The following is a 57,671-nucleotide window of genomic DNA, read 5'->3' on the forward strand; positions in this document are numbered from 1 at the left end:
AAATACCCTATAGAATAGACTTTTTTTAAGTGTCTATTCTATAGGGTACATTTTAATGAGAAGGGATATTCCTTTTCATACTTCTATACTTTTTTATGAAACGTATTTTTACTGAGCTGCTGCCATTGGCATGCGTACGACTTCAACATCATAGTAAGTGATTTTATTGTCGAGAATATACTCTGGTAGCCCGCTTTGATGTGAGTGAGCATCTTTAAATGCTGAGCTCTTCGTCCAACCTTGAAAATCTTCTTTTGAATTCCAGCGAGTGCTAATTGTTACTTCATCGTAATCAACTGTATTTTGTGTTAAAAGAACTTCTAATCCTAAAAAACCAGGCATTGTTTCAACTTTTCCAACTTTATTAAAACGCTCGATTAATTTATGACCATTACCCTTTGTAATTTTAGCTATATTTGCAACAATAATCATGTTTATTCCTCCTATAAAGTTATCTTTAATTTCATGAATTCATATACATTAATGATAATGAAAATCATTATCATTATCAATAGTAATAATGAAATATATAAGTTTTTTTCGGTTATGTGAGAGAATGAGCTAGTTGTACGAGCAAAGCAATAATATGGTATAGTGAAACGAGGCTTTTTTCAGCCTCGTTTTTTACATTGCTTCCTACTAATTAGAAAGCATTCAAATGGAAAGGAAGACATTACATGCGATCTGAAGTAACTATAAAAATAAAACCGAAGTTTATAAAAGAAATTAAAAGTGGATATCCACTTATTTTAAAAGATGCTATTCAAAATTTAAATGATGTACGTGAAGAAGGAACAATCATCAACGTAGTAGATGAGAAGAACCAATTCATCGGAAAAGGCTATTATGGAAAACAAAATAAAGGGTATGGTTGGATTTTAACGAGAAAAGAGAAGGAGCAAGTGAATCAATCTTTCTTTGAAAGTAAAATCAAATCTGCTTTACATAAACGAAAACATTTTTATAAATCAAATGATACAACAGCATTTCGTGCCCTGAATGGTGAGGGTGATGGCCTTGGTGGGTTAATTATCGATTATTATGACGGTTATTACGTAATAAGTTGGTATAGTGAAGGTATTTATACTTTCCGCGATGAAATCGTAGCAGCATTTCAAAAGGTAGCAAACTTTAAAGGCATCTATGAGAAAAAGCGTTTTGATACGAAAGGAAAGTACATTGAAGGTGATGATTTCGTAGCAGGAGAGCGCGGTGAGTTCCCACTTATCGTAAAAGAGAACGGTGTAAACTTTGCTGTATATTTAAATGACGGGGCGATGGTTGGTGTGTTTTTAGATCAGCGTAACGTTCGAAAACAAATTCGTGATAAATATGCAAAAGGAAGAACAGTTTTAAATATGTTCTCTTATACAGGAGCGTTCTCTGTATTTGCAGCACTTGGTGGCGCAAGTAAAACAACAAGTGTTGACCTTGCAAATCGTAGTTTAAGTAAAACGATTGAGCAGTTCAGTGTAAATGAAATTGATTATGAAGCACAAGATATTATTGTAGAAGATGTATTTCTATATTTCAAATATGCAGTTAAGAAAAAGATGAAGTTTGATATGGTGGTACTTGATCCTCCAAGTTTTGCACGCTCAAAAAAATATACGTTCAGTGCGGCGAAAGATTATAAAAACTTATTAAAAGAAACAATTGCCATTACAGAAAATAACGGTATTATCGTTGCTTCTACAAATTGTAGCGCATTCGATATGAAAAAGTTTAATGGCTTTATCGATACAGCATTTAAAGAAATGAACGGTAAATATAAAATATTAGAAGAGCATTCTTTACCGGAAGATTTCCGTACAATTGATCAGTTTAAAGAAGGGGACTATTTAAAAGTAGTTTTCATCGAGAAAATTAAAGCCTAATAAAGAAAAAAGGAGCTCAAGTTTAAATGAGCTCCTTTTCTTATTGAATGATATTTTGGACTCTGCCAACTTGCCCGTCCTGCAATCGTACTTTAATGCCGTGCGGATGAGAGGGTGAATTAGTTAAAATATCTTTTACAATTCCTCTTGTTAGCTTGCCTGTACGTTGATCTTGTTTTAATACAATATCAACTTCAAGACCTGATGAAATGTTAGATCGTTTTTGCCCGTTCATTTATACACCTGTACGTCTACGTTGGTTGTTTGTTTTCTTCGTTTGTTGGTTTTGTAATTTTTTCGTTGCTTGACTTTGATTTCCATTATTTGAGCCGTTTCCATTTCCTTGCTTTTTCTTTGCAAGTTGTTCGCGCATTAAATCAGCTAAGCTTACTTTTTTATTTTCTGACATGATAAGTCTCCTTTATATAAAGTTAATTATGAACAATAGTAGTGAATTTCATCATATCATTGTTAGGGAAGGAAGGGAAGTTGGTTTAAAAATTCATATAATTCTTTCCAGCATTCATTCGTTACGATACAATTAAAATGTTAATGTTTGTAAAAAAAGGGGATAGAAATATGTCATATCATATTTTATTAGTTGAAGATGATATCTCAATTCAAGAGATGGTTGAAACATATTTAGTAAAAGAAAGTTTTCAAGTTACAATCGCATCTGATGGAGAAGAAGGAGTTAACGCATTTTTAAAAGGTTCATTTGATTTGATTATCCTCGATATTATGATGCCAAAGTTAGATGGCTTAGAGGTTGTGCGAATCATTCGAGAAAAAAGTGCTGTTCCGATTTTAATGATGTCAGCAAAAGATACGGATGTTGATAAAGCGATTGGCTTAGGGCTTGGAGCAGATGATTACATTTGTAAACCGTTTTCTATGATTGAATTAGCAGCACGTGTCAAAGCTGTTATTCGAAGGTCAACAAAGTACTCAGCGGTGGAATCGAAAGATGAGGCCGTTCAGATTGGTGATTTAACAATTGATCCAATTAATTTTACTGTGGAGAAAAAGGGAAGACAGCTTAAACTTACTTTAAAAGAATTTGAGATTTTAAAACTATTCATGAAGAATCAAAATCGTGTTTTTACGAAAGCACAAATATATACGCTCGTTTGGAATGAAGAATATTATGGTGACGATAATGTTATTAACGTTCATATGAGAAGGTTACGCGAGAAGATTGAAATTGACCCATCTAACCCAGAATACATAAAAACGCTATGGGGGATTGGGTATAAATTGGAAGTGATGTAGTATGGTTATATTTTTAACAGTGGTAATCTTTATATTGCTTATCGTCATTTACGTGCAATATAAAATTCGAAAAAATAATAGTAGCAATTTACGATACACGTATGAAAAATTAGAGGGAATTGTAAAAGAACAAACTGGTGAGAAGCTATTAATTATGACGGATGATAAAGAATTACAAAAACTATTAGTCGTAATTAATCATCTATTAGATGCAAAACAGAAAACGAATGCAGATCATGCAAAAGTGGAAATTTCAACGAGAAAAATGCTTTCAAATATTTCACATGATTTAAAAACACCACTAACAGTTATTCTTGGATATACAGAAATGTTAAATAAGGATAAAACGATAAGTAAAGAAGAACAGCAAATATTACTTGAAAAGGTGCATGTGAAAACACTAGAAGTGATGGAACTGATTCATAAGTTTTTTGATTTAGCAAAATTAGAATCTGGTGATAAGGCAATCGAGATAACAAAAGTAAATATGAATGAAGTTTGTCGCGAGAAGATTTTATCTTTTTATGATTTAGTGACGACGAAAGGTTTTCATGTTCATATCGATATACCAGAAAGAAATATATATGCACTTGGAAATACAGAAGTATTAGGCAGAGTGTTAAATAATTTAATATCAAATGCGATTACATATGGAGACGATGGAAAGACACTCGGTATGACTTTAAGAGATGATGAAACGAGTGTGTATATAGACGTATGGGATAAAGGAAAAGGAATTGATGAATCTCATATTGATAAAGTGTTTGAGCGTATGTACACACTTGAAGATTCAAGAAATAGATTGTACCAAGGTAGCGGTCTAGGGTTAACGATTACGAAAAGGCTTGTGGAGGCGATGGATGGAGAAATTCATCTTTCTAGTAAGCAGTATGAAAAAACAATTTTTACAGTTGTATTAACAAAGATGCAGTTTTAGCTTGTAGAGAAGTAGATTCTACAAGCTTTTTTGAACGTAAGGAATTTGTAAGGAACGGGTAAGAAAAAAGAGATTTCCATTGTCTATTATAGAAATATAGAGCAGTGCGAAAGGGGAAAGTGACATGACATATATATTAAAAACGAACCAGTTAACGAAAGTGTTTAAAGGGAAAGAAGTTATTTCTAGTGTTAATATGCATGTGAAAAAAGGAGAGATTTATGGCTTTTTAGGACCGAACGGCGCGGGTAAAACAACGATTATGAAAATGATTACAAATTTAATAAAACCGACGAGCGGTGATATTGAAATTTTCGGTGAGAAGTTAACAGACACATCTTATGAAGTATTAAAAAGAATGGGGACAATTATTGAATATCCAATCTTTTATGATAAATTAACGGCGAAGGAAAATCTGGATTTACATTGTGAATATATGTGGTATTACGATAAGAACGCAATTGATCATGCTTTAAATTTAGTGAAACTGAGTGGCATAGACAATAAAAAAGTAAAAGATTTTTCATTAGGGATGAAACAAAGACTCGGTATTGCAAGGGCGATCATGACAAAACCAGAGCTACTTATTTTAGATGAACCGATTAACGGCTTAGATCCAATAGGTATTAAAGAATTAAGAGATTTATTCAAAATGCTTTGCAAAGAATATGGCATTACGTTATTAGTTTCTAGTCATATTTTAGGCGAGATGGAACAAATGGCAGATACAATCGGTGTTATTCAAAATGGAAAACTAATAAAAGAAGTTTCAATGAAGAGTATTAATGGAAAGCAAACTGAGTACATTGAAATTACTGTTCCTGATGTGAAGCGTGCAGCTTATATTTTAGAAGATAAACTCGGTATAAAAAATTACAAAATAATGAGTGGAAACACGATTCGTGTTTATGAAGTGGCGGCGACGCAGCAGGCAATTTCAAAAGCACTTATTATGAACGATGTAGAAATTGAAAGTATTAATAAGAAACATAGTTCGTTAGAAGAATATTTCTTAAACGTAATGGATGGAGAAGGCATTCACGCTTAATGTAACTTCAGCGAGGGGGATATGATCATGAATGCATTAATACTAAATCTTATAGCAGGATTTATCGTAATACTCATAAGTGGAATCTTATATTATAAAAAGCCAGAACGAAAGTGGATTTTAACTTTACTAGTGATAGGGATATTAAGCGTAGTTACTGCTGGAATTAGAATGTTAGTAGCGTAGAGACAGTTATATAAGGAATGGAGGCGTGGTTTGTATGCTTAGATTAATGAAGCTCGAATGGAAGAAACATCAATTATCTAGTTACTTTAAAGGTGTAGCAATTTGTATTATAGCAATTTTTGCTGCGGTGAGCCTTATGGCATCGGGAATGAAAGGCGAAGGAGACGTGGCAATCACTGACTTCACAAAATATATGATTTTAGCAAATCTTGTTATTAGGATAACATTCATTATTTTTAGTTCGGTCATTTTATCACGTTTAGTAATTGATGAGTACAAGAATAAAACAATGCAATTATTGTTTATGTACCCACTGCAAAGAAAAGTGGTAATGGGAGCGAAATTAGCAATTGTTTTTAGTTTTTGCTTTGTGAGCACGATTATCGCTACTTTCATTATTAGTTTGCTTATATTCTGTATGAATCCAATGATGGGCCTACTTGAAACACCTGTTACGATGGGCGAAATAATAGCTACTGTTCCGGCTACTTTTATAAATGCATTTATGATATCTGGAATAAGTTTAATTCCTTTATTTTTTGGGATGAGAAAGAAATCGGCACCGACAACGATTACTTCTGCAGTAATAATCGCGATGATAATTAACGGTAACTTTGGTACTGGAAACGGTCAAGTAAGTATATTTGACTTTATAGCTATACCAATTGCCCTCTGTTTATTAGGAATTTTTATTAGTTATCTTTCGTATCGTAAAATCGACAAGATTGATGTGGCGTGAAGCAAGATTAAAACAACAACGAACTGGGGTATGAATGGTGAAAAAAATAATAGTAATTGCAATTTTGTTTATTACAATTGCTAGTGTGGTTTTTGGTTTTAAGACATTTCAGGGAAAAGATTTTAAGAAAGAAAATTCTTTTGAGATAAATAATATAAAAGAAATAGAAGTGGACAGTGAAAACTGGGATATTGAATTTAAAAGTACAGACTCTAATAAAATAGTAATTTCTGCTCAAGGTGAACGAGTAGATAAAGAGATAGATCCCGTCAAAAAGGAAGGAGGACTATCATGCTACGTCTTATGAAGCTAGAAATGAAAAAATTTAAGCTTGGATGGTATGTGAAGGGAGCAATTATTGCAAATATCGCCATACTGGCACTACTAATCTTTGTTAGTATCGTTTCTCAAATAGAAGGAGATCCAGAAATAAGGGATCCGCAGGCGATTTTGTTAATGGCTAGTGCATTAGTAAGAGCAACATTTATTATTTTTGGTGGTGTATTAATCGCAAAGTTAATAATTGATGAATATAAAAATAAAACAATACTACTCATGTTTTCTTATCCGATTAACCGAAAGAAAATGATGATTAGTAAGTTGGCTATTACAGCAATAGTAACATTTATAACAGTTATTTTATCTAATGTTTTAGTAGTAGGACTTTTCTTTGGAATAGATAGTTACTTTTCAATTCTTCCTAATTCATTCACAGTAGATCAATTGATTCAAGAAGGGGTAAACCTTGTCCCTTTAGCAATTGCAACGGCGGGAATAAGTTTAATCCCTCTATATTTTGGAATGCGTAAACATTCGGTGCCAACTACAATCGTTTCATCTATTATCGTTGTACTAATCGCAATTAATAACCAGCCAGTATTTTCTATAGCGACTTTTCTCCCTCTACAATTCACATTTGCAGCAATTGGTATTGCGATTGCTTATTATGGAATTAAAAATATTGAGAGGGAAGATGTAACAACATGACAAAAATAAGTAAAAAAGAGTTGGCGTTACACCAACTCTTTTTTGTATATGTATGCTTAGTTACTACTCTGTAAATTTGTAGTGTTTACTTAAATACTCTTGAACTCCTGGAGAAATGTTAAAGTTATTAGGACTTTTATATTCGATAGTAAACTCTCCGTCTGTATTTGTTTCAAAGGAGATTGCATAGCTATTCATTTTAGCATCGTAAGAAGTATTTTTGACTTCCGCATCAAGATTAAAGTATTTTGTAATATAATTTTTTGATTCGGCAATTGCTGTTTGTTTTCCCCAAGGGGTACCATAACATGTGAAATAAATAGATACCCCAATAACTCCAATGATAGAAGTTAGTAGAAGAGTTCCCATTGTTATTTTTTTATTTTTAATATTCAATTTAGTTCCTCCTTTCCAATAATATGAATTTATCCCGCATTAACGGGCAGTAAGACTCCCACCTCAAAATTCGGCGACTGCGAGGGAGTTAGGTGGGAGATCAACTGCCCGTAAAAGCCCGATTGGTGAAGGCTAATAATCAGTGGGGGATGGACAAAACCCCAACTGATTAAAGTTTCACTTTATTTTAACGTATCTTTTCCATAAAACAACCATTTAGCAAAAAATAGTTTCACATGAAACAAGTTACAGAAAAAGACAAGGTGATTATTTTTATCAAGACCTAATTTTAAAAAAGATAGAAAAATTAAAGGGTTCTACATATTAGTCATATCTAATATATAGAACCCTTTCTTCTTTTACTAAAGCACCCGTTTGTTTAAGTTGTATAGTGATAATAAAGTTATTGAATTTTGATTAAAAAAGATAAGAGCCTTATTACATTCTATATGCAGCAAGGCTCTTTAAAGTTGTTTCAAATTATATCCATCTGCTTATGTAATGCTTAAAAATGAATAATAAAGTTGTTTACTTCTTATTGAACTAACGCCCCCGTTAGTTTAAGTGTAACTCTTCACAATTATTTGATATTATATAGATAAATAGAAAGATAAATCGGAATTTAGTTTATAGTTATAAAAATAAGTTATTTATACCCTTATAATTCTTCAGAAAGGAGAGTGTATGAAAAAGACTATTGTTTTTGTATTAACGATATTTATATTATTCTCAGGATTCGCAACACAAAGTTATGCGTTGTCAGATTCGAAATCTGTGGCAATACAAGCATTGCTAGATGATGCCTGTCGTACGTCAGGTGTGCCTGGAATGTCACTCTCAATACTTGCTGATGGTGAAGTGTTCTACTTTTCTTCTGGGTATGCAGATCTTGAAAAGGGACTGTCTGCAAGTGAAAATACACTCTATGAGTTGGCCTCGGTGAGTAAAGCTTTTACTGGTATGGGGATTTTGCTATTGGAAGAGCAAGGGCTGCTATCAATGACTGACCCTATCCAAAAATATTTACCTTGGTTTACGTTAAAGTATCAAGGTAAACCTGTTGATATGCAAAACCTTACACTAAATAACTTTCTTCACCATACCAGCGGCCTAACAAATATTAGACATCTTCAAAATATTCCACAAGGTAATACGCCTGATATGTTGCAAAAGACTGTGGAAACGCTGGTAGATGCCGAATTGGCGTTCTCTCCCGGTGAACAATATAACTATGGAACCGTTAATTATGACGTATTGGGTTTGGTTATTGAGATTGTATCACGACAAAGCTATGAAGACTTTATGAAGGAACAGGTACTTCTACCCTTAGGTCTTCACCAGACGTATGTTTATAAAGAAGATGCTCAAGCCACTGGACAGTTAGCACAGGGCTACCGTTCTTCCTTTTTTATAACAACTCCATTTAACGCTCCGGATTATGCTGGGAATAAACCTGCCGGCTATATCATTTCTAATACAAAAGATATGACGCGTTGGATGGGCATACAGATGGGTATCGTGCAGGACATACCCGAAATATTTCACAGGGCCATCGAAAAATCACATAGAGGTGATATGTCTGTTTCGGCTGTCAATGATATGTATTATGCGGCAGGTTGGTTGGTAAACGTCGAACAAACGTTTATAGAACACACTGGGGGTAATCCGAATTTTAGTACCAAAGTAGCCATACTGCCAAATGAAAGAACAGCCATCTGCTTACTGAGCAACGGCGCAAATACCAATATAAACCTGGTACTACAAGTTAAAAATATATTAAACGGCAATCTAACTCAGTCATATGAGATAAGTGGCACACAGCTTTTGGACATCATTTTGTCGTCTACCACAATTATTCTTTGCCTATTAGCCGTTCTGTTATTTTTCTTAGGATTAAGAAAAAGGAAAACGAATGAGCAGCAGCCAATGACAAAAAAGAGAACAATCGTAACAATTATTTTCCTAATCGCTACGATTGCCCAGTGTATAATGTTTTTTGCCTTCGATTGGTCAACGATACTTATTTGGCAAACATATAGTGTTCTTACAGCTTTAATTTCGTCAACATTATTAACAGCAAGCATTACTTGGTTTGTATATACTCAACGATTAGATGCCTCGGTCCGAAAATAAGTATAATGTTAAGTAAATAAATCTTAATTTATCGATATCCTTAATTTTAAAAAAAGAAGACACCTCGGTGTCTTCTTTAATGTCATCGACACTTCTCCTAGTTAAACCCACTTGCTATTTCTTCCACTAACCTGCCTCGTTAGTAGAAGAAGGATTTTTAAACAACTATATTATTTTTTAAATGACTTTATTGTAAATTAAACAACTTTATTATCTCTGTACATAAGTTAGTAAATTCACATTCATAGTATCTCTCAAATATACTACCAGTTTATATATTCATAATTCTTCTCTAGCAGGTTCTTCATTAAATCTCTTAGATAAATTGTAATTTGTTAATCTATATGCTTGTGTAACCACTGTTCAAATACCTTCAACTGTTCTTCAGTATGAAAGTAATGTTCACCTGCTTCCAGGACTTCTAATTCACAACGGTGTTTTTTTGTAAAATAGTTAATAGTTTCAAATTCGCACAGTTCATCCTTGGCTCCATACATAATATATGTATCTGTATTCCATGTATTAATAGGATGTTCTTTTACATAGCATAAATAATCCCAATATAACTTTTGACCAATAGGTGTTTCTATAGTCATTTCTTTTTGCAAAAGCTCTGGTGTTACATTAAACCATTTCATCATATTTTCGATAATTCGTTCCATATTAACTACTGGTGATAAAAATAATGCCTTTTTTAACACATCATTTTGATACGCCAAAAGGCTAAAATAAGCTCCCATACTACATGCAAACACACTTACTTCTTTCCAGTGTTCTTTTGCGTAATTCATAATTATAGATAATTCACTAACACAAAGCTGTACCTTGCAAGGAGTATTATCATTTTTTCTTTCTCCATGCTCAGGTAAATCAAAGCTTAATACTTGATAACCTTTTTGATTGGCTTCTTCAGCTAATAATTGAATCACTGCATCTTCCTTATTTGACATATTTCCATGTACTGCAATAAAAATTTTTTCACTCTTTTCTCCCCATAAAACCGCGGGAATATTACTAATTTTAAAGTTATCTTTAAGCATATTTCCTCCATAGAATAAGACATATAGGATTGGGTAAAAAATCACATACATTTTATATTCTTCTACTTAGTCTCGAACAAATCAAACTATTCCTAATTTACCACAAATGAATTATATTATCTCTCTACATCTGTATAACATATTCTACTTTGTATTTAAAACCCTTCTTTTGTCCACTTCTTCAGAAGCTTACAAGTTCTTATTTTGATTCCTTATTGAGCTAACCTGCCAGTTAGTTGAAGAAGAAGGGGGAGAACAACGTTCTCCTATTGACTATAACTTCTTATATACGTCTGCGTAAGCTACCTTCAGTTGCTCTCTTAATTGCTTGTTTTCATCTTCCAATTTCTTATTTTTCCTTTTTAGGGAAGCAATCAGGGCGTCCTTGTTACTTTCATTCATTTCTCGCTTTACTTGTTTCGGTGCAGGCACTTGTGACTGTTGATTTCGTAATGTTTCAATTCTCGAACGAAAGCCCTTGTTGTTATAAAGCGTTGCTTTTGATACATCTGCTTCATTGGATACACTGTTAAAATTAATTTTTTCATTCGCTTTTAAAAGCCTTTTAATAGCTTCATCTACTCGTTGAAGGGTATTTGCTTTTCGTTTGGCATGAATTGCTTTCAAATGTGCAGAACGGTCATATTCAGACATGTTTAACACCTAACTTTCTCTTCATCCGAGCTTGTCTACCAAATATAACATTTCCTTCTTGTAGGGTATTGAAAATATTTTGATAACGTTGTAAATTTTTTTCGTTTTTCTCGGCTATATCTTCTCGCCCCCTTTGTTTTGCTATTTCTATAGCTTTTATGGTTGTTTTAATGTGAAGTTCATATTTTTCCTTATCTAATTCCGAAAAACCTACTGCTAGGTCTTTACATGGCGTTTGATTGTCACCACAAGTTAGGCAAGGTGGTGCTTCCATATGAGGGCAATTTCCATTCAGACGGGCGTGACACGTTCCATAAGGGTTATCCATCGCATTTAGCTTATGGTCTTGCCATAAGGCATCCAATATTTCTGCTGGAATATCTTCTCCTGATTTAATTTCTTGTACTTCACCGTTTAAGTCAAAACTAAAAACACCTTGCTTTATTACCGATTCAAAGGCTTTTCTTTTCGTATCATCTAATAGCTTGGCATATCTTACTGTCATTTCAGGGGATGAGTGTGCTAATAACTCTTGTACCGTAAGAATATCCGCACCACCGTTCAACATCTTTACTGCATAAGTATGTCGGAACTGGTGGGATTTAAAACGGAAAATATCCCCATTTTCATCAGTGATGTTTTTTTTATTTGCTAATATATTTAATTTTTTTCCTAGAAAGCCTTGTCCAAAAGTTTTTCCTTTCCGTCGGCCACGATAACGAACGAAAATATACCCTTCGGGATTGTTGTCTTGATTGCTAAGTTCTTTTGATTTCTCGATAAGAACCGCAAGAATATCTGCTAATTCATTGTCAATCGGAATTCGATGCCCTTTTACATATGTTTTCTCAATATCGGTTTCAATGGAGTATTGACCATTTAGTTTTACTAAACAATCAGAGGTTAAACCTAATACATCAGAAATTCTAAGTCCTGTTTTAAACGCAATCCAAACGATAGGAACAACTTCTTTATGCAAGTGATCAATATGAGTAAAGAGTTGCTCTAATACATAGTCGGGAATATAGTCAATTTGTTCAATTGACTTTTTTCTTAGCTTTGGTTTATCTTCAGGAAAAATTAATAATCGTACATTAGCTTCGGGAGCCATATCGTACCCATACCGTTGAATGTCTTCAAGGAATTTTTGTAGCAAAGACAGCGATCGCATAACATAACTTGCAGGGTGAGCGTTACGTTTTTTTAAATTATTTTTAGCGTATTCATGTAAATGTTCGATGTACTTCTCAATATGTGCTCTTGTTAGAGGCTTTAAGTCTTTCCATGTTGTTTCCAATGAAAATATAAACTTAAAAAAACCTGGTATATGTTTTAGATAACTCTGCGCTGTCCCCGTAGAAAATCTGTTTTTACTGACTAATCGTTGCTTAAAATATTTTTTAACTTGTTCACGAACCATTTCATCAATCTTTGAGAAGTCAAGTTTGTAGAGATTGGTGCTTTTATTGTAGTCAATACCATATTTATCATGTAAATTACGAATATCCCACTTGTCTTTTTCCCATTCATCTCTCTTATCAGTGAAATGGATTAATGTAGTATAAACGATTCTTAAAAAGCTTGCTATTGCGGTTTTCATATAACTATCTTTACAATCTTCATGTTTTATAGTGTAATAAGTTTTGATTCCCTTTTTATTCAACCAAAAGACATATTCCTGTTCTGCTTTTTCAATATCCAAATTCAAAAAGGATGATATTTTGGGGTATTTTTCGTTTATGAACTCTATCATTCTTTTTAATGGGCTTTGAGAGCTAAATATATTCTGGATTGTCCAGAAATCATTAAACAATTGCTGATAATACACATATTTCACTTCTAAATTGAGTGAAGGATTATTAAGTCGAAAGTAAATATTTTTACTGGAATTATTATAGTGTGCTACCACTTCTTCGAACTGCCTGATTCCACCTACAACGTTTATATTCCATGTGTCATTAACTAAGAAATAGGGATTGTTTACTTGTTCAATTGAAACAGAACTATCTTCATATACTGTTTTTTCAGGATATGTTGAAAGTTCTCTTTGTAAGCCTTCATGAAAGCCTATTTCTTCTACCTGAACCTTCTTGATTTGCTTCATATAGTAATTCCTTTCAGTTTTTTTTCTTTAGGTTAAATTCGGATTGTGCTTTATTCCAATCTTCTCGAATATCTTCATCCGAAGGATGTAAGTATAGATTCATCGTTGTTTGAATTTGAGAATGTCCTAATCGTTCTTGTACTTGCTTAATATCCTTTGTTTTCTGGTAGAACATTGTAGCGTGTGTATGACGAAATAGGTGAGGATGTAGGCTTATCTCTGTTTTCTTTTTTAAACGCTTAAATAGAGACTCAACGTTCCAATATTCCATTGGTTTTCCCACATCTTTTCCTCTCAGCTTTACAAAAACAAAGTTTGAATCCAATTCTAATTCATCAAGGACTTCATATAAGTAATCATCATATAAATCCATTAAGGATGGTGATACATAAATTTCACGTTCTCCTGTTTTTAACATAGCACCGTTTTCTAATTCTCCTCTATCTACCAAACGAATCCGATGACCTTTTTGATGGTCATAAACAAAATCCTCCATGAAAAGAGAGAGAGCTTCCCCAATACGCAATCCCGTTTCAAATAACAATTGAATTAAGAACTTATCTCGTATATTAGTAGTTGCTTGTAATACTTTTTGTACTTGTTCTTTTGTGAGTGTTTCTACTCTTTTGCGTGGTTCTTTTAACTTCAATATATTTCTGATTGATGGCTTGTCCTTATTAACATGATGTAAGAAACTTTTGTAACGCGAGTGTCCTCCTGTAAATACTTGCTTCATTAACTTCTCCATCATGTCATTTTGTACTTCTTCATTTCGGTAGAGGTAGTCATAGAAGTTTGCTATAACGGTAATTGTATGGTTAATTGTTTTTTCCGTTCGCTTTGCTTTCCTTTGTTGAAAAGGAGTGACATTTGAACCCTGATAGGGGCTTCTTAACCATCCTATAAAGTCAACTAAATCTTCTAATCTAATAAACTTGTAATCTTTATTTGTTTCTTTTAAGTAGGTATAAAAATGTTTTAAGGAATAACAATATGCTTTTTGAGTATTAGGCCTTTTTCCTGTCTTATCTAAATACTTTATATATTTCATAACTGGCATTACAGGGAATCCTTCTTGATCCAGTAATATGTATCTTTTGTTGTTATTCTCTATGAGAACCTCTTGTACCCTCATAGTACTTCACCCCTAAAAAATATTAACGATCGGTCTAAAGACCTCACTACGCCTCCCGCTATGGGCTACGTCCGCCACTTAAAGTATACAAATTTTTCGGAATATTATATACATATTTAACTATATTTTCAATATCTGTATAACTAATCAAATATGTATAAAAAAAGAGGATATATGCTCATATATTGAACATAATATCCTCTTCTTAGTTTAGTCTATTTAAATAGGACACCTTGTCTTTTTCTGTCATTACATTTTAGGAGCTTCCATTCCAGCTGCAGCCCATTCTTCTTTGGAAGGACCGTATACGCCAGGGACTTTTAATCCAGCTTGACGCATTAAAACAGTCATCTGCCCGCGGTGGTGATTTTGATGATTAATGAGTGTCATTAAAAATATAGAATTCGGCATAGGGCGACCAAAGAAGTCATTAATAGTAGCTAAGTCTTTATCAGTCCATTCGCTTTGAAGTGCTTCAACAAAAGCTGTATTCACTTTGCGATACCGATCTGCAATTGTTTTTGCTGAAGTTGGTACAGGATAATCTTTCGTTTCTCCTTCAAACTTAAGTCCTGTGCCAGATAGCATAATAGGAATTGCAGTAACGATATGCCAAGCAACTCTTCCTAACGTCCAGTGTTCAGGTGCAATTTCTTGTGACAAAGATTCATCTGTTAATGCATCGAGCATTTTCTGAGTGGATTCAGCCTCGTATTCCCATGATTGTAAAAAGCCTTCAATTGTTTGGTACATAGTTATCCCCCCTATTTATGTTCATGGGTTAAATTCGTGAAAAATAGTTAGTTTCCTGTTGATCTATGAAAATGAATGATAAAAAAGAAGGCTTCCCATACAAGAAGCCTTCCTTTTAATTAACCTTCTTCCCGCTCTTCCTCATCAACCATAAGAAATACGGAGCTCCAAGTACAGCAACAACAAGCCCGGAAGGAATTTCTTTCGGATATGCAATTGTTCGTCCGAGTAAGTCAGCAATGGAAAGAAGTATTGCTCCAAACAGTGCTGAACAGACGAATAGTCTTTGATGATTCATGCCAACAACGATTCGCGCTAAGTGTGGTGCAACAAGGCCTAAAAAGGCGATAGTACCGACAGCAGCGATATTGACTGATGCAAGTAGTGTCGCTAATACAATTAGAGCAAGACGCGTTTTATTTACTGGTTGCCCGAGTCCGGTTGCTAAATCATCGCCAAGCACAAGGACGTCGAGTTGTTTCATTAAGAAAAATATAATCGGTACGAGAATGAGTGATGGGTATAGAATAATATTTTCTAAGTGATTCCATCCTCTTGCATACGTACTGCCTGACAACCATGTTAAAGCAGCAGCAACGTTCAAATTTGCTTTAACGATAAAGATTTGAATAATTGCTGAGCCAAGTGCTGAAATCCCAATCCCTATTAAAGCAAGAGCTGTTGGACTAAATCCTGATTTCCATGAGAAGAAAAGGACAATTCCAACTGCAAATAGTCCACCAATAAATGCACCAATTGGTAGGTAGAAACCAGGAAGTGCAGGGAAGACATACATAATGGTTAAAGCACCTACACCTGCTCCAGACGAAATTCCGATAATAGATGGATCAGCCAGTGGATTTCGTAATATGCCTTGGAAAACAAGTCCGCTTATCGCAAGACATGCTCCAGCAATAGAGGCAACGAGCATTCTTGGTAAACGAAGATTCATCATCATATTTTTATCAAATTGTGTTAATTGTCCTGTTATGGCATTGGTTATACTTTCGATATAAGAGTTGCTACCGATTGCAACGCCAAGAGAAATCGTCACAATACAAAGTACGATAGATATAATGATTACCTTTTTATAAGAGTAATAGCGAGAACTAGCTCCAGCTGCATTAGCTCCATTATCATTCATATATTGTTTCGATTTCATCATGCGATACACTAAATAAATAAGCCAAGGTGATCCAATCATTGCTGTAACTGCCCCGACAGGTAATTCTGCGCCAGTTGGATCTATTAATCTACCGACAACATCTGCTCCTAGTAATAATATTGCTCCCCATAAGAATGAGGAGAGAAGGAGAGTAAAGTGTTGACGATAACCAATAAGCCGCATTAAGTGTGGTGCAACTAAGCCGACAAACCCAATCGGTCCAACAACAGTTACAATTACTGCTGTTAAAAAGATTGCAGCGATGAATGCAATAAACCGTGTTACTGCGGTTTTCTCTCCAAGTGAAACAGCTACATCATCACCGAGTAAGAGGATATTAAGCTTACGTGACATGAATAGTAAAACTAGGAAAGAAAAAATAATGAATGGAAATGCGAATTGAACACCGTTCCAGTTATTTTGAATAAGAGACCCAGCCCCCCATAAAAATAAACCAGCTGTTTCATTTTCATAGAAAAGTTGCATCGTTCCAGTAAAAGCTGAAAGCATTAATGTAACGACCATACCAGCTAAAGCCATACGAAGTGGAGTGCCTTTTTTTCCGCCAGAAATACGGTATACAAATAAAGCTGTAATTGCGCCACCGATAAATGTGAAAAGAAGTGAATTAATTTGTAAACCTTTCGGTAAAAAAATAGTAGCTGTTACTAAAAAGAAATATGCTCCAGAGTGAATTCCCATTGTACTTGCTTCAGCAAGAGGGTTTTTCGTTAAAGTTTGTAAAATTACTCCGGATGCAGCAAGAGCTCCCCCAGCTAAAATGGCGATTACAGCTCTAGGCAATCGAAGCATGATTAAAGTTTGATGCTCTAGAGATTGGTTCGGTGAGATAAGAGCGTCGATAATCATACTATAGGAAATGTTTGCTTGTCCTTGTCCGATATGAATAAAGAAAAGGAGGAGCAAGAGAGCTGCTCCTCCTCCGAATACAAGACTTGCTCGAAGTGTATGTTGTAAGCTATTCATCGTTTCATCACTTCTTCGCTGTCATTACATCTGCTACTTGTTTCGCTAAAGATTTTGCAGATTCAGGACCACCGAAAATCCAAGTGTCGCCTTTTAATTTATACATTTTGTTTTCTTTTTTGAACTTTAACTCTTCCCAAGCAGGGTTACCTTTTAGTTGAGTATCAAAAACGTTATCTTCATCAGCTACAATGTAAATGAAATTTGAATCTTGTACACTTTGTAATGATTCTACAGTTGTTTGTTTGAGACCGTCTGGCTCGGATTTTCCTGCTTCAAAAGTATTTGTTAAACCTAATTTTTTTGTAACTTGTAAAGCTGTAGAATTGTCAGTTAGAATACGGAATGTTGGCACATTTTTAGCTGTAAATGCTTGTGCCATTGCGATGTTTTTATCTTTTAAGCCTGCTTTTTCAATTTTTGCTTTTGCATCAGCAAATGTTTTATCCATATCAGCTAATACTTTTTTACCTTCTTCTTCTTTTCCAACAGCTTTTGCAATTTGTTTAAATGTTTCTGTCATTTCTGCAAAGTGATCGTTATTGCTTGTTGATGGATCAAACATAACTGTTGGTGCAATTTGTTCTAATTCATTTTTAATTGCTTTACCACGGAATGACGCAGTGATAATTAAATCTGGTTTTAGGCGGCTAATTTCTTCTAAATTCGGTTGTTGACGTGTTCCTACATCTACAACATCTTTACTCGGTTTTGTTTCTGTATTTACCCATTTATTATAATTCTTAATGTCTGCCATCCCTACTGGCTGAACACCAAGTGCTAATAAGTCTTCTGAATATACCCACTCAAGTACAACAACTTTTTTCGCTGGTTTATCTAACTTTGTTTCCCCTTCAGCATGTTTAATTGTTATAGCTTGATTTTTATTGTCCGCTTTTGTTTCTTTTTTCTCCTCTTTCTGTTGTCCACATCCGACAACGAATAGAAGAATTACCATGAAAATACTAAAAATTTTCTTCATCTTCTGCCCCCAAACAAATTATTTTATTTGCAACGAACGATATTGAAAATCGTTATCAATTACAACACCGAAATCATACTATGAGGATATTTTAAGTGTCAATATATTTTTAAAATTTAGACGGGTAATAATGTTTTATATGGATTTATATAGATTTATATATATCTTATTGAAATGCATGTACGCATTAAGATTGAAGAAGAGGAAATTCGTTTAATGAGGAAGGCGAAAGTACAAGCGAAAGGAGAGCGTATTGCATGTAATACTTATTAGAATGTAAGGAAAAAAACTTTGTTTATAAAAGGTTTATTCCAGAGCGGATAGTTGATAAGGAAAATAAAAACTAATTTTTTATTAGAAAGATATTTTTTAATTCGTTGGCTGTACTTAAAAGATTGAACACGAAGGAGGGGTCAACATGTCTTTATGGAGTAATAATACAAATGGATATTGTGGGTGTAATAATCAAAATGGTGTACATGTTGATTCATGCTGTTTTAGTTGCGATGGGACAGTTCCTAAGCTCGGTCCAACAGGTCCAACAGGTCCAACAGGTCCAACAGGTCCAACGGGAGCAACGGGAGCAACAGGTCCAACAGGTCCAACGGGAGCAACGGGAGCAACAGGTCCAACAGGTCCAACGGGAGCAACGGGAGCAACAGGTCCAACAGGTCCAACGGGAGCAACGGGAGCAACAGGTCCAACAGGTCCAACGGGAGCAACGGGAGCAACAGGTCCAACAGGTCCAACGGGAGCAACGGGAGCAACGGGAGTAACAGGAGCAACGGGAGTAACAGGAGCAACGGGAGTAACAGGCCCAACGGGAGCAACGGGAGTAACGGGAGCGACAGGAATAACGGGAGAAACAGGGGCAACAGGAGCAACTGGCACAAGTATAACAGCAACATATGCGTTTGCGAATAATACGTCGGGTGCGGCAATATCGGTGCTTCTTGGTGGAACGAATGTCCCGCTTCCAAATAATCAGAATATCGGTCCAGGAATTACAGTGTCTGAAGGGAACACAGTATTTACGGCTGCAAATGCAGGGAATTATTATATTTCATATACAATTAATATAACGGCTTCATTATTAGTCAGTTCGCGAATTACAATTAATGGGGCACCGCTTGCTGGGACTATCAATTCCCCTGCATTAGCAACGACATCATTTAGTGCAACAATTATTACGACTCTTGCGGCGGGGAGTGCAATTAGTTTGCAGTTGTTTGGATTGTTAGCTGTTGCAACATTATCAACGACTACACCTGGTGCAGTTTTAACGATTATAAGATTAAGCTAAGTAACGTGAACTCTCTTATTCTTTTAAAATTAAGAGAGTTTATACATATAATAAGAAGTTAATGAAGTAAAGCATAGTTATATAAAAGTCAGAATATTATGATTGTAACGCTGTTATGACTATAATATAATGAAAACAACCATCATGAATGAACATTCATTTATTTTCACAAGTATTGGAAGGGGGAATGAGAGTGGAAAAACCTTGGCTGCAGAGTTATCCAGATGAAATTCCAGGGACAATTTCTTATGATATTCAGCCACTTCATGGATATTTAGAGAAAATGGCTGCTCGTTATCCAGAAAAGAAAGCGCTTCACTTTTTAGGTAAAGATGTTACATTTTCAGATTTCCATGACAAGGTAAAGAAATTTGCGAATTACCTTCAAAGGCTTGGTATTGAAAAAGGCGATAGAGTTGCGATTATGCTACCGAATTGTCCGCAATCTGTAATTGGTTATTATGGTACTTTGCTTGCGGGAGGGATTGTCGTACAAACGAATCCTCTTTATACAGAAAGAGAGCTTGAGTACCAACTTCATGACTCAGGGGCAAAAGTTATTCTGTGCCTTGATTTAGTGTTTCCGAGAGTTACTAACGTTCAAACTGCAACAAAGCTTGAGCACATTATCGTAACCCGTATTGCAGATTTTTTACCATTTCCTAAAAATTTACTTTATCCATTTGTACAAAAAAAGCAGGCAAATCTTGTTGTGAATGTGTCGGAAAGCGAAACGATTCATCTTTGGAAATCGGTAGAAAGGGAAAGTAGTACTAATGTTGAAGTTCCATGTGATCCTGAAAATGATCTAGCCCTTTTGCAGTATACAGGGGGAACGACAGGGTTTCCAAAAGGGGTTATGTTAACGCATAAAAATCTGGTTTCGAACACTTTAATGGGAGCGCATTGGTTATATAATTGTAAAGAAGGAGAAGAGGTAATTCTTGGTGTTCTTCCGTTTTTTCATGTGTACGGGATGACAGCTGTAATGAATTTAAGTATTATGCAAGGATATAAAATGGTGCTTATTCCGAAGTTTGATATGAAAATGGTTTTTGAAGCAATTAAGAAACATAAAGTTACACTATTTCCAGGAGCACCAACCATTTATATTGCTCTATTAAATAGTCCTCTTTTAAAAGAATATGATATTTCTTCAATTCAGGCTTGTATTAGTGGTTCTGCACCGCTTCCTGTAGAAGTGCAGGAGGAGTTTGAGAGAGTTACAGGTGGTAAATTAGTAGAAGGTTATGGATTAACGGAGTCATCACCAGTTACACATGGGAATTTTTTGTGGGAAAAGCGTGTGCCGGGAAGTATTGGGGTACCGTGGCCGGATACAGAGGCAATCATCATGTCACTTGAAACAGGAGAGTCATTACCTCCAGGTGAAATTGGTGAAATTGTTGTAAAGGGCCCACAAATTATGAAAGGGTATTGGAATAAGCCAGAAGAAACGGCAGCTGTACTGCAAGATGGCTGGCTCCATACAGGTGATGTAGGATACATGGATGAGGATGGCTTTTTCTATGTGAAAGATCGTAAGAAAGATATGATCGTTGCTAGTGGTTTTAACGTATATCCTCGTGAAGTAGAAGAAGTGTTATATGAACACGAAAAGGTGCAAGAAGTAGTAACAATCGGTGTTCCTGATCCGTATCGAGGGGAAACTGTAAAAGCGTTTGTTGTTTTGAAAGAAGGCGCCGAATGTTCTGAAGAAGAATTAGATCAGTTTGCACGTAAATATTTAGCAGCTTACAAAGTCCCGAAAGTATATGAGTTTAGAAGTGAGTTGCCAAAGACGACAGTCGGGAAAATTTTACGCCGCGTCCTAATAGATGAAGAGAAGAGAAAGAATGAAGATGAGCAAACGGGCTAAGGCCCTTTCTTTTTGAAAAAATAGGATTGACACTTTTCTAAATAGTCAGTATTATAAGAATATGAATGACTATTCATTCAGTCATCTTCTTGAAGGGGACAGTAAAGTGAAGAAAAATAGACCGAAATACAATCAAATTATTGATGCAGCAGTCATTGTGATTGCGGAGAATGGATACCATCAAGCGCAAGTTTCTAAAATTGCAAAGCAAGCTGGGGTAGCTGATGGCACGATTTATTTATATTTTAAAAATAAAGAAGATATATTAATATCCTTATTCCAAGAGAAGATGGGAGAATTTGTTGAAACAATTCGTCAAAAAATAGCAGGAATTGAAAGCGCTGTAGCGAAGTTATTCATGTTGGTAGAAACGCACTTCTTGCTGTTGTCACAAAATGATCCTCTTGCTATCGTTACGCAATTAGAACTAAGGCAGTCCAATCAAGACTTGCGCCTTAAAATAAATGAAGTATTAAAAGGCTACTTACAAGTTATGGATGAGATTTTAGAGACAGGTATAAAGCAAGGTGAATTTCAGGCGGATTTAAATGTTCGCGTGGCAAGACAAATGATCTTTGGAACAGTAGATGAAGTTGTGACCAATTGGGTAATGAGCGATCATAAGTATGATCTGGTCGCACTTTCAAAAACGGTACATGGGCTACTTATTGCAGCTTGTGGTTATCGTAAATAATGGGAGGGATCATGTTGAAATTCCTATCTGTAAAAGTTGAAGATCATATCGCGGTGGCGACGTTAAATCATGCTCCAGCTAATGCGATGTCTTCACAAGTTATGCATGACGTTACTGAATTAATCGATCAAGTGGAAAAGGATGATAACATTCGTGTTGTTGTTCTACATGGTGAAGGACGCTTCTTCTCAGCGGGGGCAGATATTAAAGAATTTACATCTGTTACTGAAGCGAAGCAAGCAACAGAGTTAGCACAGCTTGGACAAGTTACGTTTGAGCGTGTTGAAAAATGCTCAAAACCAGTTATTGCGGCAATTCATGGAGCGGCACTTGGCGGCGGCCTGGAGTTTGCTATGTCTTGCCACATGCGCTTTGTAACTGAAAGTACAAAGCTTGGTTTACCTGAATTAACACTTGGATTAATTCCTGGTTTTGCAGGTACACAGCGCTTACCACGTTATGTTGGTAAAGCGAAAGCTTGTGAAATGATGTTAACAAGTACACCAATTACTGGTGCAGAAGCATTACAATGGGGACTTGTTAACGGAGTGTTTTCTGAAGAATCTATTTTAGAAGATACGCTTAAAATTGCAAAACAGATTGCTGGAAAAAGCCCAGCAACAACTCGTGCTGTGCTAGAGTTATTACAAACGACAAAATCGTCTCATTATTATGAAGGTGTACAGCGTGAATCACAGATTTTTGGTGAAGTATTTACGAGTGAAGATGGAAGGGAAGGCGTAGCAGCGTTTTTAGAAAAACGTAAGCCTTCATTTAGTGGTAGGTAATCCAATTATTTTTTAATAAAAATTAACAGAATTTTAAAATTGATAGAATCTTTCTGAAAAATAAGGGGGTAAATGGAATGAACATCTACGTACTCATGAAACGAACATTTGATACAGAAGAAAAAATCGTAATTAAAAACGGTGCAATTTACGATGGCGAAGCGGAATTCATCATCAACCCTTACGATGAATATGCGATTGAAGAAGCGATTCAAGTAAGAGATGCACAAGGTGGAGAAGTTACTGTTATAACAGTTGGTGGCGAGGATAGTGAAAAAGAACTTCGCACAGCATTAGCGATGGGCTGCGATAAAGCGGTACTAATTAACATTGAAGATGATGTTGAGAATGGTGACCAATTTACAACAGCAAAAGTACTTGCTGAATATTTAAAAGATAAAGAAATAGATTTAATTTTAGGCGGGAACGTTGCGATTGACGGTGCATCTGGACAAGTTGGTCCACGAGTAGCAGAAGCGTTAAATATCCCATACGTAACGACGATTACGAAGCTTGAAATTGATGGTACAAATGTGAAGGTTGAGCGTGATGTTGAAGGGGATACAGAAGTAATTGAAACATCGCTACCAGTTTTAGTAACAGCGCAACAAGGTTTAAACGAACCGCGTTATCCATCGCTTCCAGGTATTATGAAAGCGAAGAAAAAGCCACTAGAAGAAGTAGAATTAGATGATTTAGATTTAGAAGAAGATGATGTGGAAGCAAAAACAAAAACAATTGAAATCTATTTGCCTCCTAAGAAAGATGCAGGAAAAGTGTTACAAGGCGAGCTGCAAGATCAAGTAAAAGAGCTTGTATCGTTGCTCCATACAGAAGCGAAAGTAATCTAATAAAATACGAAATTATATATGCAGGAGGGAAAATCTATGGCTCGTAAAGTATTAGTAATGGGTGAAGTTCGTGATGGATCGCTACGTAACGTTTCGTTTGAAGCGGTAGCAGCAGCAAAAACAATTGCAGAAGGCGGTGAAGTGGTAGGTCTTCTAGTTGGAGACAGCGTTGCCTCTTTTGCAAATGAATTGATTCATTACGGTGCAGATCGCGTTGTGACAGTTGAAAATGATAAATTAAAATCATATACATCTGATGGCTATGCACAAGCGTTTTTAGCTGTATATGCTGAAGAAAATCCAGAAAGCATTGTATTTGGACATACAGCACTTGGTAAAGATTTATCACCAAAATTAGCAGCGAAGCTTGAAGCTGGTTTAATTTCTGACGTAACTGCTTTAGAAATTGAAGGTGGCAATGTTATCTTTACTCGTCCAATCTATTCTGGTAAAGCATTTGAGAAGAAGATTGTAACAGATGGTATATTATTTGCGACAGTGCGTCCAAATAATATCGCAACTCTTGAAAAAGATGAATCTCGCATCGGTGATGTGTCTTCTATTACAGTTGATGTGAAAGATCTACGTACAATCATTCAAGATGTTGTCCGTAAAACTGCAGAAGGTGTTGATCTTTCTGAAGCGAAAGTTATTATCGCTGGCGGACGCGGTGTGAAGAGTGAAGAAGGATTTAAACCGTTAAAAGAATTAGCTGACGTACTAGGCGGCGCTGTTGGAGCATCTCGTGGTGCTTGTGATGCTGAGTACTGTGATTATTCATTACAAATTGGTCAAACAGGTAAAGTTGTTACACCAGACCTATACATTGCATGCGGAATTTCTGGTGCGATTCAGCATTTAGCTGGTATGTCTAATTCAAAAATAATTGTTGCGATTAATAAAGATCCAGAAGCTAGTATCTTCAAAGTAGCTGACTATGGTATTGTCGGTGATCTATTTGAAGTATTACCTCTTTTAACAGAAGAGTTTAAAAAGTTAAAAGTACATTCATGATTTGAGTACCCTTGAGTTCCAAGTGAAGTACCCCTATATATAGAAAAAGGTGAGAGATCCCCTGTCTCTCATCTTTTTAGTATTTCATCCATATTTTTATATAGTATAAAGGAACATTTTTTTGTTACAATACATAACGATACATAATATTCGCCACGTATAAAAGTTAATGATATACTCTTGGTAGAATATACTTGAAGGAGGAAATAAAATGGCAATTATAAATGCAAATGACCAAAGCTTCGCAGCTGAAACTAGCGAAGGTGTTGTATTATTAGATTTCTGGGCGCCTTGGTGCGGACCTTGTAAAATGATCGCTCCTGTATTAGAGGAAATCGATTCAGAGTTAGGCGAGAAAGTAAAAGTAGTAAAAGTGGACGTTGATGAAAACCAAGAAACTGCTCGTCAATTCGAAGTAATGAGTATTCCAGCTCTTTTCGTATTAAAAGACGGTAAAGTAGTTGATCAAGCGTTAGGATATAAACCGAAAGAAGCGTTAGTAGAATTAGTTTCTAAACACTTCTAAAATAAAGAAGCTACCATTTGGTAGCTTCTTTTATTTTCTTTTTTACAGCCTTTCCGTTACAATAAAGGAACGTATGTTGGGTGTTTTGATATAGTATGTTTTCGTGTGAAAATAAAAATGATAAGCATGTAGAAATGGAGGGAGACGAGTGCACGAGCATTTAAAAGAGAAGTTAGCAATTTTGCCCGATCAACCTGGTTGTTATTTAATGAAGGATAAGCAGGGAACGGTTATATACGTCGGAAAAGCAAAGGTACTCAAAAATCGTGTGCGCTCGTACTTTACTGGTTCGCATGATGGGAAAACACTTCGGCTTGTTGGAGAAATTGTTGATTTTGAATACATTGTGACTTCCTCAAATTTGGAAGCTCTCATTTTAGAGTTGAATTTAATTAAAAAATACGATCCGAAATATAATATTCAATTAAAAGATGATAAAACATATCCTTTTATTAAAATTACAGCTGAAAAACAGCCGCGCTTACTCATTACGCGAAATGTAAAAAAGGATAAAGGAAAGTACTTTGGGCCTTATCCAAATGCGCAATCGGCACATGAAACAAAGAAATTATTAGATCGTATGTATCCGCTTCGTAAATGTTCAAATATGCCAGATAAAGTTTGCTTGTATTATCATATGGGCCAATGTTTAGCACCTTGTGTGAAAGAAGTAACGGATGAGCAAAACAAAGAAATTGTTGATGAAATTATTAAATTCTTAAACGGTGGGCATAAAGAAATTCGTTCAGAATTAGAAACGAAGATGTATGAGGCTTCAGAGAAACTAGAATTTGAACGGGCGAAAGAGTTGCGAGATCAAATTGCTCATATTGATGCAATTATGGAAAAGCAAAAGATGATTATGAGTGATTTAGTGGATCGTGATGTGTTTGGATATGCAGTTGATAAAGGGTGGATGTGTGTTCAAGTTTTCTTCGTTCGAAAAGGAAAGCTAATTGAACGTGATGTTTCTATGTTCCCGATTTATGATGAACCAGAAGAGGGATTTTTAACTTTTATCGGTCAATTTTATGAAAACAGTAGTCATTTCAAGCCGAAGGAAATTGTTGTTCCAGGAAGTATAGATTCAGAATTAGTAGAGCGCTTTTTAGAAGTTGAAGCGACACAGCCGAAGCGTGGGAAGAAAAAAGATCTTGTGGAATTAGCAAATAAAAATGCAAAAATTGCACTAGAAGAGAAATTTCACTTAATTGAACGTGATGAAGAACGGACGATTAAAGCTGTTGATAATCTAGGGAAGCAACTAGGGATTGAAACGCCATATCGTATTGAAGCGTTTGATAATTCAAATATTCAAGGGACAAATCCTGTTTCAGCAATGATTGCTTTTATCGATGGGAAACCAGCGAAGAAAGAATATCGGAAATATAAAATTAAAACGGTCCAAGGGCCAGATGATTACGAGTCTATGAGGGAAGTTGTGAGACGCCGTTATACGAGAGCATTAAAGGAAAATTCACCTTTGCCAGATTTAATAATTATCGATGGGGGAAAAGGACATCTCACGGCTACAAGTGATGTTCTTGAAAACGAGCTTGGATTATATATTCCAATGGCAGGGCTTGTAAAAGATGAAAAACATAAAACATCACATTTAATTATTGGGGATCCGCCTGAGCCTGTTATGCTTGCGAGGAATAGCCAAGAATTTTATTTATTGCAGCGCATTCAAGATGAAGTACATCGATTTGCAATTACATTCCATCGTCAATTACACGGGAAATCTGTTATTCAATCCGCGTTGGATGAAATTCCGGGAATCGGTGATAAACGAAAAAAGGTATTGCTAAAACATTTTGGTTCATTAAAAAAGATGAAAGAAGCTTCCATATCGGAATTTGTCGAAGCAGGTATGCCGAAAAATGTAGCGGAGACAATTTATACTTATTTAACAGATAAGAAGACGTTGTAGTTTACAACGTCTTCTGTTTTTTGGTATAATTTCTGAAGATTTGAAATAAACACACCTAAATGAATATACAAAAAAGTCAACTAAACTTATATGTCTAGTTGACTGTAAGTAGATCCTACACTTCAATGAGATCTTTTATATCCCATTTAACAAGAAATGTAATAGAGTCTGAACGTTTTTTCTGTTCCTCATAGGACTCTGCAACGACGTTTCTTTGTCTTTGAATTTGCTCGGCGATAAATCCAGCTTCTAATTGATAAGATGAATGTCTTTTTTGTTTTTGACGCTCAGTAATAAGTGTACCTTTAAGTTGAAACTGCATTTCACGACGTTTATGTTCAATGATGCTTAAAGTGCCCCAACCAGCTTTTTCAAAAAACTGAATGACTTCTTCAATTGTTTCTAGCGGATATTTTCTCGCAAGGTTTCTACCGGCCCAGTATAAAATACCATCTAAATCGTTACCAATTAAATCAGGTAGTAATTCTTCACGTAGCAATTCATAAGCGAAGGCGTTCAATGAAACATCTTCTAAAGATGTTATATCGATTGTATTTTTGCTCACAATATTCCCCTCTTTCTATAGGGATTATTATATAACATTTTTCATTTATAAAAACAGATTTTTCTTTGGGGAAATCTGAATATATAAGAAGACAAAAAGAATTGGCAAATTATATGCAAATTATGTATACGTTTTCTTGACGCTTCGACAAAAATAGGAGTAAAATGAACTTGGTATCAAATTATGCTGAAATATTTCGAATAATTTTTTCAGTTTTTCTTATGCCAATAGTGAAAAAACATTATTGTTGTAAATTAATCTGAAAACAGCAGTCAAACATTCAAGGGGGTAATGGGGACATGAAAGGCCGCGAGTATACGTTTCGTAAGTGGCACTCATTAATGGGGGTCATTCCGGTTGGTGTCTTTTTGACGCAACATTTAATTGTAAACAACTTTGCAACAAGAGGAGCAGAGGCTTTTAACAAAGCTGCAGGCTTTATGGAGCTCCTTCCATTCCGGTATGCGCTAGAAATTTTCATCATCTTTTTACCTATACTGTACCATGCCATATATGGATTATATATTGCATTTACAGCTAAGAACAATGCGGTATCTTACGGCTATTTCCGTAACTGGATGTTCGTCTTCCAACGAATTTCAGGTATCGTTACGCTGATCTTCATTTCTTGGCACGTCTGGGAAACTCGTATTCAAGCATTGTTAGGTAAAGAGGTAAACTATGATATGATGGCAGATATTTTAAACAACCCATTTATGTTTGGTTTCTATTTAGTTGGTGTTGTTTCAACAATTTTCCACTTTGCAAATGGACTATGGACATTCTGTATAAGCTGGGGAATTACAGTATCTCCACGTTCACAAAGAATCTCTACTTATGTAACATTAGCTATTTTCTTAGGTCTATCTTATGTAGGTGTGAGTGCATTATTAGCGTTCATCGATCCACAGCTAGCAAACCAGTAAGGAGTGGGAGAGCATGAAAGGGAAACTTATAGTAGTCGGCGGTGGCTTGGCCGGCTTAATGGCAACGATTAAAGCGGCAGAAGCAGGAGTAAATGTTGAACTATTTTCTTTAGTACCAGTAAAACGTTCACATTCTGTATGTGCCCAAGGTGGAATTAACGGTGCCGTAAATACAAAAGGTGAAGGGGATTCTCCATGGATCCACTTTGACGATACAATTTATGGTGGGGACTTCTTAGCGAACCAACCACCAGTTAAAGCGATGTGTGATGCAGCACCTGGTATTATTCATTTAATGGACCGCATGGGTGTTATGTTCAACCGTACGGAAGAAGGACTTCTGGATTTCCGTCGTTTCGGTGGAACACAACATCACCGTACAGCATTTGCTGGTGCAACAACTGGTCAACAATTACTATATGCATTAGATGAGCAAGTACGTCGTCATGAAGTAGCAGGACTTGTAACGAAATATGAAGGTTGGGATTTCTTACGAGCTGTTGTAGATGATGAAGGTGTGTGCCGAGGAATCGTCGCGCAAGACTTACAAACTATGGAGATAAAAAGTTTCCAAGCTGATGCCGTGATTATGGCAACAGGGGGCCCTGGTATCATCTTTGGAAAATCAACAAACTCTATTATTAATACAGGTACAGCAGCGTCTGCTGTATATCAACAAGGTGCATATTATGCGAACGGTGAGTTCATTCAAATCCATCCAACGGCAATTCCTGGAGACGATAAGTTACGTCTTATGAGTGAATCTGCACGTGGTGAAGGTGGACGTGTTTGGACGTATAAAGATGGTAAGCCATGGTACTTCTTAGAAGAAAAATATCCAGCTTACGGAAACCTTGTACCTCGTGATATTGCAACGCGTGAAATCTTTGATGTTTGCGTAGAGCAAAAACTAGGTATTAACGGTGAAAACATGGTGTACTTAGATCTTTCTCATAAAGATCCGAAAGAACTAGATATTAAACTTGGTGGAATTATTGAAATCTATGAGAAATTTACAGGTGATGATCCTCGTAAACTACCAATGAAAATCTTCCCAGCGGTTCACTATTCAATGGGCGGATTATGGGTTGATTATAAGCAAATGACAAGTATTCCAGGTTTATTTGCAGCAGGTGAGTGTGATTATTCTATGCACGGTGGTAACCGCCTTGGTGCGAACTCATTATTATCAGCAATTTACGGTGGTATGGTAGCAGGACCGAACGCAATTGAGTATATGAAAGGTCTTTCTAAATCATCTGATGCTGTTTCATCTACTGTATATGAGCAAAATGAATTAATCGAAACAGAGAAATTTAACAATATTTTAACGCTTGATGGTAACGAAAATGCATATGTTCTTCATAAAGAGCTTGGAGAATGGATGACAGATAACGTTACAGTAGTTCGTGAAAATAAAAAGTTAATAGAAACTGATGCGAAAATTGAAGAGTTAATGGCGCGTTACAAACGCATTAACATTAACGATACAGCAAGATGGAGTAATCAAGGTGCTTCATTTACACGCCAACTTGCAAATATGTTCGAGTTAGCACGTGTTATTACAATTGGCGCATATAACCGTAATGAAAGCCGCGGAGCGCATTACAAACCAGAATTCCCAAATCGTGATGATGCAAACTTCTTAAAAACTACGATGGCGAAATTTGAGGGAGAAGGAAATGCACCAGCATTCCATTACGAAGAAGTGGATGTTTCATTAATTAAACCACGTAAACGTGACTATTCCTCAAAACATGATGTAGCTGCTAAGGGTGAAGAGAAGGGGGATAAACAACATGTCTGAGAAAACAATCCGCCTCATCATTACGAGACAAGATGGACCAGATGCACAAGAGTTTGACCAAGAGTTTGAAATTCCATATCGTCCTAATATGAATATTATTTCGGCGCTTATGGAAATTCGCCGTAATCCTGTCGACTCAAAAGGGAACCAAACAACGCCGATTGCATGGGATATGAACTGCTTAGAGGAAGTATGTGGAGCATGTTCGATGGTGATTAACGGAAAACCACGTCAATCATGTACAGCTCTTATTGACCAGTTAGAACAACCAATTCGCTTAAAGCCGATGAAGACATTCCCGATTGTACGTGATTTACAAGTTGACCGTAGCCGTATGTTTAACGCGTTAAAACGTGTTAAAGCTTGGATTCCAATAGACGGTACGTACGACCTAGGACCAGGTCCAAGAATGCCAGAGAAAAAGCGTCAATGGGCATATGAACTTTCGAAATGTATGACATGTGGTGTTTGCTTAGAGTCATGTCCGAACGTAAACAGTAAGTCTGACTTTATTGGACCAGCACCGCTTTCACAAGCGCGTTTATTTAACTCGCATCCAACTGGTGAAATGCATAAAGCAGATCGCTTACGTGCAATTATGGGTGATGGAGGACTTGCAAACTGTGGTAACTCTCAAAACTGTGTGCAATCATGTCCGAAAGGTATTCCATTAACAACTTCAATTGCAGCATTAAACCGTGATACAACAATTCAATCGTTCAAAGATTTCTTTGGTAGTGACAATAACTATTAATAAATATTGCCTCTTCATGTTGAAGAGGCAATATTTATAAGTTTATTTTTCTGTTTATTCTGTTTATTTTAAGGGCGAAAAGGAGAGGGAACAATGAAGAGAATTTCTTATATTGAAGACTTTGAGCAATGGGAAAGTGGTTTTTCATTTTATAATCCTGTCAAAGTTCGTTTTGGTGAAGTAGATATGTTTGGACATGTAAATAATGTCGTTGCTTTTACATATTTTGAAGAAGCACGTATCGCATTGTTTAAAGAACTCGGATTTATGCAAGAATGGACACATGAATCTTCAGAAACGATGATAGTCGTCGCAGATTTACAATGTAATTTTATTAAACAAATTTATTTTGATGAGCAGTTGAAAGTATATGTAAAGGCAGGAGCAGTTGGGAATTCTTCTTTAGATCTGCATTATATGGTGAAAAATGCAGAAGGAGAAGTTTGTTTAGTTGGACGCGGTATGATGGTCCAAGCATCGAAAAAAACTGGAAGAGGCGAACCGTGGCCTGAGGAATGGAAGGAATTACTACAACAATAGAATAAAAGAAAAATAAGAGAGCGAATTGCTCTCTTATTTTTTGTCCTTCGTTGCCTCTTCTAATGTTAGGTGGTGCTTATGTATGTATGTGGCATATGGATTGCCAACGTAGCGTAAGTGCCACGGTTCGTATGAATACTCTGTTGTCTCTGTTTTATCCTCTAAATAACGAATGACAAATCCGAACTCATGGGCATGTTCTGCAACCCATTTTCCTTCTGCTGTCTCTCCGAAGATTGGTTCTAATTGGAATTTAGCAGATTTTGAGCTAATATCCATTGCTAGACCAGTTTGATGCTCACTTGTTCCAGGAATTGCACTTACCGAATCAGCCTCAGCTTTTCCTTGGCGTTTAATATATGTATTATGTAATGACTGTTGGCGTTTGTAAGAACGGTAACCTGAAACTGCTGTAAGTTCTAAACCTTCTTCTTTCGCTGCTTGGAACATTTTTTCAAGAGCGTCTGCAGCATCTTTGCGAAGTAATGTTTTCTCTTTATCTTTTGGACTAGTAAATGGTACGTTCGGTTTCGTTAAATCTTCTGGAATGTACCCATCTGGTAATTTACGATGTTTATTGACTAATACAAGAGCAGAATCTGGATTTGTTACAACGGAAAAATTATCATCTAGTTTCTTTGCATTATGATCAGCTTTTGGAAAAGCAGGAATTTCTTCTTTTGGATGGTTACTATGTTTTTGACTTTCTACAGCTTTCGCCTCATTTTGCAGTGGTGATTTAGAACCAAAGTAAGCGAAAGATGTGATACCGATTACAATAGTAGCGGCAGAAATAATTATTATCTTTTTCATGATACCTTGCAATCACTGTCCTTTCTTAATAAAATATGTATCGTTTTTATTATAAGTCTAGTTTATTGAAAAAGAAATATAAGAGTCATAACGTAATAGAAATGCAAAGAAAATGTCAGAAAATGTGTGAAATTGTAGTATTTTTTTATATAATTCATTTCCTATCTTTCATGTAATTCATTTTTTATGTAATATATATACATAAGGAGATGTAGCGATTATCGAGAATGAAGGACTTCTTGTATAGACTAGGAGTGAATGGGAATGGATTTTGCAACAATTATTGGAATCATTTTAGGAGTGTTGGCGGTAGTAGTAGGAATGGTCGTCAAGGGTGCTGACGTAATGGCCTTAGTTAATCCTGCAGCAGCATTAATTATTTTTGTTGGTACATTTGCTGCAGTATGTATCGCATTTCCAATGAATCAACTAAAAAGGATTCCAAAATTATTTAAAGTTCTTTTTGGTTCAAATAAAAAAGATTTAAGTTATGAACAGTTACTAGAATTATTTGCTCATTGGACATCTGAGAGTAGGAAATACGGTATTTTGTCTTTAGAACAACAATTAGATAAAATTCAAGATGAATTTCTCTTGCGTGGTATGAAGTTTGTGATTGACGGTGTATCTGCAGAAGACTTAGAACAAATTTTAGAAGCTGAATTAGAAGCAATTGAAGAAAGACATGCAAAAGGATCTACTATTTTTTCGCAAGCTGGTACATATGCACCTACATTAGGGGCTTTAGGTGCTGTTATCGGTCTTGTAGCTGCACTTGGAAATTTAACTGATATTGAAAAGCTAGGACATGCTATTTCAGGTGCGTTTATTGCAACGATTTTCGGTATTTTTTCAGGTTACGTATTATGGCATCCATTTGCAAATAAATTAAAGCAAAAGTCTGCTGCTGAATTAGAGAAGAAACGTTTAATTATTGATTGTTTATTAATGTTACAAGAAGGTACCATATCCATTTATTATGAAAAACCGCATTTTAGGTGCGCTTTCTGCAACTGAGCGTAAAAAGCTAGAAAAAGGAGCGGAAAAAAATGCGGAGTAGGAAGAATAGAAGAAGTAAAAAGAAAAAGCATGACGAGCATATCGATGAAACTTGGTTAATTCCGTATTCTGATATGCTAACGTTGTTGTTTGCACTGTTTATTGTTTTATTTGCAATGAGTAGTATAGATGCTGCGAAATTTAAACAGATGGCAGTAGCTTTTCGAAGTGAACTAGCAGGTGGAACAGGAAATAAAGAGTTTTTAAGTGATCAAAAACCAAAAGAAGAAAAAGAGCTATCGGCAAGTGGTTTGGAATCTGAGAAAATCAAAAAAGATGCTGAAGCTGAAGTGAAGCAGCAAGAAATGAATGAATTAAAAGCAGTACAACAAAGTATTGACAAGTATATTGAGGAAAAGCAATTATCTTCTTCTTTTAAAACGGATTTAACTGAAAAAGGATTAATGGTAACGATATTAGAAAATGTATTATTTGACTCAGGGAAAGCAGATGTGAAGTTGGAATCGTTAGGGATTGCAAAAGAGATGTCTAACCTACTTGTTTCGGCATCACCTCGTGAGATTACAGTGTCGGGTCATACAGATACGGTTCCTATCGCAAATGCACAGTTTGCATCAAACTGGGAGTTAAGTACACAGCGTGCAGTTAATTTTATGCAGGTGTTACTCCAAAATAAAGAATTGCAACCAGAAAAATTTAGTGCAGTTGGTTACGGAGAATACCGTTCAATTGCACCAAATGATACGCCAGAAGGAAAAGCGAAAAATAGACGTGTTGAAGTGTTTATCTTGCCTTTAACAAGAAATATGCAATAAAAGAGGATGGCGCAAGCCATCCTCTTTGTTATTTTGCATCAAATGATTTTAAGTTGTCATGACGAATTTTGTCTTTTTCTGCATCTGATTTTTTGAAATTATAATCGTATAAAGCACCTTCCCAGTCACCGTACATTGGGTTAGGGAAAATGATGAATTTTTCACCAAATTGTGCTTTTGATTCTGCTACTGTTTCATTGCGATCTTTTACAGATTTTCCATCAAAACCAGTGAAATCAGATAAGTTGTCACCGAAGAATAGGACGATGTCATGTGTTTGAGAAACAAGTTCACGACGCTTTTCTTTCCCTTTTTCTTTCGGGTCCTGTAGTAATATATGTTCTTTCGTTGCTTGAGGAGCCCCTACGCGTTCAAGGTTTTTAATTGTTGCATCTAGTTGATTCGTTTTGCGATTTGAGATGTAGTAAATATCTACACCTTTAGACTCTGCATATTTTAAGAAATCAATAGCGCCTGGAAGAGCGGCAGCTTCAGCCTTATTAATCCAATCGTCCCATTTATAAGGATAGCCTTTTCCTGTTTTTACGCTCATTGCTTGATGAGGACTATTATCTAAAACAGTTTCATCCAAATCAAGTACGATAGCAGGTTTTTTGCCTGTCCCTTTTGCAAGAGCTGCATCAAGCTTCAATTGACCAATATTATATCCTTGGTAGTATAGTGCTTTCGTTTCGCCAGCTGTTTGATACCATAAATCAGCCATCAATTGCTGGTCTGTTAATTTTACTTTTTCTTCTTTCGCCACTGTTTTCTCAGCTGTTCCTGAACATGCTACAAGCGATGTGGAAAGAACGGCTACAGATAATAAAGTGGTAATACCCCTCTTCATCTTCATATGTATCCTCCTTGATGTTAGAAAATCATTTTATATTATATATTAAAATATGATAATTTTTTTATGAATATTTGCATATTGTCTTTTGTATATGTAGTAGTTTGTCCTATATTAGAAAGATGAGTTAAATAATAATAATTGTTTTGACAAGTTTTATTGTCGTAATGACAATTATAATTGACAAAAACAGGATTTTTATTTACAATTTTAACTAAATGAAACAAATGATGGGTTAGGTGTAGTGATACATATAAGAGAATGAAATATAGTACCATACTTCATTCTGAACAATCATAGGCTTTAACAGAGGGTACGAATGATACTAAAGGGGAGGCTTTATACATTGAGTTTACAAATTCAAAAATTAACAAAAATATTCGGAGAATCTAAAGCAGTTAATGGTTTGCAAATCTCGTTACCGAAAGGTGAAGTGTTAGGGTTACTTGGCCGAAATGGTGCAGGGAAAACAACGACAATTAAAATGTTACTAGGTTTATTAACGCCAAATGAAGGTTCTATTACGTGGGATGGAAAATCATTTGGTGATAGCGGGGTAACAATTGGATATTTACCAGAAGAAAGAGGATTATATACAAAAAGTAGAGTAATAGATCAGTTGCGATATTTTGGTAGATTAGAAGGAATGACGAAAAAAGAAGTGGATCTTGCAATTGATCACTGGTTAGAGCGCTTAGCAATTCCAGAATATAAATTTAAAACGGCGGGAGAACTTTCAAAAGGGAATCAGCAAAAAATTCAATTGATTGCTGCTCTTCTTCACAATCCAGAACTCCTTATTTTGGATGAACCATTTAGCGGACTTGATCCAGTTAATGCTGGAATGCTAGCTAGTATTATTGGAGAACAAGTACAGGACGGAAAGACAATTATTTTATCAAGTCACCGTATGGAGCAAGTAGAGGCTTTTTGCCAACATGTATGTATTTTGAAAAAGGGTGAAGCAGTTGTAGAAGGACAGTTAAGTGATATTAAGAAGGAATACGGTTTTCGTAATTTAACGATTGAAGATATAGCAGAGAATGAAAAGGGATTAGAAGCTATACATGTTCCGTATGAAAAACAACAAGGTCTTCTTTATGTAAAAGTACAAGATGATGCAGAAGCTCTAAAGATTTTGCAACAATTGCAAGAACAAGGTGTTAGCTTACGACAATTTAAAATGCTAGAGCCAACGTTGAACGAAATCTTTGTAGAGAGGGCGAAATAAAGATGCGTAAATTTTCTCATGTATTTTCATTTTATTTTAGGGAAGCGTTTTTATCTAAAAAATCATTAATTACGAGTGCGATTTTATTTTTGGTTGTGTTTGGGATTTTTGCATTTAATCATTTTACTTCAGGCGATGATAAAAATAAGGATAAAGATAAAATTGCAGTTGTAGTAGAGAGTTCCACATACAAAGTACAAAAGGAAGAGCTAAATAAGCTATTGCCATCAGCAAAAATAACGGTCGGTTCAAAGGGTGATTTTGATAAACTGCATAAGCAAGTAGAAGAGGGAGATTTAGACGGTCTATTCCATGTGACGGAAAAGGGTGGGGCTCCAGCAGTTACATATATGTATAATGGATTTCCAAGCCAAGCAACTTCTGCGATTATGGCGGGTTATTTAAAACAACAATATACGATGGTGACGATTGCAAAAAATAATGTTTCATCAGAAATTGCGCAGCAATTACAGGCAGAAATTCAAGTGAAGCAAGAAGCGATAAAAGATCGCACATCTTCTTTCGGAATTGCGTATTTCTTTACATTTGCTTTGTATATGTTTATTGTAGCTTTCGGAAATACAATCGCAATGAATATTGCATCTGAAAAGGCGTCACGCGTAATGGAAGTAATGCTTCCGAAAGTAAAGCCTCTTACGATGATGTATGCGAAAATTTTGGCGGTTGTTTCAACGGCGTTATTACAACTTGTAATATTGGCGTGTGGTTATCTTATTCCTTATTTGTTAGGTTGGGTCGATTTAGAAAGTGCTTCATTATTTGGTGTTCCCATTGACTTTACAAAATTAGATGCAAAGGTTATAAGTATGTTTCTTGTTTATTTCATTACGGGGTATTTACTTTATGCGATGATGTACGCTGCGGCTGGAGCTGTTGTGTCTAAGACAGAGGATTTACAAGCTGTATCTTTCCCGGTAATGATTTTGATCATGGCTGCATTCTTCATTAGTATTAAATCATTAAGTGATCCGAATAGTACTATTGTTGTTGTAAGTTCGTATGTTCCGTTTTTCACACCGATGGTTACCTTCTCGCGGATTGTAGCTGGTGAAGCAGGTATGTTAGAGATTACGATAACATTAGTATTTTTATTGGCGACGATTGGTATATTAAATGCTATTACAAGCCGTATCTACGTAAACGGTGTAATGAATTACTCCGACAAAGTGAAGTTTAAAGATTTAGCGAAATTTATAAAGCGTCAATAATGGGAGAAAAGCATGATTTTCTAGTGGAATCATGCTTTTTCTTTATGTATAAATTAAAAATAGTATATAATAATAAGAGTCGTCTTTTAATAGAATGAATAAAAAGGAGGGTGTGCAGATGGGAATTAGTAGTCGTTTTACAGTAGGTGTTCATATGTTAACGTTACTTGCAATAGATCGAAACTCTCGCTGTACCTCTGAATGGATTGCTGGTAGTGTGAATACAAATCCAGTTGTGATTCGTCGCATTACAGGAATGTTGAAGAGAGCAGGACTTGTTGATGTACAAGCTGGTAAAGGTGGTACGACACTTGCTCGTGATTTAGATGAAATTACATTACTTGATGTATATAAAGCTGTGGAAGTTGTAGAAGAAGGACATCTATTTTCTTTCCATGAAAATCCCAACATTGAATGTCCAGTAGGAGCTAATATTCAATCGGTATTAGAGATTGTTTTAATACAATCGCAAGAAGCGATGGAAAACGTACTTGCAAATGTAACGGTGCAGCAATTAGTTTCAAATTTAAAGTCGAAAATTAAAGAATAAAAAAAGCGAGCTTCCTCATGATGAGGGCTCGCCTTTTTTTATTCGGAAATATTGAAAATTCTATTTTTCAGTATTTAAAATAAACTTTCCTACAACAGCTGCTACGATACCACCAAGAATTGGGGCAACGATGAACACCCATAGTTGAGAAATTGCTTCTCCGCCAGCGAATAGAGCTGGTGCGATACTACGAGCTGGATTAACAGATGTTCCAGTTAACGGAATACCTAATAAGTGAATTAATACTAATGTGAAACCAATTACTAGTCCAGCTAAAGAAGAACTTCCCTTTTTACCTGTTACAGCAACGATAACTAAAACAAATACGAAAGTTAAAATGAATTCAACTAAAAATGCTCCAGATAAACCAAGAGTTCCAAAACTATTTTGTCCTAAATTATCTAAAGGTAATTTAGCAGATCGTAAAATTGTTACTAACGTTGCAGTTCCTAATAAACCACCTAAAATTTGAGCTAATAAATAATAGCTAAGTTCCATAGCGTTCATTCTTTTATTGAAGAACATAGCGATTGATACTGCGGGGTTAATATGACACCCAGAAATTGTTCCAATACTATATGCCATAGCCACGATAGATAATCCGAAAGCCATAGCGATACCTAACGTTCCAATTCCTTCAATTCCGCCACCAATGACAGCTACTCCAGTTCCGAATAATACAAGTACAAATGTACCAATAAATTCAGCAATTGCTTTTTTTAACATAATTTACCTCCTATTAATGCACATGAAACGTATTATAACATAGGTTTTAGTATAAATAGCTAATGAAATACTATTCTGATAAGGCGAAATAGGGAGACAATAAAAATAAATATGGTTCTATGAAGAAGAACCATATCTATTTTTATGCTGATTTTTTTTGTTTAATGACTGGAACAGAACGGTTTAAAACACTATTTACGATCATTCCTAACATTATAATAATCATCCCAATCAGTGACAGACCGCTAGGGAATGAACCATTTAAGAAAACAATCTCACCAAGCACAGTGAAGACCATCGTTCCAGCTTGTGTTGCTTCAACAGCTCCAAGTAAAGCGAGATTGTCTTTTGCTAAGTCGGTAGCAAAGAAAAATGTCATCGTCGCAATAACTCCGGAACATAATGCTAATAAAAATCCTTGCATCATTTGACTTGATGATGGAATACCGGTAGTGGAAAATCCGTATATACCAAGTAGAATTGTAATAGGGAGACTTCCGATTGCCATTCCTAATACACGTTGGAATGTATCAAGACGCCCGCCAACAAGTTCCATCATTTTTCGGTTACCGAAGGGATATAAGAAAGCTGCTAAAACGACAGGTAAAAAACCAGAAATGAATTGAGTCATTGTAATATGACCTGCTTCAGTAGCTTGCATACAAAGTACACCAAGTAAAATAAATAAAGCGACGTATAAACTGCGCAGTGGAATTTTTCCACGTACAAGTTTTGTACCTGATTTTGTTTCTATTTTAATGAAGAATAATGGCGATAAAAGTAAACCTGCTAATATCGTAACTTGCCAAGTTCCAGCAACGAGCCAAGCTGGAGAAAAAACAGCTGCGAAACTTAATAAAGAATAGAAGCCGATGCCAGCGACAGAGCCCCACCCGATCCATACAAATGGATGTTTTTTTAATTCTTCCCATAAAGCTCCTAAGTTTTTGCGAAATAAAACGATAAGGAATAAAATAGGGAGAGCAAATAGAAAACGGAAGGAAGCAGTCCAAGCCCAGCTTGTTCCAGATACATTCATTGCTCTGTTAATAATAAAGGTTGCAGAAAAAAAGGCCGATGATAAAAGACCTAGTAGTATTGCGCGCATGAAGTATGGCACTCCTTTCGGAATTGAGTATTTATGTATAGTATAATATACTTAAAGTGAATAAAAGTAAACTATTTTATATTTTAAGGTGGTTTTTATATATGAAAGAAAATGAAGATATGCAAACGAAAGAAGTAATTCAGCAAGTAGGTCAGTTATTAAGACAAATTCGAAATGAACAAAAATTAAGTTTAGAAGATTTAGCCCAAAAGACAGGTGTTAGTAAATTAACGCTAGGAAAAATTGAAAGAGGTGAAACGAATCCGACATTAGCTGTCATCTGGAAAATTACGAAAGGGTTATCAATCCCTTTATCGAGATTGATGGTTGTTGGAGAGCCTGTAGCTGTTGCGCACTGCGGAGAAGGCTTTGCAGTAGATGTAGGACAAACGTGGCACTTAGAAACGATGTTCCGTTACACGAAAGAAACGGGGATGGAAATGCACCGAGCTTGTTTAAGAGCGAATAGTATATATGAACCTGAAGCTCATCATGAAGGAGCAATCGAGCTTGTAACAGTAATGAAAGGGAAAGTTTCTATTCAAGTGGAGAACGATGTGTACGTGCTAAATGAGTTTGATTCGATTCAATTTGAAGCGAATAAGAAACATAGTTATAAAAATGAAGAAGATGAAGTGGCGGTATTACATTTAACGATGAAATATTCTTCATGAAAAAATCACCTATAGAAAAGAATTCTATAGGTGATTTTTTATATGTTCTTCTTAAGTATATGGAATGATACCAGTTAGTACGCGCGTGGCATAAGTAATAAACAAATAAAAAAAACTAAAAATCCAGTTCCGAAGCATAAAACGGCAATAAGCCAAATGATACGAATGAGAGTAGAGCTAATATCAAAATATTCTCCTAAACCACCACATATACCAAATAACATTTTATCAGTTTCGGATTTATATAACCTCTTCGACATATTATGATCCTCTCCTTTTTATATCACCGCTGTTATGTATGAGTGATACAGTGTACTTTTATTCTATATGGAAATTTATGAGAAGACCATTAGGTTATATTACATTTTTTTTGTGAAGGGGCAATGTAGTATATTAATTGTCTTAATTTTCAGTTGATATTAAAATGAAAATGAGGGTGTGACGTATTTTCTAATATAAGGTGGGGAAATGGTAATGACATTGTATTGGTTGACTAATGTAAAGCTTGAAACAGGTTATACATATGAAGAAGCGAAAATTTCACAAACGGAAACTGAGATATGCAGTCTTCTTATTGAAGATGGGCGAATTAAAAGAATTATATCGGGAATCGTTCACGAGGAAGGAACGTTAACTTTTGATGCTAATCGTTTATTAGTTTTACCAGCTTTTGAAGAGATGCATATTCATATTGATAAAACATATTATAGTGGGCCTTGGAAAGCTTGTATGCCAGCAGAAAATATTTTTACACGTTTTAATGAAGAAAAAACGATTTTACCAAAGCAATTAGCAACTGCTCAAGACAGGGCGGAAAATATGCTAGAGTTATTGCTTCGAAATGGCGCAACAAATATTAGAACGCATTGTAATGTTGATCCAATTATTGGACTTAGTAATTTGGAGGCAACGTTAGCGGCTTTAGAAACATATAAAGATCGGTTGTCTGGTAGAATCGTCGCATTTCCGCAACATGGATTATTGCACAGTAATTCTGTACAACTTGTGAAAGATGCGATGCGTATGGGAGCACAATTAGTTGGCGGAGTGGACCCAGCTACAGTAGATAATGACATCGAAAAATCATTACATACGATTATGGATATTGCGGTAGAGTTTAATGTGGATGTTGATATTCATTTGCATGATGCGAATAACCTTGGAACGTTTACGATGAAGAGATTGGCAAGCCTAACAGAGGAAGCAGGATGGCAAGGGCGTGTAACAATTAGTCATGCACTTGGACTTGGAGGCGTTACTGATAAAGAAGTTGAAGAAGTGGCAGAAAGACTAGCAGCGTTAAAGATTGATATTACTTCGACGGTTCCAATCGGTAAACAAGTAATCCCAATTCCATTATTAGATCGAAAAGGAGTTAAAGTTTCATTAGGAAATGATAGTATTACAGATCATTGGTCTCCGTTCGGAACGGGAGATATGCTGCAAAAAGCAAATCGACTGGCGGAACGATTTGGTTGGAGTGATGAAAGATCTTTAGGGAAAGCTCTTCGCTTTATTACAGGAGGGAAAGAGACGTTAAATAATGAAGGGAAGCGAGTATGGCCAAATGTAGGAGATGAGGCAAGCTTTGTTTTAACGAACGCAACATGCGTCGCTGAAGCAGTAGCCCGCCAAACGGAGAAGTGTGTAGTTATGCATAAAGGGAATGTTGTTATAGGGAATTTAGAGCAAGTGAAATCAGATAATCTTGTATAGAAGAATCGTTTAAGTGTTTTGAGAAGGGTTCTAATTGTAAAAATAGAACTCTTCTTTGCTGTTTAGTAGAAATAGGGTAACGTTATACTTCCTTATAGGGAAGCTAGAAGGGATGAAAAGTTTGGACAATCAACATAATCAAAATCATATTATGGGAACTTTGCAATGGTTTATTTTTTTATTAGCAAACTCAATCGCGCTACCAATTGTCGTTGGCGGATTATTTCATCTTACGACGGAAGAAGTATTTTATTTAATGCAGCGTACGTTTTTCGTAGTTGGTATATCTTCTTTTTTACAAGGATGGCTTGGACATAAGCTTCCGATTGCGGATGGGCCAGCTGGATCATGGGTTGGTGTATTTACCGTACTTGCTTATGCAACTGTAGGGCAGGATCAATTACATAGTACGTTGCAAATTTTAGAATTAGGAATGATGGTTGCGGGAGTTGTTTTAATAGGACTAGGAGTAACGGGGTTTATCGGGCGTATTTTATTTTTATTTACGCCGCTCGTGACAGGGACGTTCTTACTTCTATTATGCTTGCAATTAAGTGGTGTGTTTTTAAAAGGGATGTTAGGAATTACAGCTACTGTTTCTCAAATCGATGAATTTACAGCGTTGATCGCTTTTGGCATATTTTTGTTCGTTGTCATACTCTCCAATTTTGGAAAAGGTTTTGTTAAAAGTTATGCGGTTTTAATAGGATTGGTTAGTGGTTGGATTATTTTTCTTATTGCAGGAAAAGTGACGATCCCATCTCAAGTAACTCATTTTGTGCAACTTCCACATATATTCGCGTGGGGAATTCCAAAATGGAATACAGGTATGGCGGTATCAAGTTTCGTTATGGTATGTATTTTAGTTTCAAATACAGTGGCAGCTATTATAGCAATCAATCAAGCTACGATTCATAAAGCGACTGTTGAACAAAAACAGTTGAGAAATGGTACGTGGGTCGGAGGGATTTCGCATATGATTTCCTCTTTATTTTCAACTGTAGGTGTCGTTCCGTTACCAGCAACGGCAGGTTTCATACGTTTAACAAATCAAAAGTACATGCGTTCATTCTTATTTGCATGTGTACTATTAGTCGGTATGTCGCTGTTTCCAAGTATTATCCGCTACTTAGCCTCTCTGCCATCCGCGGTCGCATCTGCGGTTTTAATGGCTTCGTTCGTGCAACTTATTGGGATTGGATTTCATAATATAAAACAAGTGCCACTTAGCGAACGAAATGTAACTATTTTAGGGGTTGCGGTATTATTTGGCTGCGGCGTTATGTTTTTACCGTCTGTAGCACTCCAATCATTGCCTTCTGTTATGCAATATATATTTGGTAATGGTTTGTTTGTAGGTACTGTTGTAAGTATATTGCTAGAACAAATATGGCGTACTGAAAAATAAATGTATAAAACAAGTTCATGCAACGTATAAAAGTCTAAAATAACATAAGAAATAAAGCCTATTTTCATTCACCACCTGCACATTTCGTTCATACAATATCTTGACTAAATAAACACCCAACTTACACATACACAGCTCTGGCTTAAGCAAGGAGGGTTATACCAGTTGAAGGAAAAAGCGTATCAATCTAAACCTTTACTCACAAAGAGAGAGAGAGAAGTATTTGAACTACTCGTTCAAGATAAAACGACGAAGGAAATTGCAGGTGAACTTTTTATAAGTGAAAAAACAGTACGCAACCACATCTCAAATGCAATGCAAAAGCTAGGGGTTAAAGGACGTTCACAAGCAGTTGTTGAGCTTCTTCGTATGGGAGAACTCGAACTATAATAAAGAAGCCGACTTTTATACAAGAGGTCGGCTATTTTTCTGTTTATTTATATATGAATGATAAGGATGTTTCATACATAAATAGGTAGTAAGGAGGGGATATGTTGAAAAGGGTATTATTAGTTTCAACAAGCGCTCATGATATGCGTGGACATCCTACTGGATTATGGCTTGAGGAGTTAGCAGCGCCATATAATTTGTTTAAAAAGGCTAAGTTCGATGTTGACCTTGTATCTATAAAAGGTGGAAGGGTACCTATAGATAGAGTATCTATTCCAAATGGCATACCCCGTGAATTTAGGCATGTAGCTACGATATTGCAAAATACGAAGCCGATCTCAACTGTTCATTTTTCGGATTATGATGCAGTATTATTTGGCGGTGGGCACGGGGCGATTGTAGATTTTCCGGGTAATCCATATGTAGCACCTAATTTCACGCCGCATGTTGTAGTAGATGGACATTTAATTACAGGATAAAATCCACAATCAAGTTTGAAAATAGGTAAGGCTATAAAGAACGCGATAAATAAGATATAGAAATAAAACTCCCGCTATTAATAAAGGTAGCGGGAGTTTTATTTTGAATGAGCATTTTATATAGAAGAAACTGACTTTCATATAGAAGGTCGGTTATTTTTCTGTCTTGCAAATTATGAAAAAAAGGAGCAAAATAAAAAAGGTCCTGATCTATACAGGTACAAATGAAAAGTTTTATACAGGGGCATTTTAAGTTAGCGAACTTAAAGTGTGTAAAATATACTGATAAAATAAGATGATGAATGAGAAAACGGGTGATTAAGTTGAATAGAGCGATCGGTGTTATTGATTCAGGAGTGGGCGGTTTAACAGTAGCGAAGGAATTAATTCGTCAGTTGCCGAAAGAGCGTATTATATATTTAGGAGATACAGCACGTTGCCCTTATGGTCCGCGTTCTCGTGAAGAAGTGCGTCAATTTACGTGGGAAATGACGGAGCATTTATTAGATTTAAATATTAAAATGTTAGTTATTGCGTGTAATACAGCAACTGCCGTTGTATTAGAAGAAATGCAGAAACAATTACCAATTCCAGTAGTTGGAGTTATTCATCCAGGATCACGTACAGCTTTAAAAGTGACAAATACGTATCATGTTGGGATTATTGGAACGATTGGAACAGTAAAAAGTGGCGCCTATGAAGAGGCGCTAAAGTCTATTAATAATCGTGTTATGGTAGAAAGTTTAGCGTGCCCACCTTTCGTTGAGCTTGTAGAGAGTGGGAATTTCGAAAGTGAAATGGCGTATGAAGTTGTAAGAGAAACATTGCAACCGTTGAAAAGTACTGACATTGATACGCTTATTTTAGGATGTACACATTATCCGATTTTAGGTCCTGTTATTAAAAAGGTAATGGGGGATCAAGTGCAATTAATTAGTTCGGGTGATGAAACAGCGCGTGAGGTAAGCACGATTTTATACCATAGTAAGATGTTAAATGAGGGAGAAGAACAAAGTGATCACCTCTTCTTAACGACTGGTAAAATAGGTCTGTTTAAAGAAATTGCATCAAAGTGGTTCGGTCAGCCGATTGAAAATGTGAAGCATATTAATTTAGATACAGAATAATAGTAGATTCATATAAGAGAACTCCTGAGAAATCAGGGGTTTTTTCTGTGTAAGTGGCTATAGCTTGTTCTAAAATATGAAACAGCTCGTATACATAATAGTACAAACTTAGATTTTAGGGGGGAATGGCATGCCTAAATCCACTTTTAAATGGGTTGTTGGTGCTACTGTGAGTGCGATTTTATTATCAGGGTGTGGCTTGTTAAATCAAGAGAAAGCGACAGAACAAATTGATCCGCCAAAAAAAGTTACGTATACAGAAGGTGAAAAGAAAGAAACTGCTAAAAAAGATAAACAAGGGCAAACAGTAAATAGAGAGTTATACCTCGTTGATAAAAATGGATATGTCGTACCGCAAACTATTGCAATGCCTACTCCGAAAGCGAATGAAGTTGTACAGCAAACGTTAGAGTATCTCGTGAAAGATGGACCAGTCACAAATTTATTGCCAAATGGATTTCGAGCAGTCCTTCCAGCGAATACGACGATGACCTTGAATTTGAAAAAAGGCGGGACAGCAGTAATTGATTTCTCTAAAGAAATGAAAAATTATTCAAAAGAAGAAGAACGTCAAATTGTTGAATCAGTAGCGTGGACTTTGACTCAATTTACAGAAATAAAACAAGTGCAGTTCCAAATAAATGGTGAAAAGTTAGCGAAGATGCCTGTTGCGGGTACACCGCTTGGTGAAGGGGTAAGTCGTGCGAATGGAATTAATTTTGATGATGAACAAGTAGCAGATGTGACGCATACAAAACCGGTTACACTTTACTTTATGGCGCAAAATAATAATAAGCAGCAATATTACGTACCGGTAACAAGACGCGTTGCAGAAGGAAAAGAAAATGATTACGCGACAATTGTGGATGAGCTTGTAAAAGGTCCGATTCAAGGATCGCTACTAAATGATTTTAATCCAGGAGCTAAGCTTATTACGAATCCGAAAGTGCAGGACGGAAATATTACATTAAACTTTAACGAAAATATATTTGTGAACCCAGACAAAAATATGATTTCAAATTATGTGTTGAAATCGTTAGTCTTATCTTTAACGGAAAAACAAGGTGTGAAAAATGTTTCTATTGAAGTGAATGGGAAAGCAAATCTTATGGATGAGAAAGGTGAAAAGTTAATAAAACCTGTTGATCGTCCACAAAACGTGAATACAGGTAGTTTTTAATCGCGAATAATTTGATATACTTATGTAAGAAAGGGGAATTGCTTTTTGAGTTCCCCTTCTTTTATTGTTATACATATCGTACATTTAAATTTGGCTATACTAATGAGAGTATTTATGAGGGGGTTATTTTTATGCGAGTAGATGGTAGAGGAAAAGCAGAGCTACGCCATATACATATTCATACAAATTATTTAAAACATCCAGAGGGATCAGTACTAATTGAAGTTGGGGATACAAAGGTAATTTGTTCAGCGACAATTGAAGAGCGTGTACCGCCGTTTATGCGCGGAGAAGGAAAAGGCTGGGTAACAGCAGAATACTCAATGATTCCACGTGCGACAGAGCAACGTACAATTCGAGAGTCAAGTAAAGGGAAAGTAACAGGGCGCACAATGGAAATCCAGCGTTTAATTGGACGAGCATTACGTGCGGTTGTTGATTTAGAAGCGCTTGGCGAAAGAACGGTTTGGATTGACTGTGATGTAATTCAAGCGGATGGCGGAACGAGAACAGCTTCTATTACAGGTGCTTATGTAGCGATGGTATTAGCTTTTGAAAAATTATTGCAAGCAGACAAAGTATCTAAAATTCCGGTGAAAGATTATTTAGCGGCAACGTCAGTAGGCATTGTTGAAGAACAAGGTGTCGTTTTAGATTTAAATTATGCTGAAGATTCTAAAGCAGACGTTGATATGAACGTTATTATGACTGGAAAAGGTCAGTTTGTTGAAGTGCAAGGAACTGGAGAAGAAGCGACGTTTAGCAGAGCTGAATTAAATGAATTACTTGATGCTGCTGAACAAGGGATTTTCCAACTTGTTGAAAAGCAAAAAGAAGCGTTAGGTGACATCGTATCTCATATAGAGTAGAGGTGGAAAATATGAAGCAAGTTGTTGTAGCGACGAAAAATCTTGGGAAAGTACGTGAGTTTGCTGAGTTATTTGAGAGATTTGACTTAGAAGTGAAATCTTTACACGATTTTCCTCATATTGAAGAAGTCGAAGAAACTGGTGAAACATTTGAAGAAAACGCAATTTTAAAAGCGGACAGTCTTAGTAGACAGTTGAATTCCATCGTAATTGCAGATGACTCTGGTCTTATTGTAGATGCCTTAAACGGGAAACCAGGTGTATATTCAGCTCGTTTTGCTGGAGAGCCGAAAGATGATCAGGCGAATATAGATAAGGTGTTACAAGGGCTAACCGACGTCGATTTAGAAAAACGTACAGCTCGTTTTTACTGTGCGCTAGCAGTTGCTTTCCCTGAAGCTGATAAAGAGCCGGTTATTGTAAACGGAACGTGCGAAGGAAAAATCTTAGAACAGCGCCGCGGGGAAAATGGTTTTGGATACGATCCGATTTTTTATGTAGAAGAATATAAAAAAGCGATGGCGGAGCTAAGCTCAGATGAGAAAAATGCGATTAGTCACCGCGGGCGTGCTCTTCGTAAATTAGAAGAAAAAATCCCAGAATGGTTTTTAGAAGAATAAGGGAGAGAGATTGATGAAAGCTTTAATCGTAAGCGATAGTCATAGCTCTGTGAAGGAATTACAGCAGTTAAAAGAGAATTACGAAGGGAAAGTAGATGTCATGATTCATTGTGGTGATTCAGAGCTAACGCCTGCTTACGAAGAACTGCAAGGTTTCCATGTTGTAAAAGGGAATTGTGATTATGCTAACTTTCAAGATGAAATTGTAACTGATGTAGATGGAATTCGTTTCTTAGTTGTACACGGTCATCGTCATAATGTGAAAATGACGTTACAAACGTTAGCGTATCATGCAGAAGAAGTAGGAGCGCAAGTAGCATGCTTTGGACATTCTCATGTATTAGGGGCAGAATTAATTGATGGGATTTTATTTATTAATCCAGGAAGTATTTTGCTCCCACGCTCTCGTGTGGAAAGAACATTCGTTTTATTAGAAATGGATGAAAATCATATAGAAGTTCGTTTTGAAACATTAGACGGACAGCTGGTGGAACAAGCAATTTTTAAAAGAGGATAAGAAAAATTATCCTCTTTTAAAAAAGTGTTGACTTTATAAGTAGTTATGAATATAATAAATATTGTCGATAGGGCAACGGCGCTAACGAAGAAAAATAAAATAACATATGCGGGTGTAGTTTAGTGGTAAAACAAGAGCCTTCCAAGCTCTGGTCGAGAGTTCGATTCTCTTCACCCGCTCCATGTCCCAGTAGCTCAGCAGGATAGAGCAACGGCCTTCAAGAAAATAGGAGCCTTTATAGGGAAACAAGAACCTATAAAGTGGACGACACTATATCGGTGAAGCCTTAACAGTTCGGCTGATGGTAATACCGAGGAAACTTACGATCTTCTAAAGGAGATTAAGGAGTTTTGAATGATTAAGTTAATCTTAATGGTAAAGACTCTGAAGTATGATGCAAATCATCGTGAGGTTCCGTAGAGACTACACGTGTCGCACCTGAAATGGTGAAGATATAGTCCAGACTACAAACAGTAATTGCTGGTAGCGAAAGCTATGGTGGTAAGCTAAGCCGTCGGTCGGGAGTTCGAATCTCTCCTGGGACGCTAAGAAAACCTTGTTATCTTTTGATAACAAGGTTTTTTGTTTGTTTTAAATTAGTTATTAATAAATTTTTCAAAGACAAAACCATAATCTTTTACGTTATATTGCTTTTTCGTATCAACGAGCCAGTTGAAGGCGATCTCATTCATCTCTTTAAATTGCTCTGCCAGATTCACTTGTGCATTTGTAATGCGGCTAAAAGTGTTAGAAGCCATATCTAAACTTTTATGTGCATACTGCAATGTAATATCGTTGTCGTATGAAATTTCTTCGATTTTAAGAAGAGCCTTATATAAATCTTTTAATTCTTCAATATGTTTTTTATGAACATCAATTGAGTAATGCTCATCTCCCATATGAAACTTAATTTCTACATCTAAATCAATCGTGCCTGCAGTTTCGAGTGCTACGTTTTTAATTTGATATTTACTATAGCTATAGCGGCGCAATGTACGCTTTTTGCTTGTGGCGCTTGTACCATCTAGATGAATTAATCCTTTGTTTGTGAAACAATATTCATCCGATTTTGATTTAATAAGAAAATATATTTTCTCCCCATCTTCATGCATGACGTAATCATCAGCATCGACCTTATCGTAATCTTTCGGTGTGATAACGGAACCTACATCGCTTAGTCCTAAAACGTCAGCTGCCATTTTTTTAAACATGTGTAATCCTCCTTGTAAAATAAATTCTTAATTGTACAAAAATATAGTATCATGATTTTAATAAATTGTTTTCTTGTAATCCGAAAATATTTGAAGGTAAGTTAAGAAAAGTAACGAATATTATTTTGAAAATATGTAAAAAGGTGTTGAGTAAAAGTGCACCATCATACAAAAACAAAAGGAGATTTAGCGGTTTTAAAGGCTCAAGTTGACTTGTATGAAAAAGGATATATGATTTTAACACCACAAACAGAGCATTCTTCATTTGATCTTGTAGTGTACAAAGATGGATTGTTTAAGAGGGTGCAAGTTAAATATAGAGAATTGAATTCACGGGGGATACTTGAAGTTAGATTCCGCTCTAGTTATTCTACGGCAAATGGGGTGACCACAAAAGAAGTGAACAAAGAAGAAATAGATGTGTATTGCGTATATTGTCCACAAACTAATTCATGTTATTATTTCGATCCTAAAGTATTTAATAAATCCATTAGTTTGAGAGTGGATTCTCCAAAAAATCATCAAGAGAAAAAAGTTAATTTTGCAAATGATTATAGAGAAATTCCGTGAATTCGCCTCTAGTTACATGAGGTGTTTTTTATGTTTTTTGAAATCTTACAATTCTGTAAGGTAAGTGTAAGGAAGTTCGATGGTAACAAATTACTAATCCTCTATAATGAAGATAACAACGATAAATGAGGAGGAAGAGATGATGAAAGGATTAATCGTAACGGGCTTAACCGTAGCTTTTGGATTTGTAGCGTATGAGAAATTAACGTATGTAGTTGATGTTGTGAAACATTTAATAGCTTAGAAAAAACTGCCATGAGAGGGAAAGGGAATGAGTGAATGAATGGAATGGTTATTTGGAATTATAGGTACTTGTAGTGTAGTTTTATTGTTCTTTGTCCCGAGTGGTATACTTAGTTCGACAACAAGTTTGTTCTTTTTAAGTTTGTTTGCTTGTACGATGCTTATTATTATGTTTTTAATGAAGCGAAGTAAACCGATCTTCTATTTTAGCATGATTGTTATGGCAATTATTGTTCTCCAAATTATTACCCTTGTTATATACCCCACGATTATAAAAGCTTTCCATTAATGATAAATCCTCTGCGTCTGTTGCTGAGGGTTTTTGTTTGTGAAAAATGAATTTTATTTAAAAGTTTGTTGCTTTTTCGTTATAAAAATAGAATATTCCTATATTTCAAATAAATGATTTTGGAGTGTTGTGTTCTCATTACGCATTTGATATATTTACTTTGAAGATCATTAAAATCTAGAAAAAGAGGCGGACGTATGGATAAAAAAGAAAATACGGTCGTATTGTTTCCGCAACTATCAGAACGCTATATTGATAAAGGTTTTTTAGCGTTGAAAGAGCGGGAATTCGAAGATGCATTGCGCTGCTTTGAAGTATTACGTCAGTATAATGCAGAAACGGAACAAACAGAATTAGCTTCAGTTATTTGTTTGCTAGAATTAAAACGTATGGAAGAAGCGAAAGAAAAATGTGAGCAGTTGCTTGAAACGGGAGCTGTATTATTTGGTGATATTCTTGAAACGTATGTAACTATTTTAGTTCAAACAAATGATTATGAAGGTGTCATCGAAACTGTTGAGGAAGTTTTGCAAACGAAAGATATAATTCCTGAGCAAAAGGAAAAATTGGCTCAGCTTGCTTTGTTTGCGCAAGGGATGCTGAATGAAGAAGATATACCGCTAGTGGATTCGAATTTTGAATTAGAAAAATTTACCGATGGGCTTTTTGGAGAAAACTTTGGTCAAAAGCTAAGAGTGATCCAGAAACTTTCGTTAAAAGACCTGGATCTCGCACTTCCTACTTTAAAGAAATTTTTAATAGACGAAGAGCAGCACCCTTATTTAAAAACTTCTATTTTGTATAAAATGGTAGAAAATCAAATAGAAGAAGAGATAGAGGTAGAGAAGTTTGGAAATACGATAAAGGTGATTCCAGCATTTACGGGTCATAATGAGGAGCAATCCGATAAAATTATACATAAATTCTCAAACCGATTAGAGCAAAATTATCCAGATATATTTGATGCGATGGTTACATACTGGAAAGAATTACAAATTAGCATTTTCCCATTCCCTCTATTAATGGACAAAGTAGAAATTTGGGCTGCCGTCTTAGAGAGAATTGGAAGAAAGCGTTTCGGATTGGCTATTGATGAAGAAGAACTTATGACAGCATACAATATTGAGTTTGAGGAATTTCATATTGCCTATCAATGGTTACTGCGAATTGAAAGAGAAGGGTATTTGCCCGTATAATTATGAAAAAGAATCGTTCAGTTATTGAAACGAGCACATTCTATGTTATAATGTAAGGGTTGCAAAAGGCAGAAATCTGCCTGTTTGTAAGAGAAGAGGAGTATAATTCTCTTACTTAATATGTTTCATATTAGTCTCGAACAAAATATACCGTAGTTGTCTTTTAGACAATTAGTAGATTGGAACATTGTATCTGAAAGCTTTTTGCTAGAGGGTTATTTGTACATTTGTTATTTCAAGAAAGAGATAATAAAAATCTTAATCTATAGAGGTATGTGCATACATTATTATAGTTGGAGGGAAAGAATAAATGTCTACAAAATGGGAAAAATTAGAAGGTAACGTTGGCGTTTTAACAATCGAAGTTGATGCTAAAGAAGTAAATAACTCTATCGACGCTGCATTCAAAAAAGTAGTAAAAACAATTAATGTACCAGGTTTCCGTAAAGGAAAAATGCCTCGTCCATTATTCGAACAACGCTTTGGTATTGAATCTTTATACCAAGATGCTTTAGATATCATCTTACCAAAAGCATACGGTGAAGCAATCGATGAAGCTGGTATCTTCCCAGTTGCTCATCCTGAGATTGACATCGAGAAATTCGAAAAAGGCCAAAACTTAATTTTCACTGCAAAAGTTACTGTAAAACCTGAAGTTAAATTAGGTGATTACAAAGGTTTAGCAGTAGAAAAAGTTGAAACAACTGTAACTGACGAGGATGTAGAGAACGAAGTAAAAGCTTTACAAGAGCGTCAAGCTGAACTAGTTGTTAAAGAAGAAGGAACTGTTGCAGATGGTGATACAGCTGTAATCGACTTCGAAGGTTTCGTTGATGGCGAAGCATTTGAAGGCGGAAAAGGCGAAAACTATTCTCTTGCAATCGGTTCTGGTACTTTCATCCCAGGTTTCGAAGAGCAAGTAATTGGTCTTAAATCTGGTGATTCTAAAGAAGTTGAAGTATCATTCCCAGAAGAGTACCATGCTGCTGAATTAGCTGGTAAACCAGCAACATTCAAAGTAACAATTCACGAAATCAAAACAAAAGAACTTCCTGAGTTAAACGACGAGTTCGCTAAAGATGCTGACGAAGAAGTTGCAACTCTTGATGAATTAAAAACAAAACTTCGTACAAACTTAGAAGAAGGCAAAAAGCACGAAGCTGAGCACAAAGTACGTGACGAAGTAGTAGAATTAGCTGCTGCTAACGCTGAAATCGACATTCCAGAAGCTATGATCGACACTGAGTTAGATCGTATGGTTCGTGAATTCGAGCAACGTTTAAGCCAACAAGGTATGAACCTTGAGCTTTACTACCAATTCACAGGTACTGACGCTGACAAATTAAAAGAGCAAATGAAAGAGGATGCACAAAAACGTGTAAGAATCAATCTTGTTCTTGAAGCTATCATTGAAGCTGAAAACATCGAAGTTACTGAAGAAGAAGTAACTGAAGAAGTTGAAAAAATGGCTGAAATGTACGGTATGCCAGTAGACGCTATCAAGCAAGCTCTTGGAAGCGTAGACGCTTTATCTGAAGATCTTAAAGTGCGTAAAGCTGTAGACTTCTTAGTAGAAAACGCTGCATAATAAAATAACAAGGCGCGATTTTAATCGTGCCTTGTTTTATAAATATAGAAATATATTTATAAAACTTTTCGATGAAGAAGGAAAAGTTCCTTTGTAAGTCGAATATACATATTTCAAAAGTTTTAAAATTTTTTATTTGTACATAACTAGTCATATTATTTGTATTTCTCGCCACGTAGTGACATAATATGTATTTACATACGATACATTTATCGTGTACATACGAAGGCAAGAGATTAGCACTTTGTAAGGGGTGTGAAAATATGTTTAAATTTAATGATGAAAAAGGTCAATTAAAATGTTCTTTCTGTGGTAAAACACAAACGCAAGTTCGAAAGCTAGTTGCAGGTCCAGGTGTTTACATTTGTGACGAGTGTATCGAGCTTTGTACTGAAATTGTACAAGAGGAGCTTGCGAAGGACGAAGAAGTAGAATTCAAAGATGTACCGAAACCGGTAGAAATTCGTGAAATCTTAGATGAGTATGTCATCGGACAAGATAACGCGAAAAAAGCACTAGCGGTAGCGGTATATAACCATTACAAACGCATTAATTCTAACAGCAAAATTGATGATGTAGAATTGGCGAAGAGTAATATTTCACTTATTGGGCCAACTGGTAGTGGTAAAACATTATTGGCACAAACATTAGCGCGTATTTTAAATGTTCCATTTGCGATCGCGGACGCAACATCTTTAACAGAAGCTGGATATGTAGGGGAAGATGTAGAAAACATCTTACTAAAATTAATCCAAGCAGCTGATTATGATGTAGAGAAAGCGGAAAAAGGAATCATTTATATTGATGAGATTGATAAAGTGGCACGTAAGTCCGAAAATCCATCAATTACACGTGATGTATCTGGTGAAGGCGTACAGCAGGCACTTCTGAAAATTTTAGAAGGTACTGTAGCAAGCGTTCCACCTCAAGGTGGTCGTAAGCACCCGCATCAAGAGTTTATTCAAATTGATACAACGAACATCCTATTCATTTGTGGTGGAGCGTTTGATGGCATCGAGCCTATTATTAAACGTCGCCTTGGTGAGAAAGTAATTGGATTTGGTGCTGAGAAGAAAAATGCTGATGTAAATGAGAAGCATGTTTTATCTCACGTTTTACCAGAGGATCTTTTAAGATTCGGTTTAATTCCGGAGTTTATCGGTCGTCTTCCAGTTATTGCGAACCTAGAGCCGCTTGATGAAGATGCTCTTGTAGATATTTTAACTAAACCGAAAAATGCACTTGTTAAGCAATTCCAAAAACTATTGGAGCTTGACGATGTTGAGTTAGAGTTTGAAGAAGGTGCACTAGTTGAGATTGCGAAAAAAGCAATTGAACGTAAAACAGGTGCTCGTGGACTTCGTTCTATTATTGAAGGCTTGATGCTTGATGTAATGTTCGAACTTCCATCTCGCAAAGATATCGAGAAGTGTATTCTTACGAAAGAAACAGTAGCTGATAATGAACCGCCGAAATTGGTGTTACAAGACGGTACTGTACTTGATACAAAAACATCTGCATAATGCGAAGAAGAAACAGCAATTTTTATAATTGCTGTTTTTCTTTATGTTTAGCACTATTCCTCCCAGGAAATACTAAAAGGTAAAACATAGCGGGAGGAAATGAATTATGAGCTGGACAAATATATTTTTACTTGTTCAACTTGTTTTTGGCGTAATTGTCGGATTGTATTTTTGGCATTTACTTCGAAATCAGCGAACACAAAAAGTTTCAATTGATCGAGAATCGAAAAAAGAATTAGAGCAGCTTCGTAAAATGCGTGAGGTTTCTTTAACAGAGCCACTTGCGGAAAAGGTACGTCCTACATCCTTTGTAGACATTGTAGGGCAAGAAGACGGGATTAAGTCGTTAAAAGCGGCTCTTTGTGGTCCTAATCCGCAACATGTGATCATATATGGTCCGCCAGGTGTCGGAAAGACAGCGGCAGCACGCCTTGTATTAGAAGAAGCGAAACGAAATCCGAAATCTCCATTTCGTACAAATGCAACATTTATTGAACTTGATGCAACGACAGCTAGGTTTGATGAGCGTGGTATTGCGGATCCATTAATTGGTTCAGTGCATGATCCGATTTATCAAGGAGCAGGTGCAATGGGGCAAGCGGGTATCCCGCAACCGAAAAAAGGGGCTGTAACAGATGCGCATGGTGGTATTTTGTTCATTGATGAGATTGGTGAATTACATCCAATTCAAATGAATAAAATGCTAAAGGTGTTAGAAGATCGGAAAGTGTTTTTGGAAAGTGCGTATTATAGTGAAGAAAATTCGATGATTCCAACGTATATACATGATATTTTTCAAAAAGGTTTACCGGCAGATTTTCGCTTAGTTGGTGCAACGACGCGTTCACCAGAGGAAATTCCTCCTGCAATTAGGTCGCGGTGTTTAGAAGTGTTCTTCCGTGAGTTAGATACAGAAGAAATTCAAAAAGTAGCGAAAAATGCAGCTGACAAAGTGGAGATGCAAGTAGGTGAGAACGGTATCGAAATGATTGGAATGTATGCAAGAAATGGACGAGAAGCAATTAATCTCGTGCAAATTTCTGCTGGTATGGCGATAAATGAAGAACGACCTTTCATTAAAGATGAAGATATTGAGTGGGTTGTTCATTCTAGTCAGCTTACACCAAAGTACGAAAAACGTATTTATCCAATTCCAAGAATCGGTCTTGTGAACGGGCTTGCTGTATATGGGCCGAATACAGGTGCGTTATTAGAAATTGAGGTAACAGCTATTCCTGCGAAAGATAAAGGGTCAGTAAATGTCACTGGAATTGTAGAAGAGGAAAGTATTGGCAACCAAACGAAATCGATTCGTCGAAAAAGTATGGCGAAAGGTTCTGTTGATAATGTGTTAACAGTACTTCGTTCTCTAGATGTGTTGCCAGAAGGGTATGATATACATATTAATTTTCCTGGTGGTATCCCCATTGATGGTCCTTCAGCAGGTATTGCTATGGCAACAGGTGTCTATTCAGCAGTGCATCGTACGTATGTGAATAATGAAGTAGCGATGACAGGTGAGATAAGTATCCACGGAGAAGTGAAGCCTATTGGTGGTGTGTACGCAAAAATAAAAGCTGCGAAAAAAGCGGGAGCTAAGAAAGTCATCATTCCGGCTGAAAACATGCAACCATTTTTGTATACAATAAAGGGAATTGAGATCATTCCTGTTCGCAAATTAAAAGAAGTGTTTGAATTAACATTTATGCAGGAAAATATTCATCGTGAGCTTGATGCACATACTGCTTTGG

General features: G+C 35.9%; 58 protein-coding genes, 1 tRNA gene and 2 pseudogenes (1 of these 61 running past the window's edge). 43 read left to right on the forward strand and 18 right to left on the reverse strand.

What is annotated here, in order from left to right; translation table 11 throughout:
- Positions 1-108: 108 nt before the first annotated feature.
- Positions 109-432: a heme oxygenase gene (isdG, locus tag CQZ94_RS03555; RefSeq protein ID WP_105584320.1), complete on the reverse strand. Its 324-nt coding sequence runs from the start codon at positions 430-432 to the stop codon at positions 109-111.
- Positions 433-677: 245 nt separating this feature from the next.
- Between isdG and CQZ94_RS03560 the strand changes: the two genes are divergently transcribed.
- A complete protein-coding gene (locus CQZ94_RS03560; RefSeq protein ID WP_105584321.1) occupies positions 678-1,877 on the forward strand; it encodes a class I SAM-dependent rRNA methyltransferase in 1,200 nt (399 codons plus the stop codon).
- Between the two features lie 40 nt (positions 1,878-1,917).
- On the opposite strand, the gene CQZ94_RS03565 is transcribed toward CQZ94_RS03560, so the two are convergent.
- Both CQZ94_RS03565 and CQZ94_RS31090 read right to left on the reverse strand, forming a co-directional pair.
- On the reverse strand, positions 1,918-2,112 hold the full coding sequence (locus tag CQZ94_RS03565) for a YwbE family protein (protein WP_001014315.1): 195 nt from the start codon (positions 2,110-2,112) through the stop codon (positions 1,918-1,920).
- Positions 2,113-2,286, reverse strand: a complete 174-nt coding sequence (locus tag CQZ94_RS31090) for a hypothetical protein (RefSeq protein WP_105584322.1) — start codon at positions 2,284-2,286, stop codon at positions 2,113-2,115.
- A gap of 170 nt (positions 2,287-2,456) precedes the next feature.
- On the opposite strand from CQZ94_RS31090, the gene CQZ94_RS03575 reads away from it, so the two are divergent.
- From CQZ94_RS03575 to CQZ94_RS03600, 7 genes and pseudogenes are all read left to right on the forward strand, one after another.
- Positions 2,457-3,149: a response regulator transcription factor gene (locus CQZ94_RS03575; RefSeq protein ID WP_105584323.1), complete on the forward strand. Its 693-nt coding sequence runs from the start codon at positions 2,457-2,459 to the stop codon at positions 3,147-3,149.
- A 1-nt stretch (position 3,150) separates the two neighbouring features.
- A complete protein-coding gene (locus tag CQZ94_RS03580) occupies positions 3,151-4,086 on the forward strand; it encodes a HAMP domain-containing histidine kinase (RefSeq protein ID WP_105584324.1) in 936 nt (311 codons plus the stop codon).
- Between the two features lie 124 nt (positions 4,087-4,210).
- A complete protein-coding gene (locus tag CQZ94_RS03585) occupies positions 4,211-5,134 on the forward strand; it encodes an ABC transporter ATP-binding protein (protein ID WP_105584325.1) in 924 nt (307 codons plus the stop codon).
- Between the two features lie 27 nt (positions 5,135-5,161).
- Entirely contained in the window at positions 5,162-5,320 is a 159-nt protein-coding gene (locus CQZ94_RS31095; protein WP_181149444.1) for a hypothetical protein, read from the forward strand.
- Between the two features lie 34 nt (positions 5,321-5,354).
- Positions 5,355-6,059, forward strand: coding sequence for an ABC transporter permease (locus tag CQZ94_RS03590; RefSeq protein WP_105584326.1), 705 nt, complete (start codon positions 5,355-5,357; stop codon positions 6,057-6,059).
- A gap of 34 nt (positions 6,060-6,093) precedes the next feature.
- Positions 6,094-6,339: pseudogene (locus CQZ94_RS03595) on the forward strand (hypothetical protein); the annotation flags it as partial.
- A gap of 11 nt (positions 6,340-6,350) precedes the next feature.
- A complete protein-coding gene (locus CQZ94_RS03600; protein WP_105584327.1) occupies positions 6,351-7,046 on the forward strand; it encodes an ABC transporter permease in 696 nt (231 codons plus the stop codon).
- Between the two features lie 63 nt (positions 7,047-7,109).
- Here CQZ94_RS03600 and CQZ94_RS03605 read toward each other — a convergent pair whose 3' ends face one another.
- Positions 7,110-7,442 carry a YfjL-like protein gene (locus CQZ94_RS03605; RefSeq protein WP_105584328.1) on the reverse strand — a complete coding sequence of 111 codons (333 nt, stop codon included), beginning with the start codon at positions 7,440-7,442 and terminating at the stop codon, positions 7,110-7,112.
- Between the two features lie 684 nt (positions 7,443-8,126).
- On the opposite strand from CQZ94_RS03605, the gene CQZ94_RS03610 reads away from it, so the two are divergent.
- Complete coding sequence (locus tag CQZ94_RS03610) at positions 8,127-9,575, forward strand: serine hydrolase domain-containing protein (RefSeq protein ID WP_070168157.1); 1,449 nt, start codon at positions 8,127-8,129, stop codon at positions 9,573-9,575.
- Positions 9,576-9,910: 335 nt separating this feature from the next.
- Here CQZ94_RS03610 and CQZ94_RS03615 read toward each other — a convergent pair whose 3' ends face one another.
- The 7 genes from CQZ94_RS03615 to CQZ94_RS03645 form a co-directional block, all read right to left on the reverse strand.
- Entirely contained in the window at positions 9,911-10,615 is a 705-nt protein-coding gene (locus CQZ94_RS03615; RefSeq protein ID WP_000910314.1) for an alpha/beta hydrolase, read from the reverse strand.
- Between the two features lie 273 nt (positions 10,616-10,888).
- Entirely contained in the window at positions 10,889-11,269 is a 381-nt protein-coding gene (locus CQZ94_RS03620; RefSeq protein ID WP_070168158.1) for a DUF6262 family protein, read from the reverse strand.
- Positions 11,262-13,373, reverse strand: coding sequence for a tyrosine-type recombinase/integrase (locus CQZ94_RS03625; RefSeq protein WP_070168159.1), 2,112 nt, complete (start codon positions 13,371-13,373; stop codon positions 11,262-11,264). Before CQZ94_RS03625 ends, CQZ94_RS03620 begins: the two co-directional genes overlap by 8 nt.
- A 13-nt stretch (positions 13,374-13,386) precedes the next feature.
- Positions 13,387-14,508: a tyrosine-type recombinase/integrase gene (locus tag CQZ94_RS03630; protein WP_070168160.1), complete on the reverse strand. Its 1,122-nt coding sequence runs from the start codon at positions 14,506-14,508 to the stop codon at positions 13,387-13,389.
- Between the two features lie 249 nt (positions 14,509-14,757).
- Entirely contained in the window at positions 14,758-15,261 is a 504-nt protein-coding gene (locus tag CQZ94_RS03635) for a DinB family protein (RefSeq protein ID WP_105584329.1), read from the reverse strand.
- Between the two features lie 115 nt (positions 15,262-15,376).
- Complete coding sequence (fhuB, locus tag CQZ94_RS03640; protein WP_105584330.1) at positions 15,377-17,413, reverse strand: Fe(3+)-hydroxamate ABC transporter permease FhuB; 2,037 nt, start codon at positions 17,411-17,413, stop codon at positions 15,377-15,379.
- A 7-nt stretch (positions 17,414-17,420) separates the two neighbouring features.
- Positions 17,421-18,395 carry an ABC transporter substrate-binding protein gene (locus CQZ94_RS03645; protein ID WP_105584331.1) on the reverse strand — a complete coding sequence of 325 codons (975 nt, stop codon included), beginning with the start codon at positions 18,393-18,395 and terminating at the stop codon, positions 17,421-17,423.
- Positions 18,396-18,813: 418 nt separating this feature from the next.
- Between CQZ94_RS03645 and CQZ94_RS03650 the strand changes: the two genes are divergently transcribed.
- From CQZ94_RS03650 to uvrC, 8 genes are all read left to right on the forward strand, one after another.
- Complete coding sequence (locus tag CQZ94_RS03650) at positions 18,814-19,698, forward strand: BclA C-terminal domain-containing protein (protein ID WP_105584332.1); 885 nt, start codon at positions 18,814-18,816, stop codon at positions 19,696-19,698.
- Between the two features lie 193 nt (positions 19,699-19,891).
- Positions 19,892-21,577, forward strand: coding sequence for a long-chain-fatty-acid--CoA ligase (locus CQZ94_RS03655; RefSeq protein ID WP_142395741.1), 1,686 nt, complete (start codon positions 19,892-19,894; stop codon positions 21,575-21,577).
- A 106-nt stretch (positions 21,578-21,683) separates the two neighbouring features.
- Positions 21,684-22,271 carry a fatty acid metabolism transcriptional regulator FadR gene (locus CQZ94_RS03660; protein WP_087945806.1) on the forward strand — a complete coding sequence of 196 codons (588 nt, stop codon included), beginning with the start codon at positions 21,684-21,686 and terminating at the stop codon, positions 22,269-22,271.
- Positions 22,272-22,282: 11 nt separating this feature from the next.
- Positions 22,283-23,059, forward strand: a complete 777-nt coding sequence (locus CQZ94_RS03665) for an enoyl-CoA hydratase (RefSeq protein ID WP_002088868.1) — start codon at positions 22,283-22,285, stop codon at positions 23,057-23,059.
- A 77-nt stretch (positions 23,060-23,136) separates the two neighbouring features.
- Positions 23,137-23,910 (forward strand): electron transfer flavoprotein subunit beta, encoded by a 774-nt coding sequence (gene etfB / locus CQZ94_RS03670; protein WP_105584334.1) that lies wholly within the window; start codon positions 23,137-23,139, stop codon positions 23,908-23,910.
- A 36-nt stretch (positions 23,911-23,946) separates the two neighbouring features.
- Positions 23,947-24,924, forward strand: coding sequence for an electron transfer flavoprotein subunit alpha (etfA, locus tag CQZ94_RS03675; RefSeq protein WP_105584335.1), 978 nt, complete (start codon positions 23,947-23,949; stop codon positions 24,922-24,924).
- 211 nt (positions 24,925-25,135) lie between these two features.
- Positions 25,136-25,450: a thioredoxin gene (trxA, locus tag CQZ94_RS03680; RefSeq protein WP_000974757.1), complete on the forward strand. Its 315-nt coding sequence runs from the start codon at positions 25,136-25,138 to the stop codon at positions 25,448-25,450.
- 148 nt (positions 25,451-25,598) lie between these two features.
- A complete protein-coding gene (uvrC, locus tag CQZ94_RS03685) occupies positions 25,599-27,383 on the forward strand; it encodes an excinuclease ABC subunit C (RefSeq protein WP_105584336.1) in 1,785 nt (594 codons plus the stop codon).
- 115 nt (positions 27,384-27,498) lie between these two features.
- On the opposite strand, the gene CQZ94_RS03690 is transcribed toward uvrC, so the two are convergent.
- Positions 27,499-27,948, reverse strand: a complete 450-nt coding sequence (locus CQZ94_RS03690; protein ID WP_002015405.1) for a YslB family protein — start codon at positions 27,946-27,948, stop codon at positions 27,499-27,501.
- A gap of 299 nt (positions 27,949-28,247) precedes the next feature.
- On the opposite strand from CQZ94_RS03690, the gene sdhC reads away from it, so the two are divergent.
- From sdhC to CQZ94_RS03710, 4 genes are all read left to right on the forward strand, one after another.
- Positions 28,248-28,874: a succinate dehydrogenase cytochrome B558 gene (gene sdhC, locus CQZ94_RS03695; protein ID WP_002015407.1), complete on the forward strand. Its 627-nt coding sequence runs from the start codon at positions 28,248-28,250 to the stop codon at positions 28,872-28,874.
- Positions 28,875-28,887: 13 nt separating this feature from the next.
- Positions 28,888-30,681 (forward strand): succinate dehydrogenase flavoprotein subunit, encoded by a 1,794-nt coding sequence (sdhA, locus tag CQZ94_RS03700; protein WP_070145028.1) that lies wholly within the window; start codon positions 28,888-28,890, stop codon positions 30,679-30,681.
- On the forward strand, positions 30,674-31,435 hold the full coding sequence (gene sdhB / locus CQZ94_RS03705) for a succinate dehydrogenase iron-sulfur subunit (protein WP_002088861.1): 762 nt from the start codon (positions 30,674-30,676) through the stop codon (positions 31,433-31,435). The genes sdhA and sdhB overlap by 8 nt, the downstream gene beginning before the upstream one ends.
- Positions 31,436-31,528: 93 nt before the next feature.
- The gene (locus tag CQZ94_RS03710; protein WP_105584337.1) at positions 31,529-31,975 is read left to right on the forward strand and encodes an acyl-CoA thioesterase; all 447 of its coding nucleotides are present in this window, start codon (positions 31,529-31,531) and stop codon (positions 31,973-31,975) included.
- A gap of 33 nt (positions 31,976-32,008) precedes the next feature.
- Here CQZ94_RS03710 and CQZ94_RS03715 read toward each other — a convergent pair whose 3' ends face one another.
- Positions 32,009-32,788 carry a M15 family metallopeptidase gene (locus CQZ94_RS03715; protein ID WP_105584755.1) on the reverse strand — a complete coding sequence of 260 codons (780 nt, stop codon included), beginning with the start codon at positions 32,786-32,788 and terminating at the stop codon, positions 32,009-32,011.
- Positions 32,789-33,052: 264 nt separating this feature from the next.
- Between CQZ94_RS03715 and motA the strand changes: the two are divergent.
- Positions 33,053-33,848: pseudogene (gene motA / locus CQZ94_RS03720) on the forward strand (flagellar motor stator protein MotA).
- The gene (gene motB / locus CQZ94_RS03725; protein WP_105584339.1) at positions 33,838-34,623 is read left to right on the forward strand and encodes a flagellar motor protein MotB; all 786 of its coding nucleotides are present in this window, start codon (positions 33,838-33,840) and stop codon (positions 34,621-34,623) included. Before motA ends, motB begins: the two are co-directional and overlap by 11 nt.
- Before the next feature lie 28 nt (positions 34,624-34,651).
- On the opposite strand, the gene CQZ94_RS03730 is transcribed toward motB, so the two are convergent.
- Positions 34,652-35,479, reverse strand: a complete 828-nt coding sequence (locus CQZ94_RS03730) for a 5'-nucleotidase, lipoprotein e(P4) family (RefSeq protein ID WP_105584340.1) — start codon at positions 35,477-35,479, stop codon at positions 34,652-34,654.
- A gap of 343 nt (positions 35,480-35,822) precedes the next feature.
- Between CQZ94_RS03730 and CQZ94_RS03735 the strand changes: the two genes are divergently transcribed.
- The 3 genes from CQZ94_RS03735 (at position 35,823) to CQZ94_RS03745 (ending at position 38,486) form a co-directional block, all read left to right on the forward strand.
- Positions 35,823-36,707 (forward strand): ABC transporter ATP-binding protein, encoded by an 885-nt coding sequence (locus CQZ94_RS03735; RefSeq protein WP_142395742.1) that lies wholly within the window; start codon positions 35,823-35,825, stop codon positions 36,705-36,707.
- 2 nt (positions 36,708-36,709) lie between these two features.
- Positions 36,710-37,936 (forward strand): ABC transporter permease, encoded by a 1,227-nt coding sequence (locus CQZ94_RS03740; protein ID WP_105584342.1) that lies wholly within the window; start codon positions 36,710-36,712, stop codon positions 37,934-37,936.
- Positions 37,937-38,054: 118 nt separating this feature from the next.
- Positions 38,055-38,486 (forward strand): Rrf2 family transcriptional regulator, encoded by a 432-nt coding sequence (locus CQZ94_RS03745; protein WP_142395743.1) that lies wholly within the window; start codon positions 38,055-38,057, stop codon positions 38,484-38,486.
- 60 nt (positions 38,487-38,546) lie between these two features.
- Here the strand turns inward: CQZ94_RS03745 and CQZ94_RS03750 are convergent, their stop codons facing one another.
- Positions 38,547-39,212, reverse strand: coding sequence for an MIP/aquaporin family protein (locus CQZ94_RS03750; protein ID WP_105584344.1), 666 nt, complete (start codon positions 39,210-39,212; stop codon positions 38,547-38,549).
- A gap of 142 nt (positions 39,213-39,354) precedes the next feature.
- Positions 39,355-40,320, reverse strand: coding sequence for a DMT family transporter (locus CQZ94_RS03755; protein ID WP_105584345.1), 966 nt, complete (start codon positions 40,318-40,320; stop codon positions 39,355-39,357).
- Positions 40,321-40,421: 101 nt separating this feature from the next.
- On the opposite strand from CQZ94_RS03755, the gene CQZ94_RS03760 reads away from it, so the two are divergent.
- A complete protein-coding gene (locus tag CQZ94_RS03760; protein WP_105584346.1) occupies positions 40,422-40,994 on the forward strand; it encodes a helix-turn-helix domain-containing protein in 573 nt (190 codons plus the stop codon).
- Between the two features lie 74 nt (positions 40,995-41,068).
- On the opposite strand, the gene CQZ94_RS03765 is transcribed toward CQZ94_RS03760, so the two are convergent.
- On the reverse strand, positions 41,069-41,254 hold the full coding sequence (locus tag CQZ94_RS03765) for a PspC domain-containing protein (protein ID WP_105584347.1): 186 nt from the start codon (positions 41,252-41,254) through the stop codon (positions 41,069-41,071).
- A gap of 214 nt (positions 41,255-41,468) precedes the next feature.
- Between CQZ94_RS03765 and CQZ94_RS03770 the strand changes: the two genes are divergently transcribed.
- From CQZ94_RS03770 to CQZ94_RS03820, 10 genes are all read left to right on the forward strand, one after another.
- The gene (locus tag CQZ94_RS03770) at positions 41,469-42,710 is read left to right on the forward strand and encodes an amidohydrolase family protein (protein ID WP_105584348.1); all 1,242 of its coding nucleotides are present in this window, start codon (positions 41,469-41,471) and stop codon (positions 42,708-42,710) included.
- Positions 42,711-42,822: 112 nt separating this feature from the next.
- On the forward strand, positions 42,823-44,118 hold the full coding sequence (locus tag CQZ94_RS03775) for a purine/pyrimidine permease (protein ID WP_105584349.1): 1,296 nt from the start codon (positions 42,823-42,825) through the stop codon (positions 44,116-44,118).
- Between the two features lie 165 nt (positions 44,119-44,283).
- Complete coding sequence (gene gerE / locus CQZ94_RS03780; RefSeq protein ID WP_000659484.1) at positions 44,284-44,508, forward strand: spore germination transcription factor GerE; 225 nt, start codon at positions 44,284-44,286, stop codon at positions 44,506-44,508.
- Between the two features lie 101 nt (positions 44,509-44,609).
- On the forward strand, positions 44,610-44,987 hold the full coding sequence (locus CQZ94_RS03785) for a type 1 glutamine amidotransferase family protein (RefSeq protein WP_105584350.1): 378 nt from the start codon (positions 44,610-44,612) through the stop codon (positions 44,985-44,987).
- 314 nt (positions 44,988-45,301) lie between these two features.
- Positions 45,302-46,114 carry a glutamate racemase gene (gene racE, locus CQZ94_RS03790; protein WP_002145513.1) on the forward strand — a complete coding sequence of 271 codons (813 nt, stop codon included), beginning with the start codon at positions 45,302-45,304 and terminating at the stop codon, positions 46,112-46,114.
- A 130-nt stretch (positions 46,115-46,244) separates the two neighbouring features.
- The gene (locus CQZ94_RS03795; RefSeq protein WP_105584351.1) at positions 46,245-47,294 is read left to right on the forward strand and encodes a GerMN domain-containing protein; all 1,050 of its coding nucleotides are present in this window, start codon (positions 46,245-46,247) and stop codon (positions 47,292-47,294) included.
- A 131-nt stretch (positions 47,295-47,425) separates the two neighbouring features.
- A complete protein-coding gene (gene rph, locus CQZ94_RS03800; protein WP_002145515.1) occupies positions 47,426-48,163 on the forward strand; it encodes a ribonuclease PH in 738 nt (245 codons plus the stop codon).
- Positions 48,164-48,174: 11 nt separating this feature from the next.
- Positions 48,175-48,783: an XTP/dITP diphosphatase gene (locus CQZ94_RS03805; RefSeq protein ID WP_061674627.1), complete on the forward strand. Its 609-nt coding sequence runs from the start codon at positions 48,175-48,177 to the stop codon at positions 48,781-48,783.
- 13 nt (positions 48,784-48,796) lie between these two features.
- On the forward strand, positions 48,797-49,300 hold the full coding sequence (locus CQZ94_RS03810) for a metallophosphoesterase (RefSeq protein ID WP_105584352.1): 504 nt from the start codon (positions 48,797-48,799) through the stop codon (positions 49,298-49,300).
- A gap of 108 nt (positions 49,301-49,408) precedes the next feature.
- Positions 49,409-49,482: transfer RNA gene (locus CQZ94_RS03820), tRNA-Gly, on the forward strand.
- A gap of 414 nt (positions 49,483-49,896) precedes the next feature.
- Here the strand turns inward: CQZ94_RS03820 and CQZ94_RS03825 are convergent.
- The gene (locus CQZ94_RS03825) at positions 49,897-50,511 is read right to left on the reverse strand and encodes a PH domain-containing protein (protein ID WP_002160347.1); all 615 of its coding nucleotides are present in this window, start codon (positions 50,509-50,511) and stop codon (positions 49,897-49,899) included.
- Between the two features lie 156 nt (positions 50,512-50,667).
- Between CQZ94_RS03825 and CQZ94_RS03830 the strand changes: the two genes are divergently transcribed.
- From CQZ94_RS03830 to lonB, 6 genes are all read left to right on the forward strand, one after another.
- Entirely contained in the window at positions 50,668-51,081 is a 414-nt protein-coding gene (locus CQZ94_RS03830; RefSeq protein ID WP_105584353.1) for a group I intron-associated PD-(D/E)XK endonuclease, read from the forward strand.
- A gap of 283 nt (positions 51,082-51,364) precedes the next feature.
- Positions 51,365-51,613 (forward strand): hypothetical protein, encoded by a 249-nt coding sequence (locus tag CQZ94_RS03835; RefSeq protein WP_001983650.1) that lies wholly within the window; start codon positions 51,365-51,367, stop codon positions 51,611-51,613.
- 197 nt (positions 51,614-51,810) lie between these two features.
- Positions 51,811-52,809, forward strand: coding sequence for a tetratricopeptide repeat protein (locus CQZ94_RS03840; protein ID WP_105584354.1), 999 nt, complete (start codon positions 51,811-51,813; stop codon positions 52,807-52,809).
- Between the two features lie 310 nt (positions 52,810-53,119).
- Positions 53,120-54,397, forward strand: a complete 1,278-nt coding sequence (gene tig / locus CQZ94_RS03845) for a trigger factor (RefSeq protein ID WP_105584355.1) — start codon at positions 53,120-53,122, stop codon at positions 54,395-54,397.
- A 263-nt stretch (positions 54,398-54,660) separates the two neighbouring features.
- Positions 54,661-55,920, forward strand: coding sequence for an ATP-dependent protease ATP-binding subunit ClpX (clpX, locus tag CQZ94_RS03850; RefSeq protein WP_000472285.1), 1,260 nt, complete (start codon positions 54,661-54,663; stop codon positions 55,918-55,920).
- A gap of 106 nt (positions 55,921-56,026) precedes the next feature.
- Positions 56,027-57,671, forward strand: partial view of an ATP-dependent protease LonB gene (gene lonB / locus CQZ94_RS03855; RefSeq protein WP_142395745.1) — the 5' portion only. It continues 26 nt past the right edge of the window; the window shows 1,645 of its 1,671 coding nt (coding positions 1-1,645); the start codon lies at positions 56,027-56,029; its stop codon lies beyond the right edge, outside the window.

The organism is Bacillus sp. MYb209, from assembly GCF_002975175.1.
Lineage (GTDB): Bacteria > Bacillota > Bacilli > Bacillales > Bacillaceae_G > Bacillus_A.

What these genes read in the sequence shown, in the direction of transcription:
- isdG (WP_105584320.1), bottom strand. Translation starts at nt 432, where the DNA reads ATGATTATTGTTGCAAATATAGCTAAAATTACAAAGGGTAATGGTCAT.
- CQZ94_RS03560 (WP_105584321.1), top strand. Translation starts at nt 678, where the DNA reads ATGCGATCTGAAGTAACTATAAAAATAAAACCGAAGTTTATAAAAGAA.
- CQZ94_RS03565 (WP_001014315.1), bottom strand. Translation starts at nt 2,112, where the DNA reads ATGAACGGGCAAAAACGATCTAACATTTCATCAGGTCTTGAAGTTGAT.
- CQZ94_RS31090 (WP_105584322.1), bottom strand. Translation starts at nt 2,286, where the DNA reads ATGTCAGAAAATAAAAAAGTAAGCTTAGCTGATTTAATGCGCGAACAA.
- CQZ94_RS03575 (WP_105584323.1), top strand. Translation starts at nt 2,457, where the DNA reads ATGTCATATCATATTTTATTAGTTGAAGATGATATCTCAATTCAAGAG.
- CQZ94_RS03580 (WP_105584324.1), top strand. Translation starts at nt 3,151, where the DNA reads ATGGTTATATTTTTAACAGTGGTAATCTTTATATTGCTTATCGTCATT.
- CQZ94_RS03585 (WP_105584325.1), top strand. Translation starts at nt 4,211, where the DNA reads ATGACATATATATTAAAAACGAACCAGTTAACGAAAGTGTTTAAAGGG.
- CQZ94_RS31095 (WP_181149444.1), top strand. Translation starts at nt 5,162, where the DNA reads ATGAATGCATTAATACTAAATCTTATAGCAGGATTTATCGTAATACTC.
- CQZ94_RS03590 (WP_105584326.1), top strand. Translation starts at nt 5,355, where the DNA reads ATGCTTAGATTAATGAAGCTCGAATGGAAGAAACATCAATTATCTAGT.
- CQZ94_RS03600 (WP_105584327.1), top strand. Translation starts at nt 6,351, where the DNA reads ATGCTACGTCTTATGAAGCTAGAAATGAAAAAATTTAAGCTTGGATGG.
- CQZ94_RS03610 (WP_070168157.1), top strand. Translation starts at nt 8,127, where the DNA reads ATGAAAAAGACTATTGTTTTTGTATTAACGATATTTATATTATTCTCA.
- CQZ94_RS03615 (WP_000910314.1), bottom strand. Translation starts at nt 10,615, where the DNA reads ATGCTTAAAGATAACTTTAAAATTAGTAATATTCCCGCGGTTTTATGG.
- CQZ94_RS03620 (WP_070168158.1), bottom strand. Translation starts at nt 11,269, where the DNA reads ATGTCTGAATATGACCGTTCTGCACATTTGAAAGCAATTCATGCCAAA.
- CQZ94_RS03625 (WP_070168159.1), bottom strand. Translation starts at nt 13,373, where the DNA reads ATGAAGCAAATCAAGAAGGTTCAGGTAGAAGAAATAGGCTTTCATGAA.
- CQZ94_RS03630 (WP_070168160.1), bottom strand. Translation starts at nt 14,508, where the DNA reads ATGAGGGTACAAGAGGTTCTCATAGAGAATAACAACAAAAGATACATA.
- CQZ94_RS03635 (WP_105584329.1), bottom strand. Translation starts at nt 15,261, where the DNA reads ATGTACCAAACAATTGAAGGCTTTTTACAATCATGGGAATACGAGGCT.
- fhuB (WP_105584330.1), bottom strand. Translation starts at nt 17,413, where the DNA reads ATGAATAGCTTACAACATACACTTCGAGCAAGTCTTGTATTCGGAGGA.
- CQZ94_RS03645 (WP_105584331.1), bottom strand. Translation starts at nt 18,395, where the DNA reads ATGAAGAAAATTTTTAGTATTTTCATGGTAATTCTTCTATTCGTTGTC.
- CQZ94_RS03650 (WP_105584332.1), top strand. Translation starts at nt 18,814, where the DNA reads ATGTCTTTATGGAGTAATAATACAAATGGATATTGTGGGTGTAATAAT.
- CQZ94_RS03665 (WP_002088868.1), top strand. Translation starts at nt 22,283, where the DNA reads ATGTTGAAATTCCTATCTGTAAAAGTTGAAGATCATATCGCGGTGGCG.
- etfB (WP_105584334.1), top strand. Translation starts at nt 23,137, where the DNA reads ATGAACATCTACGTACTCATGAAACGAACATTTGATACAGAAGAAAAA.
- etfA (WP_105584335.1), top strand. Translation starts at nt 23,947, where the DNA reads ATGGCTCGTAAAGTATTAGTAATGGGTGAAGTTCGTGATGGATCGCTA.
- trxA (WP_000974757.1), top strand. Translation starts at nt 25,136, where the DNA reads ATGGCAATTATAAATGCAAATGACCAAAGCTTCGCAGCTGAAACTAGC.
- sdhC (WP_002015407.1), top strand. Translation starts at nt 28,248, where the DNA reads ATGAAAGGCCGCGAGTATACGTTTCGTAAGTGGCACTCATTAATGGGG.
- sdhA (WP_070145028.1), top strand. Translation starts at nt 28,888, where the DNA reads ATGAAAGGGAAACTTATAGTAGTCGGCGGTGGCTTGGCCGGCTTAATG.
- sdhB (WP_002088861.1), top strand. Translation starts at nt 30,674, where the DNA reads ATGTCTGAGAAAACAATCCGCCTCATCATTACGAGACAAGATGGACCA.
- CQZ94_RS03710 (WP_105584337.1), top strand. Translation starts at nt 31,529, where the DNA reads ATGAAGAGAATTTCTTATATTGAAGACTTTGAGCAATGGGAAAGTGGT.
- CQZ94_RS03715 (WP_105584755.1), bottom strand. Translation starts at nt 32,788, where the DNA reads ATGAAAAAGATAATAATTATTTCTGCCGCTACTATTGTAATCGGTATC.
- motB (WP_105584339.1), top strand. Translation starts at nt 33,838, where the DNA reads ATGCGGAGTAGGAAGAATAGAAGAAGTAAAAAGAAAAAGCATGACGAG.
- CQZ94_RS03730 (WP_105584340.1), bottom strand. Translation starts at nt 35,479, where the DNA reads ATGAAGATGAAGAGGGGTATTACCACTTTATTATCTGTAGCCGTTCTT.
- CQZ94_RS03740 (WP_105584342.1), top strand. Translation starts at nt 36,710, where the DNA reads ATGCGTAAATTTTCTCATGTATTTTCATTTTATTTTAGGGAAGCGTTT.
- CQZ94_RS03745 (WP_142395743.1), top strand. Translation starts at nt 38,055, where the DNA reads ATGGGAATTAGTAGTCGTTTTACAGTAGGTGTTCATATGTTAACGTTA.
- CQZ94_RS03750 (WP_105584344.1), bottom strand. Translation starts at nt 39,212, where the DNA reads ATGTTAAAAAAAGCAATTGCTGAATTTATTGGTACATTTGTACTTGTA.
- CQZ94_RS03755 (WP_105584345.1), bottom strand. Translation starts at nt 40,320, where the DNA reads ATGCGCGCAATACTACTAGGTCTTTTATCATCGGCCTTTTTTTCTGCA.
- CQZ94_RS03760 (WP_105584346.1), top strand. Translation starts at nt 40,422, where the DNA reads ATGAAAGAAAATGAAGATATGCAAACGAAAGAAGTAATTCAGCAAGTA.
- CQZ94_RS03765 (WP_105584347.1), bottom strand. Translation starts at nt 41,254, where the DNA reads ATGTCGAAGAGGTTATATAAATCCGAAACTGATAAAATGTTATTTGGT.
- CQZ94_RS03770 (WP_105584348.1), top strand. Translation starts at nt 41,469, where the DNA reads ATGACATTGTATTGGTTGACTAATGTAAAGCTTGAAACAGGTTATACA.
- CQZ94_RS03775 (WP_105584349.1), top strand. Translation starts at nt 42,823, where the DNA reads ATGAAAAGTTTGGACAATCAACATAATCAAAATCATATTATGGGAACT.
- CQZ94_RS03785 (WP_105584350.1), top strand. Translation starts at nt 44,610, where the DNA reads ATGTTGAAAAGGGTATTATTAGTTTCAACAAGCGCTCATGATATGCGT.
- CQZ94_RS03795 (WP_105584351.1), top strand. Translation starts at nt 46,245, where the DNA reads ATGCCTAAATCCACTTTTAAATGGGTTGTTGGTGCTACTGTGAGTGCG.
- rph (WP_002145515.1), top strand. Translation starts at nt 47,426, where the DNA reads ATGCGAGTAGATGGTAGAGGAAAAGCAGAGCTACGCCATATACATATT.
- CQZ94_RS03805 (WP_061674627.1), top strand. Translation starts at nt 48,175, where the DNA reads ATGAAGCAAGTTGTTGTAGCGACGAAAAATCTTGGGAAAGTACGTGAG.
- CQZ94_RS03810 (WP_105584352.1), top strand. Translation starts at nt 48,797, where the DNA reads ATGAAAGCTTTAATCGTAAGCGATAGTCATAGCTCTGTGAAGGAATTA.
- CQZ94_RS03825 (WP_002160347.1), bottom strand. Translation starts at nt 50,511, where the DNA reads ATGTTTAAAAAAATGGCAGCTGACGTTTTAGGACTAAGCGATGTAGGT.
- CQZ94_RS03835 (WP_001983650.1), top strand. Translation starts at nt 51,365, where the DNA reads ATGGAATGGTTATTTGGAATTATAGGTACTTGTAGTGTAGTTTTATTG.
- CQZ94_RS03840 (WP_105584354.1), top strand. Translation starts at nt 51,811, where the DNA reads ATGGATAAAAAAGAAAATACGGTCGTATTGTTTCCGCAACTATCAGAA.
- tig (WP_105584355.1), top strand. Translation starts at nt 53,120, where the DNA reads ATGTCTACAAAATGGGAAAAATTAGAAGGTAACGTTGGCGTTTTAACA.
- clpX (WP_000472285.1), top strand. Translation starts at nt 54,661, where the DNA reads ATGTTTAAATTTAATGATGAAAAAGGTCAATTAAAATGTTCTTTCTGT.